This is a genomic window from Amycolatopsis sp. NPDC004772, assembly GCF_053601215.1.
On sequence record NZ_JBSGBK010000047.1, the window covers coordinates 1 to 56,660 of the forward strand.

At 70.0% G+C, this 56,660-nt stretch carries 53 protein-coding genes, 1 tRNA gene and 1 pseudogene (1 of these 55 running past the window's edge); 32 read left to right on the forward strand and 23 right to left on the reverse strand.

What is annotated here, in order from left to right; genetic code table 11:
* Positions 1–96: 96 nt before the first annotated feature.
* From ACWEF6_RS25700 to ACWEF6_RS25710, 3 genes are read right to left on the reverse strand one after another with little or no spacing between them, the layout of a single operon-like run.
* Positions 97–939 (reverse strand): transglutaminase family protein, encoded by an 843-nt coding sequence (locus ACWEF6_RS25700; protein WP_310969622.1) that lies wholly within the window; start codon positions 937–939, stop codon positions 97–99.
* Positions 936–1,883 carry an alpha-E domain-containing protein gene (locus tag ACWEF6_RS25705; protein ID WP_449685288.1) on the reverse strand — a complete coding sequence of 316 codons (948 nt, stop codon included), beginning with the start codon at positions 1,881–1,883 and terminating at the stop codon, positions 936–938. The genes ACWEF6_RS25700 and ACWEF6_RS25705 overlap by 4 nt, the downstream gene beginning before the upstream one ends.
* A 9-nt stretch (positions 1,884–1,892) precedes the next feature.
* On the reverse strand, positions 1,893–3,551 hold the full coding sequence (locus ACWEF6_RS25710) for a circularly permuted type 2 ATP-grasp protein (protein ID WP_449685289.1): 1,659 nt from the start codon (positions 3,549–3,551) through the stop codon (positions 1,893–1,895).
* A 149-nt stretch (positions 3,552–3,700) separates the two neighbouring features.
* Here ACWEF6_RS25710 and ACWEF6_RS25715 point away from each other — a divergent pair, with 149 nt between their 5' ends.
* The 5 genes from ACWEF6_RS25715 to ACWEF6_RS25735 all read left to right on the forward strand — a co-directional run bounded on the left by ACWEF6_RS25715 (position 3,701) and on the right by ACWEF6_RS25735 (position 9,542).
* Positions 3,701–4,639, forward strand: a complete 939-nt coding sequence (locus ACWEF6_RS25715; RefSeq protein ID WP_449685290.1) for an ABC transporter substrate-binding protein — start codon at positions 3,701–3,703, stop codon at positions 4,637–4,639.
* A 15-nt stretch (positions 4,640–4,654) separates the two neighbouring features.
* The gene (locus ACWEF6_RS25720) at positions 4,655–5,587 is read left to right on the forward strand and encodes an amino acid ABC transporter permease (protein ID WP_310969618.1); all 933 of its coding nucleotides are present in this window, start codon (positions 4,655–4,657) and stop codon (positions 5,585–5,587) included.
* The gene (locus tag ACWEF6_RS25725; protein WP_310969617.1) at positions 5,584–6,357 is read left to right on the forward strand and encodes an amino acid ABC transporter ATP-binding protein; all 774 of its coding nucleotides are present in this window, start codon (positions 5,584–5,586) and stop codon (positions 6,355–6,357) included. Before ACWEF6_RS25720 ends, ACWEF6_RS25725 begins: the two co-directional genes overlap by 4 nt.
* A 56-nt stretch (positions 6,358–6,413) precedes the next feature.
* Entirely contained in the window at positions 6,414–8,717 is a 2,304-nt protein-coding gene (locus ACWEF6_RS25730; protein WP_449685291.1) for an oxidoreductase, read from the forward strand.
* 354 nt (positions 8,718–9,071) lie between these two features.
* Positions 9,072–9,542: an SRPBCC family protein gene (locus ACWEF6_RS25735; RefSeq protein WP_449685292.1), complete on the forward strand. Its 471-nt coding sequence runs from the start codon at positions 9,072–9,074 to the stop codon at positions 9,540–9,542.
* Here ACWEF6_RS25735 and ACWEF6_RS25740 read toward each other — a convergent pair.
* On the reverse strand, positions 9,532–10,107 hold the full coding sequence (locus tag ACWEF6_RS25740; RefSeq protein WP_449685293.1) for a hypothetical protein: 576 nt from the start codon (positions 10,105–10,107) through the stop codon (positions 9,532–9,534). The genes ACWEF6_RS25735 and ACWEF6_RS25740 overlap by 11 nt on opposite strands.
* Before the next feature lie 165 nt (positions 10,108–10,272).
* On the opposite strand from ACWEF6_RS25740, the gene ACWEF6_RS25745 reads away from it, so the two are divergent.
* From ACWEF6_RS25745 to ACWEF6_RS25755, 3 genes are all read left to right on the forward strand, one after another.
* Entirely contained in the window at positions 10,273–12,090 is a 1,818-nt protein-coding gene (locus ACWEF6_RS25745; RefSeq protein ID WP_449685328.1) for an NHL domain-containing thioredoxin family protein, read from the forward strand.
* 1 nt (position 12,091) lies between these two features.
* A complete protein-coding gene (locus ACWEF6_RS25750; RefSeq protein ID WP_013230909.1) occupies positions 12,092–12,424 on the forward strand; it encodes a GroES family chaperonin in 333 nt (110 codons plus the stop codon).
* A gap of 589 nt (positions 12,425–13,013) precedes the next feature.
* The gene (locus tag ACWEF6_RS25755; protein WP_449685329.1) at positions 13,014–14,927 is read left to right on the forward strand and encodes a VanW family protein; all 1,914 of its coding nucleotides are present in this window, start codon (positions 13,014–13,016) and stop codon (positions 14,925–14,927) included.
* A gap of 4 nt (positions 14,928–14,931) precedes the next feature.
* Here the strand turns inward: ACWEF6_RS25755 and ACWEF6_RS25760 are convergent, their stop codons facing one another.
* Together ACWEF6_RS25760 and ACWEF6_RS25765 are read right to left on the reverse strand one after the other, a co-directional pair.
* Positions 14,932–15,639, reverse strand: a complete 708-nt coding sequence (locus tag ACWEF6_RS25760) for a leucine-rich repeat domain-containing protein (protein ID WP_449685294.1) — start codon at positions 15,637–15,639, stop codon at positions 14,932–14,934.
* Positions 15,636–16,475, reverse strand: a complete 840-nt coding sequence (locus ACWEF6_RS25765; RefSeq protein WP_449685295.1) for a helix-turn-helix transcriptional regulator — start codon at positions 16,473–16,475, stop codon at positions 15,636–15,638. The genes ACWEF6_RS25760 and ACWEF6_RS25765 overlap by 4 nt, the downstream gene beginning before the upstream one ends.
* A gap of 111 nt (positions 16,476–16,586) precedes the next feature.
* Between ACWEF6_RS25765 and ACWEF6_RS25770 the strand changes: the two genes are divergently transcribed.
* Positions 16,587–17,990 (forward strand): MFS transporter, encoded by a 1,404-nt coding sequence (locus ACWEF6_RS25770; RefSeq protein ID WP_449685296.1) that lies wholly within the window; start codon positions 16,587–16,589, stop codon positions 17,988–17,990.
* A 61-nt stretch (positions 17,991–18,051) separates the two neighbouring features.
* Here ACWEF6_RS25770 and ACWEF6_RS25775 read toward each other — a convergent pair whose 3' ends face one another.
* The 4 genes from ACWEF6_RS25775 to mug all read right to left on the reverse strand — a co-directional run bounded on the left by ACWEF6_RS25775 (position 18,052) and on the right by mug (position 22,066).
* Positions 18,052–18,327, reverse strand: a complete 276-nt coding sequence (locus ACWEF6_RS25775; protein WP_176173976.1) for a GlsB/YeaQ/YmgE family stress response membrane protein — start codon at positions 18,325–18,327, stop codon at positions 18,052–18,054.
* A 136-nt stretch (positions 18,328–18,463) separates the two neighbouring features.
* Positions 18,464–20,299 carry an acyl-CoA dehydrogenase gene (locus ACWEF6_RS25780; RefSeq protein ID WP_449685297.1) on the reverse strand — a complete coding sequence of 612 codons (1,836 nt, stop codon included), beginning with the start codon at positions 20,297–20,299 and terminating at the stop codon, positions 18,464–18,466.
* Between the two features lie 159 nt (positions 20,300–20,458).
* Positions 20,459–21,244, reverse strand: coding sequence for a response regulator transcription factor (locus tag ACWEF6_RS25785; RefSeq protein ID WP_449685298.1), 786 nt, complete (start codon positions 21,242–21,244; stop codon positions 20,459–20,461).
* Positions 21,245–21,505: 261 nt separating this feature from the next.
* On the reverse strand, positions 21,506–22,066 hold the full coding sequence (mug, locus tag ACWEF6_RS25790) for a G/U mismatch-specific DNA glycosylase (RefSeq protein WP_449685299.1): 561 nt from the start codon (positions 22,064–22,066) through the stop codon (positions 21,506–21,508).
* 131 nt (positions 22,067–22,197) lie between these two features.
* Between mug and ACWEF6_RS25795 the strand changes: the two genes are divergently transcribed.
* Entirely contained in the window at positions 22,198–22,374 is a 177-nt protein-coding gene (locus ACWEF6_RS25795) for a hypothetical protein (RefSeq protein WP_003058066.1), read from the forward strand.
* On the opposite strand, the gene ACWEF6_RS25800 is transcribed toward ACWEF6_RS25795, so the two are convergent.
* Entirely contained in the window at positions 22,315–22,941 is a 627-nt protein-coding gene (locus ACWEF6_RS25800; RefSeq protein ID WP_449685300.1) for a VanZ family protein, read from the reverse strand. The two genes, ACWEF6_RS25795 and ACWEF6_RS25800, sit on opposite strands and share 60 nt — an antisense overlap.
* Before the next feature lie 251 nt (positions 22,942–23,192).
* Between ACWEF6_RS25800 and ACWEF6_RS25805 the strand changes: the two genes are divergently transcribed.
* The 5 genes and pseudogenes from ACWEF6_RS25805 to ACWEF6_RS25825 all read left to right on the forward strand — a co-directional run bounded on the left by ACWEF6_RS25805 (position 23,193) and on the right by ACWEF6_RS25825 (position 27,223).
* Positions 23,193–24,272, forward strand: coding sequence for a Gfo/Idh/MocA family protein (locus ACWEF6_RS25805; protein WP_449685301.1), 1,080 nt, complete (start codon positions 23,193–23,195; stop codon positions 24,270–24,272).
* A 39-nt stretch (positions 24,273–24,311) separates the two neighbouring features.
* A pseudogene (locus tag ACWEF6_RS25810) lies at positions 24,312–24,440 on the forward strand (alpha/beta fold hydrolase); the annotation flags it as partial.
* Positions 24,441–24,525: 85 nt separating this feature from the next.
* Entirely contained in the window at positions 24,526–24,987 is a 462-nt protein-coding gene (locus ACWEF6_RS25815) for an alpha/beta fold hydrolase (RefSeq protein ID WP_449685302.1), read from the forward strand.
* Between the two features lie 179 nt (positions 24,988–25,166).
* The gene (locus tag ACWEF6_RS25820; protein WP_449685330.1) at positions 25,167–26,858 is read left to right on the forward strand and encodes a bifunctional metallophosphatase/5'-nucleotidase; all 1,692 of its coding nucleotides are present in this window, start codon (positions 25,167–25,169) and stop codon (positions 26,856–26,858) included.
* Between the two features lie 38 nt (positions 26,859–26,896).
* On the forward strand, positions 26,897–27,223 hold the full coding sequence (locus ACWEF6_RS25825; RefSeq protein ID WP_449685303.1) for an MmcQ/YjbR family DNA-binding protein: 327 nt from the start codon (positions 26,897–26,899) through the stop codon (positions 27,221–27,223).
* Here ACWEF6_RS25825 and ACWEF6_RS25830 read toward each other — a convergent pair.
* Positions 27,216–27,743: a GNAT family N-acetyltransferase gene (locus tag ACWEF6_RS25830; RefSeq protein WP_449685304.1), complete on the reverse strand. Its 528-nt coding sequence runs from the start codon at positions 27,741–27,743 to the stop codon at positions 27,216–27,218. The two genes, ACWEF6_RS25825 and ACWEF6_RS25830, sit on opposite strands and share 8 nt — an antisense overlap.
* A gap of 220 nt (positions 27,744–27,963) precedes the next feature.
* On the opposite strand from ACWEF6_RS25830, the gene ACWEF6_RS25835 reads away from it, so the two are divergent.
* Positions 27,964–28,614 (forward strand): hypothetical protein, encoded by a 651-nt coding sequence (locus tag ACWEF6_RS25835; RefSeq protein ID WP_310969599.1) that lies wholly within the window; start codon positions 27,964–27,966, stop codon positions 28,612–28,614.
* Here the strand turns inward: ACWEF6_RS25835 and ACWEF6_RS25840 are convergent.
* Positions 28,611–29,810: a cytochrome P450 family protein gene (locus ACWEF6_RS25840; protein WP_449685305.1), complete on the reverse strand. Its 1,200-nt coding sequence runs from the start codon at positions 29,808–29,810 to the stop codon at positions 28,611–28,613. The genes ACWEF6_RS25835 and ACWEF6_RS25840 overlap by 4 nt on opposite strands.
* A gap of 118 nt (positions 29,811–29,928) precedes the next feature.
* Between ACWEF6_RS25840 and ACWEF6_RS25845 the strand changes: the two genes are divergently transcribed.
* A complete protein-coding gene (locus ACWEF6_RS25845; RefSeq protein WP_449685306.1) occupies positions 29,929–30,279 on the forward strand; it encodes a YciI family protein in 351 nt (116 codons plus the stop codon).
* Positions 30,276–31,502 (forward strand): RNA polymerase sigma factor, encoded by a 1,227-nt coding sequence (locus ACWEF6_RS25850; RefSeq protein WP_449685307.1) that lies wholly within the window; start codon positions 30,276–30,278, stop codon positions 31,500–31,502. The genes ACWEF6_RS25845 and ACWEF6_RS25850 overlap by 4 nt, the downstream gene beginning before the upstream one ends.
* Here ACWEF6_RS25850 and ACWEF6_RS25855 read toward each other — a convergent pair.
* A tRNA-Gly gene (locus ACWEF6_RS25855) sits at positions 31,494–31,564 on the reverse strand. The two genes, ACWEF6_RS25850 and ACWEF6_RS25855, sit on opposite strands and share 9 nt — an antisense overlap.
* A gap of 110 nt (positions 31,565–31,674) precedes the next feature.
* Between ACWEF6_RS25855 and ACWEF6_RS25860 the strand changes: the two genes are divergently transcribed.
* Entirely contained in the window at positions 31,675–32,868 is a 1,194-nt protein-coding gene (locus tag ACWEF6_RS25860; protein WP_449685308.1) for an oxygenase MpaB family protein, read from the forward strand.
* A gap of 22 nt (positions 32,869–32,890) precedes the next feature.
* Entirely contained in the window at positions 32,891–33,472 is a 582-nt protein-coding gene (dcd, locus tag ACWEF6_RS25865; protein ID WP_003058109.1) for a dCTP deaminase, read from the forward strand.
* Here the strand turns inward: dcd and ACWEF6_RS25870 are convergent.
* The gene (locus tag ACWEF6_RS25870; RefSeq protein ID WP_449685309.1) at positions 33,469–34,662 is read right to left on the reverse strand and encodes an FAD-dependent oxidoreductase; all 1,194 of its coding nucleotides are present in this window, start codon (positions 34,660–34,662) and stop codon (positions 33,469–33,471) included. The genes dcd and ACWEF6_RS25870 overlap by 4 nt on opposite strands.
* A 73-nt stretch (positions 34,663–34,735) precedes the next feature.
* Between ACWEF6_RS25870 and ACWEF6_RS25875 the strand changes: the two genes are divergently transcribed.
* From ACWEF6_RS25875 to ACWEF6_RS25885, 3 genes are all read left to right on the forward strand, one after another.
* A complete protein-coding gene (locus tag ACWEF6_RS25875) occupies positions 34,736–35,218 on the forward strand; it encodes a MarR family transcriptional regulator (protein ID WP_449685310.1) in 483 nt (160 codons plus the stop codon).
* Positions 35,219–35,293: 75 nt separating this feature from the next.
* Positions 35,294–39,694, forward strand: coding sequence for a DUF7507 domain-containing protein (locus ACWEF6_RS25880; RefSeq protein WP_449685311.1), 4,401 nt, complete (start codon positions 35,294–35,296; stop codon positions 39,692–39,694).
* A gap of 145 nt (positions 39,695–39,839) precedes the next feature.
* Positions 39,840–40,541 carry a CAP domain-containing protein gene (locus tag ACWEF6_RS25885; protein WP_449685312.1) on the forward strand — a complete coding sequence of 234 codons (702 nt, stop codon included), beginning with the start codon at positions 39,840–39,842 and terminating at the stop codon, positions 40,539–40,541.
* A 7-nt stretch (positions 40,542–40,548) separates the two neighbouring features.
* On the opposite strand, the gene ACWEF6_RS25890 is transcribed toward ACWEF6_RS25885, so the two are convergent.
* From ACWEF6_RS25890 to ACWEF6_RS25900, 3 genes are all read right to left on the reverse strand, one after another.
* Positions 40,549–41,550, reverse strand: a complete 1,002-nt coding sequence (locus tag ACWEF6_RS25890; RefSeq protein ID WP_449685313.1) for a cation diffusion facilitator family transporter — start codon at positions 41,548–41,550, stop codon at positions 40,549–40,551.
* Between the two features lie 17 nt (positions 41,551–41,567).
* Complete coding sequence (locus ACWEF6_RS25895) at positions 41,568–41,927, reverse strand: DUF742 domain-containing protein (RefSeq protein ID WP_449685314.1); 360 nt, start codon at positions 41,925–41,927, stop codon at positions 41,568–41,570.
* A 387-nt stretch (positions 41,928–42,314) separates the two neighbouring features.
* Positions 42,315–44,528 carry a (Fe-S)-binding protein gene (locus ACWEF6_RS25900; protein ID WP_449685315.1) on the reverse strand — a complete coding sequence of 738 codons (2,214 nt, stop codon included), beginning with the start codon at positions 44,526–44,528 and terminating at the stop codon, positions 42,315–42,317.
* Positions 44,529–44,684: 156 nt separating this feature from the next.
* On the opposite strand from ACWEF6_RS25900, the gene ACWEF6_RS25905 reads away from it, so the two are divergent.
* Positions 44,685–45,245 carry a TetR/AcrR family transcriptional regulator gene (locus tag ACWEF6_RS25905; protein ID WP_167384557.1) on the forward strand — a complete coding sequence of 187 codons (561 nt, stop codon included), beginning with the start codon at positions 44,685–44,687 and terminating at the stop codon, positions 45,243–45,245.
* 21 nt (positions 45,246–45,266) lie between these two features.
* Positions 45,267–45,704, forward strand: a complete 438-nt coding sequence (locus ACWEF6_RS25910) for a GNAT family N-acetyltransferase (protein ID WP_449685316.1) — start codon at positions 45,267–45,269, stop codon at positions 45,702–45,704.
* 26 nt (positions 45,705–45,730) lie between these two features.
* Here ACWEF6_RS25910 and ACWEF6_RS25915 read toward each other — a convergent pair whose 3' ends face one another.
* Positions 45,731–46,264, reverse strand: coding sequence for a YbhB/YbcL family Raf kinase inhibitor-like protein (locus ACWEF6_RS25915; RefSeq protein WP_449685317.1), 534 nt, complete (start codon positions 46,262–46,264; stop codon positions 45,731–45,733).
* Positions 46,265–46,438: 174 nt separating this feature from the next.
* Here ACWEF6_RS25915 and ACWEF6_RS25920 point away from each other — a divergent pair, with 174 nt between their 5' ends.
* From ACWEF6_RS25920 to ACWEF6_RS25950, 7 genes are all read left to right on the forward strand, one after another.
* Complete coding sequence (locus ACWEF6_RS25920) at positions 46,439–47,209, forward strand: DUF4097 family beta strand repeat-containing protein (RefSeq protein WP_449685318.1); 771 nt, start codon at positions 46,439–46,441, stop codon at positions 47,207–47,209.
* Between the two features lie 28 nt (positions 47,210–47,237).
* Positions 47,238–47,471: a hypothetical protein gene (locus tag ACWEF6_RS25925; RefSeq protein WP_449685319.1), complete on the forward strand. Its 234-nt coding sequence runs from the start codon at positions 47,238–47,240 to the stop codon at positions 47,469–47,471.
* Positions 47,472–47,537: 66 nt separating this feature from the next.
* Entirely contained in the window at positions 47,538–48,980 is a 1,443-nt protein-coding gene (locus tag ACWEF6_RS25930; RefSeq protein ID WP_449685320.1) for an alpha/beta hydrolase, read from the forward strand.
* Positions 48,981–49,210: 230 nt separating this feature from the next.
* The gene (gene dnaK, locus ACWEF6_RS25935; protein ID WP_449677230.1) at positions 49,211–51,082 is read left to right on the forward strand and encodes a molecular chaperone DnaK; all 1,872 of its coding nucleotides are present in this window, start codon (positions 49,211–49,213) and stop codon (positions 51,080–51,082) included.
* Positions 51,079–51,777, forward strand: coding sequence for a nucleotide exchange factor GrpE (grpE, locus tag ACWEF6_RS25940; RefSeq protein ID WP_310969581.1), 699 nt, complete (start codon positions 51,079–51,081; stop codon positions 51,775–51,777). Before dnaK ends, grpE begins: the two co-directional genes overlap by 4 nt.
* Positions 51,778–51,807: 30 nt before the next feature.
* Positions 51,808–52,977, forward strand: a complete 1,170-nt coding sequence (dnaJ, locus tag ACWEF6_RS25945; RefSeq protein WP_449685321.1) for a molecular chaperone DnaJ — start codon at positions 51,808–51,810, stop codon at positions 52,975–52,977.
* A gap of 5 nt (positions 52,978–52,982) precedes the next feature.
* Complete coding sequence (locus tag ACWEF6_RS25950) at positions 52,983–53,408, forward strand: heat shock protein transcriptional repressor HspR (protein WP_310969698.1); 426 nt, start codon at positions 52,983–52,985, stop codon at positions 53,406–53,408.
* 284 nt (positions 53,409–53,692) lie between these two features.
* On the opposite strand, the gene ACWEF6_RS25955 is transcribed toward ACWEF6_RS25950, so the two are convergent.
* The 4 genes from ACWEF6_RS25955 to ACWEF6_RS25970 form a co-directional block, all read right to left on the reverse strand.
* On the reverse strand, positions 53,693–54,217 hold the full coding sequence (locus ACWEF6_RS25955) for a DUF305 domain-containing protein (RefSeq protein ID WP_449685322.1): 525 nt from the start codon (positions 54,215–54,217) through the stop codon (positions 53,693–53,695).
* Entirely contained in the window at positions 54,214–54,966 is a 753-nt protein-coding gene (locus ACWEF6_RS25960; RefSeq protein WP_449685323.1) for a lytic polysaccharide monooxygenase, read from the reverse strand. Before ACWEF6_RS25960 ends, ACWEF6_RS25955 begins: the two co-directional genes overlap by 4 nt.
* Positions 54,967–55,171: 205 nt before the next feature.
* A complete protein-coding gene (locus tag ACWEF6_RS25965; protein ID WP_449685324.1) occupies positions 55,172–56,275 on the reverse strand; it encodes a globin domain-containing protein in 1,104 nt (367 codons plus the stop codon).
* Between the two features lie 346 nt (positions 56,276–56,621).
* Positions 56,622–56,660: the 3' portion of a globin domain-containing protein gene (locus tag ACWEF6_RS25970; protein ID WP_449685325.1), read on the reverse strand. It continues 1,137 nt past the right edge of the window; only the last 39 of its 1,176 coding nucleotides appear in the window; its start codon lies beyond the right edge, outside the window; the stop codon is at positions 56,622–56,624.

Below are 56,660 nucleotides of genomic sequence, written 5' to 3' on the forward strand. Positions count from 1 at the left end.
GGGCTGGCTGCACTTCTACAATCATCACCGACCCCACAGCTCAACCGGCGGCAAACCGCCGGTCACCCGGCTGACCAACCTCCCTGGACATCACATCTAGGCCAGCCGGGTCAGGTGCACCGAGACGTCCAAAGTGGACTGGCCACCGCCGGTGAAAATCCCCTTCAACGGCGCCACGTCCGCGTAGTCCCGCCCCATCGCCACCCACACGTGCCGCGGGCCGACCGGGATGGCGTTCGTCGGGTCGTACGCCCACCAGCCGCCGGTCCAGACGTCGACCCACGCGTGGGACTCGCCTTCGACCACCTCACCGAGTTTCGCGTCCGGCTTCGTGTGGAGGTAGCCCGACACGTACCGCGCCGGGATGCCGATCGCGCGCAGCATCACCAGCGTCACGTGCGCGAAGTCCTGGCACACGCCTTCGCGCGCCTGCCAGGCGTCCGTCGCCGTCGAGTGGACGCCGGTGGTGCCCGGCTGGTACTTGAGCTGCTTGTTCACCCACTCGCACACCGCCAGCACCGCGTCCGCCGGGTCGAGGCCCGTCCGCAGTGAACGGGCCTCGCGCGCCAGCGTGACGTCTCGCGGGGTGTAGTCGGTCGGGGTCAGGTACTCGGTGCGGTGGTCGATCACCGTCTCGGACCGCAGGTCCTTCCACGACGCCGTGCGGATCGGCTCCGCTTCGTCGGCGGTCTCGACCACCGAGGTCGCCAGCACGGTGAACTCGGTGTGCGGCGCGTGGAGGTCGAACGACGTCACGACCGTGCCCCAGTAGTCCGTGTACCGGTAGGCCCGGGTGGCCGGCGTCGTCTCGATGCGCGTCGCGACCGTCGTCTGGCGGCGGTCCGAGCGCGGGGTCAGCCGGGCCTCGTTGTACGACTGCGTCGCCGGTGTCGCGTACCGGTAGCCCGTCCGGTGCGCCACCCGCAGCTGCCACGTCACAGCGAAACCTCCGCACCGCTCCACGCCACCCACGGCGACGTGCTGAAGTACTGCAACGACACCGCTTCCCCGATCTCCCGGATCGTCGTCTGCAACGCGCCGAGCCGCCGCGGCAGGTCGGTCAGCAGGTCCGACGGGCGGAGGAACTCCAGTTCGCTGCGGGCCCGGCCGAGCTGCCGCAGTGCCTCCGACTTCTCGTTGCTGCGCGAGCCGCCGCCCGGGTCGAGCCGCTGGAGGCACTCCTCGGCCTGCCGCAGCGCGTGGAACACCGAGCGCGGGAACAGCGTGTCCCGCAACAGGAACTGCACGACGCGGCCGGCGTCCAGTGCACCCCGGTAGGTCCGCAGGTAGGTGTCCTGCGCGCCGGCCGAGCGCAGCACCGTGATCCAGCCCGGGGAGGACGCGCGGTCGGCGACCCGGGACAGCAGCAGCCGCACCACCATGTCGGCGCGTTCGATCGAGCGGCCGAGCACCATGAACAGCCAGCCGTCGTCGCGCGACATCGTCGAGTCGGCGAGGCCGGCGAACATCGCCGCGCGCTCCTCGACGAACGACAGGAACGCGTGCGGGCCGGCGCGCCGGGCGTAGCGCTGCCGGTCAGGCACCGCGTTCCAGGTCGCGTTCAGGCATTCCCACAGTTCGGTCGAGACGACTTCGCGGGCGCCGCGCGTGTTCTCGCGCGCCGAGTTGATCGAGCCGACGATCGACGCGGGGTTGTCCTTCCCGTACGCGACCAGCTCGGTCAGCTTCCACACGTCGAGGGACTCCGTGCCCGCCGGGTCGATGCCGAGGACGGCCAGGAGCTGGCGGCTCGCGTGGTCCGGGTCGACGGTCGCGTCTTCGAGCAGCTGGTGGACCGAGACGTTGAGGATGCGGGAGGTGTCGTCGGCGCGTTCGACGTACCGGCCGATCCAGTACAACGACTCCGCGTTGCGTGCCAGCATGCGGCCTCCCTAGCTCTGCTGTTGCTGTTGCTGCTGCTGGGACGTCGTCAGCTCCGGCCCCTGCTCGGCGGCCATGCCGTCCACAGTGGACATGGCGCCGAGCGCGGGTTGCTCCAGCTCACGCTCGGCCGTCGACGCCCGGGACGCGAGCACCCAGGTGTCCTTCGAGCCGCCGCCCTGCGAGGAGTTGACGACCAGGCTGCCCTCCGGCAGCGCCACCCGGGTCAGGCCGCCGGGGAGGACGAAGATCTCCTTGCCGTCGTTGACGGCGAAGGGCCGCAGGTCGACGTGCCGCGGCGCGAGCCGGTCGTCCACCTTGGCCGGCACGGTCGAGAGCTGGACCACCGGCTGCGCGATCCAGCCGCGCCGGTTCGCCCGCACCTTCCGCCGCAGCGTGTCGAGGTCCTTCTTGGACGCCTCCGGCCCGAACACGATCCCGTACCCGCCCGAGCCTTCGACCGGCTTGACGACCAGTTCGTCCAGGTGCGCCATGACGTGGTCGAACTCGTCCGGCAGCCAGCAGCGGAAGGTGTCCACGTTGGGCAGCAGCGGCTTCTCGTTGAGGTAGTACTTCACCATCTCCGGCACGTAGGTGTAGACGAGCTTGTCGTCGCCGACGCCGTTGCCGATCGCGTTCGCCACCACGACGTTGCCCGCGCGCGCCGCGTTCTGGACGCCGGCGATGCCGAGGACCGAGTCCGGGCGGTAGTGCACCGGATCGAGGAACTCGTCGTCGATCCGCCGGTAGATGACGTCGACCTGGCGCTCGCCCTCGGTGGTCCGCAGGTAGACGACGTTGTCGCGGCAGAACATGTCCCGGCCCTCGACGAGCTCGACGCCCATCAGCCGGGCCAGCAGCGAGTGCTCGAAGTACGCCGAGTTGTGCACGCCGGGGGTGAGCACGACGACCGTCGGGTCGGCGACGTTCGCCGCGGCCGCCGCGCGCAACGCCCGGAGCAGGTGCGACGCGTAGTCGCCGACCGGTCGCACCCGGTGCTGGGCGAACAGGTCCGGGAAGACCCGGGCCATCGTGCGCCGGTTCTCCATCACGTACGACACCCCGGACGGGTTGCGGAGGTTGTCCTCCAGCACCCGGAACGTGCCCTCTTCGTCGCGGACCAGGTCCACTCCGGACACGTGGATGCGCACGCCGTTCGGCGGGGTGATGCCGAAGGCCTCCCGGTGGAAGTGCTCGCACGAGGTGATCAGCCGCCGCGGCAGCACGCCGTCGCGCAGGATCTGCCGGTCGCCGTAGACGTCGGCGAGGAACGCTTCGAGCGCGCGGACGCGCTGGGCGACCCCGCGCTCGAGCTTCGTCCACTCGGCGGCCTGGATCACCCGCGGCACCAGGTCCAGCGGGAACGGCCGCTCCTGCCCGGACAGCGAGAACGTGATGCCCTGGTCGACCATCGCCCGGTCGAGGGCCTGGGAGCGGGACTGCAGGTCGTGCGCGTCGAGGGCGGCGATCGACTCGTACAGCGCCCGGTACGGGCCGCGGACCGTGCCGTCGGCGGCGAACATCTCGTCGTAGGCGCCCGCGTGCGGCCGTTCCGGCGAGAGGTAGCCCTCGAACCGGTCTCCCGGACGGGTGATCCGGCTGGTTGCCGCCTTCCTCGCGCGTCGACCGGAGGGGGGCAGCCGCGGCGGGGTGGCGTTCATGGTCGACATCCTTACTCACTCCCCGGGTCGGACGCGATACCCGGCGGTACGACGAGCGACGGTCTAAACATCGCCGTAACTTCACGGTGCTGTGCTTTGGTATGGATGAGTGGCAATATGCGTGCTCTCAGAACCTGAGAACTACGAGGAGTGACGACGTGGCCCGAGGAACCCAGCTCAAGGCGATCGCCCTGCTGCCTGCGTTCGCCCTGGTCGGCTTGACCGTGGCGTGCGGCGCGGGAGGGAGCGGCGCGGGCGACGTCGGCAGCAGCAGCTCTGCTCCTGCCGCGGGCACCGGAACGGGTGACGCGGGTGCGGTCGCCAAGGACGACGCGCTGGCCGCCATGGTGCCCGCCGACATCAAGGCCGACGGCAAGATCGTGGTCGGCCAGGACCAGAGCTACCCGCCGAACGAGTTCGTCGACAACGGCAAGCCGGCCGGCTTCGACGTCGACCTCGGCACCGCCATCGGCCAGGTGCTCGGCGTCCAGATGGACTTCCAGAACGCCGCCTTCGACGGCATCATCCCCGGCATCGGCGCCAAGAAGTACGAGCTGGCGATGTCGTCGTTCAGCATCAACGCCGAGCGGCTGCAGTCGGTCGACATGATCTCCTACTACAGCGCGGGCACCTCGCTGGCCGTGCTGAAGGGCAACCCGGACGGCCTGAAGGCCGACGACCTGTGCGGCAAGAAGGTCGCCGTCCAGAAGGGCACCACGCAGGTCGAGGACCTCGACAAGAAGAACGCCGCCTGCACCGGCGCGGGCAAGCCCGCCATCGAGGTCACGCAGCTGCAGGCCCAGACCGACGTCAACCTGGCCCTCACCGCCAAGCGCGTGCAGGGCGAGCTGGCCGACTCCCCGGTCATCGACTACGCGGTGAAGCAGACCAACGGCCAGCTCGAGTCGGTCGGCGCGCCGTACGACACGGCGCCGTACGGCATCGTGCTGCCGAAGAACAGCGGTGACTACGGCAAGGCCGTCCAGGGTGCGATCCAGAAGCTGATCGACAGCGGCGCGTACAAGAAGATCCTGGACAAGTGGGGTCTCAACGCCGCCGGCGCGGTCACCAAGTCGGAGATCAACCCGGCTTCCTGAGATAGGACGTAGTTCGTGAGTTCCTCCGAAGCGCCTCCCGGCGAGGCGCCGATCGAAGCCGAGCCCATCAAGGCCGTCCCGGTGCGCCACTACGGGCGCTGGGTGGCCGGGGTGATCATCCTCTTCCTGGCGTTCATCGTGATCCGCAGCGTGATCACGAACGACGCGCTGCAGTGGCCGGTCGTCGGGGACTACCTCTTCGACGACCGGGTGCTGCGGGGCTTGCAGAACACCCTGATCCTGACCGTGATCTCGATGCTGATCGGGATCGTCGGCGGCATCCTGCTGGCCGTGATGCGGCTGTCCCCGAACCCGCTGACCTCGGGGGCGGCGGCCATCTACATCTGGCTGTTCCGCGGCACGCCGCTGATCACGCAGCTGGTGATCTGGAACTTCCTGGCGCTGGCCTACCCGCGCCTCGGCCTGGGCATCCCGTTCGGGCCGGAGTTCGTCAGCTGGGACACCAACCAGCTGATCACCCAGTTCACCGCGTCGCTGCTCGGCCTCGGGCTCAACGAAGCCGCGTACATGGCGGAGATCGTGCGCGGCGGCATCCAGTCGGTCGACTCCGGCCAGCTGGAGGCGGCGAGCGCGCTCGGCATGAGCCGGACGAAGACACTGCGGCGGATCATCCTGCCGCAGGCGATGCGGGTGATCATCCCGCCGACCGGCAACGAGACGATCTCGATGCTGAAGACGACGTCACTGGTCGTGGCCATCGGGTACTTCGAGCTGATGGTCGCGGTGCAGACCATCTACTCGCAGAACTACAAGACGGTGCCGCTGCTGATCACGGCGGCCGCCTGGTACCTGTTCATGACGTCGGTGCTGACGCTGGTGCAGATCCAGATCGAGAAGCGCTTCGCGCGCGGGACCTCGCGGGACGTGGTCCAGCGGCAGGGCTGGGCGTCGAGGATGTTCAGCCGGGGTGGAGGGAACGTCACATGACGCCCGTGGTGTCCGCGCAGCGGATCTGCAAGAGCTTCGGCAGCGTCGACGTCCTCAAGGGCATCGACCTCGAAGTGCACGAGCGTGAGGTGCTCTGCCTGATCGGGCCGTCCGGCTCGGGCAAGTCGACGCTGCTGCGCTGCATCAACCACCTCGAGAAGATCGACGCCGGCCGGCTCTACGTCGACGGCGTGCTGGTCGGCTACCAGCAGCGTGGCGACAAGTTGCACGAGCTGCGCGAGAAGGAGGTCGCGTTGCAGCGCAAGGACATCGGCATGGTGTTCCAGCGCTTCAACCTCTTCCCGCACATGACGGCGCTCGAGAACATCATGGAGGCGCCGATCCAGGTCCGGCGCGAGCCGAAGGCCCAGGTCCGGCAGCGTGCGCTCGAGCTGCTCGAGCGCGTCGGCCTCGCCGACAAGGCGAAGAACTACCCGGCGCAGCTGTCCGGCGGGCAGCAGCAGCGGGTCGCGATCGCCCGGGCGCTGGCGATGCAGCCGAAGCTGATGCTGTTCGACGAGCCGACGTCCGCGCTGGATCCGGAGCTCGTCGGCGACGTGCTGGGCGTGATGAAGCAGCTCGCCAAGGACGGCATGACCATGGTCGTCGTCACCCACGAGATGCAGTTCGCGCGCGAGGTGGCGGACAAGGTGCTGTTCATGGACGGCGGGGTCGTCGTCGAAGAAGGGCCGCCCGACCAGGTCATCGGGGAGCCGCGCGAGGAGCGGACGAAGGCGTTCCTCGCCCGGGTGCTCAACCCGAACGCCTGACGAAACCCGTTCGGATTCGCTAGTTTGAAGGCGGGTGAGGGAGGGGGCGGGGACTTTTGTCGACCGAAAGCGCGCTGCCCCCTCTCGACCCGTTCGCGGGCATCCCCGACCGCCGCTACGAGGTGAAGGCCTCCGAGCTGCTGAAACCCGGCAACGCGGGCTTGATGCGCTGGCGGCGTCAGGCCACCAACGCCCCGATCGTCTACGTCGAGGACGCCTACATCACCGGGACGCTGGACCTGCGGGCCGCGGACCTGAAGTACCTGTTCCGGTTCGAGCGCTGCCGGTTCGAGCAGCCGCCGGACGTGCGCGAGGCCAACCTGCTCGGGCTCGTGTTCCGCAAGTGCTGGCTGCCCGGGCTCAAGGCCCGCAACATGCGCAGCCGCAACGACGTCCGCCTCATTCGCAGCGTCGTCCAGGTCGACGGCGACCGGCGGGAGATCGAAGAGACGACCGTCCAGCGCGGCGACGACCGCGAACGCGGCATGCCGAACGCCGCGGTCAACCTGACCGACGCGGTGATCGAAGGCTCGATGGTGCTCACCCGCACGGTGATTTCGCACCCGCACGGCAAGGCGATCCAGGCCGACCGGCTGGTGCTGACCGGCGCGTTGCTGGCCTACCGGATGGTCGCGAACGGCGAAGTCCGGCTCCCCGGCGTCCGGACCGGCGGTAACGTCAACTTTTCCGGCGCCACGCTGAACAACCCGGACGGCTTCGCGCTCAACGGCAACGGCCTGCACATCGGCGGCAGCCTGCTGTGCGAAGTCGACAACTACGGGCCCGCCAGCCAGCGGAAACGCTTCTCCGCCACCGGGATCATGTACCTGCCGAGCGCCACCGTGGACAGCGACATCTCGCTGCGCGAAGCCAAGCTGACGGTGTCCCAGCACGGCCCGATCGCGGTCGACGCGTGGAAGTCCAACGACCCGTACATCGACCCGCGGCCGGCGCTGGTCGCCGACCGGATGCGCGTCGACGGCAACGTCGAGCTGTCCGACGGCCTGCAGGCGCTGGGCACGCTGCGCATGGTCAACGCCCGCGTCGGCGGCTCGCTGCGCCTGGCCGGCGCCGAGATCCGCGTCGAGCGCGGCAAGACGGTCCCGTACTACGACCGCGCGCTGCACCTGGACGGCACCGAGATCGGCGGCGACATCGAGGCGACGAGCCTGCGCGTGCCGACCGGCCAGCTGCGCCTGGCCGACGTCACCGTCGGCGGCAACTTCCTGGCCTGGAACTCGATGTTCCGCCACCCCGGCCGGGACGTGTTCTCGGCCCGGCGGTCCAAGATCGCGGGCAACTTCCAGCTCACCGACGCCACCATCCACGGCACGCTGCGCCTGCAGGGTGTGGACGTCGGCGGCTCGATCAACCTGGCGGGCACCCGGTTGACGGACCCGGGCCGCCGCGCGACCAGCAGTTATTCACTCGACGTCCGCACGGGCCGCGTCGGCCGCGATCTGACGCTCCGGGACAACAACGGCCGCCCGTTCGTGGCCGAAGGAGGAGTCAACCTCGACGGCGCCCAGGTCGCCCGCCGCGTGGACCTGCGCGGTTCCCAGCTCGGGTCGCTGCCCCCGTTCGGCGTGGCCCTGGACGCGGGCGACGTCGCCTCGGACGAGTTCATCCTGACGCCGAGTTCCCCACCGGCCGGCCGCGTGGTGCTGAGGCGAGCCCACTGCGGAACATTGAGCGACAACAACCAGTTCTGGGCGGCGTCCGACGGCATCGAGCTGGAAGATTTCCGCTACGACGCGTTGAAGAAGGGAATCCCCCTCGACGACGACAAGGCCCTGGACGAGCGCATCGAGCTCCTGCGCAGCGCAATGCGCGGCTACCGCCCGGGGCCGTACGACCAGCTCGCGCACATGCTGCGCGCGGCGGGAAACGAAGAGCACGCGTCGACGGTGGCGTTGCGCAAGCAGCAGTTCCGCTACGAAGCATTGGCGCGAGGCTTCAAGTTCTTCGGCCCCGGCGTGCGGCTGTGGAGCTGGCTCCAGCGTTCGATGGTCGGCTACGGCTACCGCCCGGTCCGAGCGCTCGGCTGGCTGCTCACGCTGCTGGTACTGGGCAGCCTGTGGTTCGGCTTGGGCACGGACGACTGCATCCACGACAAGTCGGGCCGGGTAGTGGCCAACGGCGAGCGCTGCGTGGTGAACCAGCAGGACACGGGCCTGCAGTGGAACCCGGTGATCTACACGGCGGACCTGCTGGTCCCGATCGTCGACTTCGGCAACAAGTCCAGGTGGTACATGCACGGCCCGGACAACTGGGTAGCGGCAGGCTTCACCGCGTCCGGCTGGATCCTGGCCACCACCGTCGCGGCCGGCGTGAGCCGCATGCTGCGCCGGGACAACTGAGCCCCCGGGCCACCAGACCCCAAAACCAGCCCCCGCCCTCTCCGGGGGGCGTCCCCAGATCCAGTCTATCGGCGGGCTCCGACAAGTCCGGCCGTAACAGCGTTTTCGGCCCCGGCTGTCCACATCACCCTGCCGTCATCCACAGCCCGGTTCTGACGGTCGGTGATCTCGGTAAGCCGAGCAAAGTTCTGCGGCCGCTTCGGATCGGGGTGGCGGGGCAGGCCTGGGTGGGTTGCCGGCCTGGGCGTCCGCCTGCAGGTGGAGTACTTGACCCGGCCGGTCATCCGAAGGCTTATTTACCTAACGCTGGTCTCTGACATACCCTCGGTATGTCCCCTCAGTGTGGAGGTCTCCTTGAACGCACCGAACGCCACCGGCCGGATCGACATCGATGCGGCTCCCGAGGCCGTCTACTCCCTGGTCAGCGACCCCGGGCAGCTCGCCGGCCTCGCCGAGGAGTACGCCGGGCACCGGTGGGTCGGTGAGGCCGACGGGCCCGCCGTCGGCGCGAAGTTCCGCGGCCGCAACCAGCGCGGCTTCCGGCGGTGGAGCACCCTCTCCACCATCACCGACGCCGATCCCGGGCGCCGGTTCGGCTTCGAGGTCACCTCCGTGGCCGGGCTGCCCGTCGCGCGCTGGCAGTACGACTTCGAGCCCTCCCGCGATGGCTGCGTCGTTGTCGAAAGCATGTGGGAGCGGCGGCCGGCTTGGTTCAAGGTGGCGACCTCGACCGTCACCGGGGTCTGGGATCGCGAGCAGGCCAACACCGCCAACATCGCCACCACCCTCGCCCGGCTGAAGTGGGCCGCCGAAGCTAGTCGATGAAGCGGGACCAGAACGGGATGTAGCGCGGGCCGTCCGGTGGGGCCGTGCTGATGCCGCCCGTCGCGAACTCGCGGTGCAGGTAATCGCGCAGGTCGGAGCCGTAAACGATGATGTCCGTCTGGTACACCGACAGCACCGGGTATCCCACCGTGCCCGGCACGCCGGGCAGGTAGCGGTGCCCGCACACCGGCACCAGCTGCGGGACGTCGGCCAGCCGCCGGCGGGCCTCGCGGACCGCGTCCTCGGGGCCGACCGGGCGCGTGCCCCAGTCCGGCAGCCAGAAACCGTTGTGCTCGACGTCGTACAGCACGCCGTCGACCGGCCACGCCAAACGTTTGCGCAGCTGCTCGGCGTTGCCGCAGCGCCAGTCGGGCCAGCGGTCGCCGATCGGGACGCCCGCGGACAGGAACGTCCGGTGGTCCTCGGCGAAGCGGAAGCCGAACCGGCGCTCGACGTCGTCGAGCTCGGTTTCGCTCAGTCCGGGACGCACGGGTTCCCGGAGGTTCTCCTGCAGGTGCCGCGCCTCCTCCGGAGTGAGGGCGCCGGCCGGCTGGACGGGGGTCATGACCCGAGCCTAAGCGGCGGCTCACCTGCCCGCGCGTCCTTTTTTGTGCCGACCTGGGGACCCACGGCCGGGTGAGTTTGTTCTCTCATCGGAGCGGATCGCGGAACAGAGCGTGAGCGCGTGTAGTTCACTCATGCCGTGACTTCTCCACGACCGCAAAGCCGCGTGCGTGCCCCCGAGCTGCGCGGCGACGTCTGGCTGAACACCGGCGACCGCCCCCTCACCCTCGCCGAGCTGCGCGGGCGCATCGTCCTGCTGGACTTCTGGACCAGCGGCTGCATCAACTGCCTCCACGTGCTGGATGAACTGCGCCCGCTGGAGGCCGAGTTCGCGGACGTGCTGGTCACCATCGGTGTCCACTCGCCGAAGTTCCTGCACGAGGGCGAGCGCGCCTCGATCGAAGCCGCGGTCCGGCGCTACGACGTGCACCACCCGGTGGTCAACGACCCCAAGATGGAGCTGTGGTCGCAGTACGCGGTCCGCGCCTGGCCGACGCTCGTCGTCGTCGACCCCGAGGGGTACGTCGTACACGTCGCCGCGGGCGAAGGGCACGAAGAGGCGCTTCGCCGCGTCATCGCGGACCTCGTGACGAAGCACGAAGCCAAGGGGACGCTGCGGCGCGGCGGCAGCCCGTACGTGCCGGTCGAGGAGCAATCCGGCGAGCTGCGGTTCCCGAGCAAGGCCGTCGCCACCGCCGAAGGGCGCGTCCTGGTCGCCGACACCGGGCACCACGCGATCGTCGAGTTCGCTTCGGACGGCGAGACCGTCATCCGCCGCTTCGGCAGCGGGGCCCGCGGAGGCCAGGACGGGCCGTTCGACATCGCGACCTTCACCGAGCCGTCGGGCATCGCGCTCCTGCCGTACGACATCGCCGAGCGCGTCGGCTACCACGCCGTCGTCGCGGACACGGCCGGCCACCGGCTGCGCGGGCTCGACTTGATCACCGGCGAAGTGACGACGGTCGCCGGCACCGGCGCGCAGTGGCGCAGCGGGCCGGACTCGGGCAAAGCCGTCACGGTCGACCTCACCAGCCCATGGGACATCGCCTGGTGGGGCCCGGCCGGCGGGGTGGTCGTCGCCATGGCGGGCAACCACACGCTGAGCGTGTTCGACCCGGTCGGCGGCACGATCCGCCGCTTCGCCGGCACGACCGTCGAAGGCCTTCGCGACGGCGACGTCAGCGAAGCGTTCTTCGCGCAGACGTCGGGCCTGGCCGTGGACGGCGACAAGCTGTGGCTCGTCGACGCGGAGACGTCGGCGCTGCGCTGGATCGAGCCCGACGGCGAGACGTTCACCGTGCAGACGGCGATCGGCGTCGACCTGTTCTCCTTCGGTCACACCGACGGCCCGGCCGACAAGGCGCTGCTCCAGCACCCGCTGGGCTTGGCGGTGCTGCCCGGCGACAAGATCGCGATCGCCGACACCTACAACGGCGCGGTCCGCCGCTTCGACGTCTTCACCCGCGAGGTGACCACGATCGCCACCGGGCTCGCCGAGCCTCAGGGCCTGCTGCTGCACGACGGCGAGCTGCTGGTCGTCGAGTCCGCGGGCAACCGCCTCGGTCCGCTGCCGGCCGCCGAGCCGACGGTCGTCACCGGTGACGCGCACGCGGTCCGCCGCCCGCCGACGGTGCTCGCCCCGGGCGAGATCGACTTTTCGGTGCTGTTCACGGCCCCGCCCGGCGAGAAGCTGGACGACCGCTTCGGCCCGTCGACGCGGCTGGAGATCAGCGCGTCCCCGCCGACCCTGCTGGCCGACGGCGGCGGGACGGGGACGGATCTGAATCGCAAGATCCGCCTGGCCCCCGGCGTCACGGAGGGCGTGCTGCAGGTCGTGGCCCAGGCCGCGAGCTGCGACGACGGCGGTGAGCACCCCGCGTGCCGGATCACTCGCCAGGATTGGGGCGTCCCGGTCCGCATCGAGGACGGCGGGGTCAGCGAATTGAGCCTGGTCATGGCCGGTGAACCCGCGACCGGCGGGTAACATGCAGGCCGTGTCTGACGGGCCGAAACTCGAAATCCAGATGCTGCACGACCGGGTACTCGTGCGGCTGTCGCCGGAAGAGGGAGAGCGCCGCAGCAGCGGCGGCATCGTGATCCCCGCGACGGCGCAGGTCGCGCGCCGCCTGGCGTGGGGTGATGTACTGGGCGTAGGCAACAGCGTGCGAAACGTCAAGACCGGTGACCGCGTGCTCTTCAACCCGGAGGACCAGCTCGAGGTCGAGATCCAGGGCGAGGGGCACCTGGTGATGCGCGAACGCGACATCCACGCGGTGGCGACCGAGCGCACCGAGCACGGGACGGGGCTCTACCTGTAGGTCGGGTCCCGCGAAAGGCAGGCGCGTGGCAGACGAAGAGGTAAGCGAGGGCGCGGAGGTCCGCGAGCTCGCCACCGAGGGGGCGACTGCGGAGTCTCCGGCCACGGCTGCCGAGCCGGGCCTCGCCGAGCCGCCCGCGAGCGACGCCGCGCCGACCGCGGCCGAGCCGGCGCCTGCGCCTGGTGAGCTGCCGGCCGCCGGGCGGCCTGCGGCCGCTGAGTCGCCGGCTGCGGCCGAGCCGGAACCGGAGGCGGCTGAGTCGCCGGCTGCGGCCGAGCCGGAACCGGAGGCCGCTGAGCCGCTGGCCGCGGCTGAGTTGCGTGCGGTGGCCGATGGCGTTGCGGCCGGAGCGCCTGGCGAGCCGCGCCGCGCTGCGATGGTCGAGGGACCTGCGACGGACGAAGCCGCGGCTGAGGCGCTGACCGCGGCCGCCGATTCACCGGCTGGCGCCGGTGAGACTGGGGCGCCTGCGCCGCCCGATGCTGCCGTGGCCGAGGGGGCCTCCGCCGAGGTGCCTGCGGTGCTCGTTGCGGGCGCCGTGCCGGGGTCGCCCTTGGCGGCCGAGCTACCCGTCCAGGCGACCACCACGATGGCGCCCGGATGGCCCACCGCCGCCGAGGTGCCGACCGCCGTCAAATCGCCTGCGGCCGTGACCGAAGTCGTTCCTGCATGGCCGCCTGTTGTTCCGGCACCGGCACCGGACAACGGCGGGACCGATCTCTTCTCCGATGATTTGCTCGGCGAGCTCCTCGAAACCCCCACGCCACCGCCGGTTCCCGATACTCCCGCCCGGAAGCTGCGCAAGGGCGTTGCCCGGACCATGATGACCATCGGGCTCGCCTTAGGGCTCTTCGTCATCCTCTACGCCATCGATCTCGCCGTCAGTGCCGGGGATGTGCCGCGTGGGGTCACCGTGGCCGGGATCGATGTTGGCGGGCTCAGCCATGCCGAGGCCGAGGCCAAGCTGCGGAAGGAGCTCGAACCTCGGCTGATTCGGCCCGTCGTCGTGCACGGCGGGGATGTTCGAGGCGAACTCGTGCCCTCGCAGTCCGGGCTGGGGCTCGACTGGCCGAACACCCTCGGGCTCGCCGGGCACCAGCCGCTGAGTCCGATCACGCGGATCATGTCCTTCTTCACCAGCCGCGAGGTCGGGGTCGCCACGCGCACCGACCAGAACCGGATCGCCGAGGCCGTTCGGGAGCTGGCCGAGGGCAAGCTGAACCACCCCGCCACCGAAGGCTCGGTCGGGTTCACGCCCATCGCCGGCAGCGACGGCGGGGTCAGCGCCCACCCCATCCTGCCGCGGCAGGGCCAGCAGCTCACCGATCTGGCCGGGGCCGTGCACACCGTCACCGACCACTGGCTCGACCGCGGCGGGGTCACGCTCACCATGGCCATCACGCCCGTGCGCGCGACGGCCGCCGGGGTGCAGGCCGCCTGTCAGCAGATCGTTGTCCCGGCCGTGGCAAAGCCCGTCGTCGTGCACGGCGAGGGCAAGGACGTTCCGCTCAAGCCCGCCACCATCGCGTCGTCGTTCCAGTTCGCCGCCGTCGAAGGCGGGGCCGTCGAGGTGCGCATCGACCAGGGCAAGCTGCAGGCCGCGCTCAAGGACCCGCTCGCCGGCACCGAGACCGACGGCAAGGACGCGCAGATCGTCTTCACCGGCGACCAGCCGACCGTCGAACCCTCCGAGGACGCCCGCAAGGTGGACTGGGAGAAGACCTTCCTTCCCCTCATCGACGTGCTGAAGAAGCCCGACGGCCGAGACCTGCCCGTCGTCTACAGCGCGTCGACGCCCAGCGTGACCACCGACGCCGCCAGCGCGCTCGGCATCAAGGAGGTCATCGGCGAGTTCACCACCGGCGGCCTGGCCGGCCCGGCCGAGACGAACAACCGGACGCTCGCCGCGCGCGTGTCCGGCACGATCGTCAAGCCCGGCGAGACGTTCAGCCTCGGCGGCCGCTCCGGCCCGCGCACCGCGGACGCCGGCTACGTGCCCGCTCCGGCCGACGAGGACGGCACCGGCCCGGACGTGGTCGGCGGCGGTGTCTCCCAGCTGGCGTCCACGTTGTACAACGCCGCCTACCTCGCCGGCCTGACCGACGCCGGCCACCTCGAGCACGACCACTACCTCGACCGCTACCCCGTCGGGCGCGACGCCAAGGCCGTCAACGCCGACGGCAGCCCCGTCGAGCTCAAGCTCACCAACGACGCGACGACCGGCATCGCCGTCCAAGCCACCGTCTCCGGCGGCTCGGTGACCGTCCGGATCTGGGGCACCCGGCACTTCCGCGTCGAGGGCCAGACCGGCGCGCAGACCCCCGGCGACCCGCCGCCCATCCAGTTCGGCTCCGGTGGGGCGGCTGCCTGCCAGCCGTCGATCGGCTCGTCCGGCTTCAGCGTCACCGACACGCGCGTGCTCTACGACCTCGCGAGCGGCACCGAGCTCCGGCGGACGTCGCACACGGCCACCTACGGCCCGCGTCCGACCATCCTTTGTTGAGTTGTCAGCGAAGGACCATGCACCCCGCCTCCTCGAAGTCGCGCAGCCACGCCGGCTCCCGCAGCTGCTTGTTCCACCGCAGATCCAGCTTGTCCAATTTGGACAGCCGGGCGAGCGACGCCGGCAACGTCGTCAGCGCGTTCTCCCGCAGGTCCAGCTGACGCAGCTCACTCAGCAAGCCGATCGACGACGGCAGCGAAGTGAGCCGGTTGCCGCGCAGATGCAGCTCCCGCAAGGCACCCAGCGCGCCGATCGACTCGGGCAGCGCGGCCAGCTCGTTGCGGTACAGCCGGAGCTCGCGCAGCGCCGCGAACCCCGAGAGGTCCGACGGCAACGACGTGAGCCGGTTGTCCGTGCACCCCAGGTACCGCAGCTTCCCCAGCCTGCACCAGGCGTCCGGGAACTTCGTCAGCCGGTTGTCGCTGACGTACAGGTACTCGGTGAGCCCGGCCAGCTCACCCAGCTCGCCGGGCAACGACTCGAACCGGTTGTGCGCCAGGTCGAGCGTGTGCAACGACGTTAGCGCCGAAATCCCCGGCGGCAGCACGGAAATCCGGTTCGCCGCCAGGTTCAGCACGCGCAACGACGTCAGCGACCACAGCGACGCGGGCACCTCCGCGATCGCGTTCTTGTACAGATCGAGCTGCGTGACATCGGGTGGGATCGGCGGCACGGACGTCAGCCCCTGATCGCTCAACTCCACTGACGTCATGACGACCTCCGGGTCAACGGCAGCAACGCCCACGTCGACGCGTCGTCCGGAGTGGACACCTGGATCCGCAGGCCCGGCGCCTCCGACACGGCCAGCTCGGTCAGCCGGAGGCGCATCCGGCCCGCCCGCGGGTGCTGGAACTCCCGCAACCGCGGCCGCGGTTCCGCGACCTCGTGCCGCGCCCACAGCTCCGCGAACTCGGCGCTCAGCTCCGACAGCCGCCGGATGTCCTCGTCCCACGACGGGTCACCGACGTGCCTGCCGTACTCGGCCCGCATCCGCGCGACCATGTGCGGGACCTCCTCGTCGTAGTTCAGCAGCATCCGCCGCGCGTTCGGCTCGGTCACGCAGCACCACAGCAAGTTCTTGTGCAGGCACGGCAGGCTGTGCCACTCCCAGAACAGCTCCTCCTGCGCCGCGTTCGACGCGAGGATGTCGAACCGGCCGTTGATCACCGTGGCCGGCAGCGGGTCGAGCGCGCGCAGCACCTCGCGCACCGCGTCCGGCACGACCTCGACCGACGACGGCAGCCGCGACGGCGTCAGCTCCGCCAGCCGGTACAGGTGCTCCCGCTCGGGGTGATCCATTCGCAGCGTGCGGGCCACCGCGTCGAGCACCTGCGAGCTCGCGTTGATCGGCCGCCCCTGCTCGAGCCACGTGTACCAGGTGACGCCGACGCCGGCGAGCAGCGCGACCTCCTCCCGCCGCAACCCGCTGGTGCGGCGGCGTACGCCGGGCGGCAGCCCGACCTCCTCCGGGCCGATCCGTGCCCGGCACGCCTTGAGGAACTGGCCGAGTTCCTCCCGGCGGCCGGCGTGGACCTGCGTTGACGTCATACCGGACATGGTGCCGGAGGGGTACGACAATTTTCGGCGAAGCGGGTGCTGCCGGTACCAGCATCAGCAGGCTCTCTCCGCCCGGATCCGAAGAACCCCAAGGTCAGAGCCATGACTCTGACCACCGAAGCCCCGGCCATCCCGGACCGGGCCGCGCGGCCGTGGTTCATGCTGGCCGTCCTGCTGCTCGGCCAGTTCATGGCGCTGCTCGACGTCACCGTCGTGAACGTCGCCATGACCGACATCCGCACCGACCTGCACGCGTCCGGCGCCGCGCTGCAGCTCGTCGTTTCCGGCTACACCGTGGGTTACGCGATGCTCCTGATCACCGGCGCCCGCCTCGGCGAGCTGTTCGGGCGGCGACGGCTGTTCGTCACCGGCGTCGTCGCCTTCACCGTCTGTTCGCTGCTCTGCGGGTTCGCGCCGGACCCGGTGACGCTGATCGTCGCGCGGATCGCCCAGGGCGCCGGCGCGGCGCTGATGATGCCGCAGGTCATCAGCGTCATCCAGGCGCAGTTCAGCGGCCCCGCGCGGGCCAAGGCCCTCAGCGCGTACACCGCCGTCATCTCGGTCGCGTTCGTGTCCGGCCAGGTGCTCGGCGGGGTGCTCGTCGGCGCCGACCTCTTCGGCGCCGGCTGGCGGCCCATCTTCCTGGTGAACGCGCCGATCGGGGTACTCGTCGCCGCACTCGCCGTGCGCCTGGTGCCCGGCGGCGCGGCGAAAGCGGGCCGCCGGCTCGACCTCGCCGGCCTCGCCCTCGCCGTGCCCGCGGTGGTGCTCCTCGTCCTGCCGCTGGTGCTCGGGCACGAAACCGGCTGGCCGGTGTGGACGTTCCTCTCGCTCGCGGCGGGCGCCCTGCTGGCGGTGCTGTTCGTGGTCGTGGAACGCCGGGTGCGCGACCCGCTCGTCAACCTCGGCGTCCTCAAGATCCGCGGGGTCGCACCGGGACTGGCCGCGCTGGCCACCGGCGTGGCGTCCTACGGCGGGTTCCTGTTCTGCGTGGCCTTGCACCTGCAGGCCGGCCTCGGAGAGACGGCCCTGGCGGCCGGCCTCACCATGGCGCCCGGTGGTGTGGTCTTCGGCATCTGCGGATTCTTCTGGCACAAGCTGCCCGAACGCGTCCACGCGGCACTGACACCGTGCGGCTACGCGGGTTCCGCGGCCGCCTACGCGTTGCTGGGCTTCAGCCTGAAGGACGGCGGAAAGGGCGGCGCGCTGTTCTTCGCCGCGCTCCTGCTGTTCGGCCTCTCCATGGGCCTGGCGTTCGGGTCGCTGATGGCGCACGCGCTGACCCACGTCCCGCTCGAAAGCGCGGCGGACGCCAGCGGCCTGCTCACGACGACGTTGCAGCTGGGCCAGGTGGTCGGCGTGGCGACGTTCGGGAGCCTCTTCCTGACGCTCGCCGCGGGGTCGTCCGCGCACGCCATCACCACGACGATGACGTGGGCCGCGGTCCTGCTGCTGGTGGGCGTCGGGTTCGCCGTCGCGCTCGCCCGCGCGTCGGCCCGGCGGTAGCCACGGAAAAGCCCGGCCGGTTCACCCGAAGGTGTACCGGCCGGGCCGAAAGCCGAAAGCGTTACCTGGTTACCCCACGACGGCCGTAGGCACCGGCGGCGATGCTCACGCCGATCGCGGCCAGGACGACCTGGGTGAGGATCTCCAGCCAGTCGATGCCGTTCGTGTCGGCGTAGCCCAGCCCACGGGCGATGGCCGTACCGATGAAGGCGGCGATGATACCGATCACGATGGTCAGCCAGATCGGGATGTTCTGCTTGCCGGGAGCGACCAGCCGGCCCAGAACGCCGATGATCAGCCCGACGATGATGGCGCTGATGATGCCGGCGACAGTCATCACTTTCTCCTCTCGGTGATCGCGGTCCGGCCACTCGGTCCCGCGAACTCGCAGACGGAATTCCCCGGCATCCCGACCCCGAAACGCGAAGGGCCCCTTCCCGGGTGGGAAGGGGCCCTTCGGCGGAATGCGTTGATCAGAACGCGGCTTCGTCGATCTCCATGAGCGCGTTGTCGGCGGCCTCCACGATGGCGCGGCGGGCGGTCAGCTCCGGCAGCACCTGCTTCGAGAAGAACGAGGCCACGGCGATCTTGCCCTCGTAGAACGGGACGTCCTTGGCGGACGCGCCCGCGTCGAGCTTGCCGATGGCGACCTCGGCGTGCTTGAGCAGCTGCCAGCCGATGAGCAGGTCGCCGACCGACATCAGCAGGCGGACCGTGTGCTGGCCGACCTTGTTGATGCTCTGCGGGTCCCCCTGCGACGCGGTCAGGTAGCCGATCAGCGAGCCGAGCATGCCCTGGGTGTCCTCGAGGGCCTGCTTGAGCAGCGCGCGCTCGTTCTTGAGCCGGCCGTTGCCCGCCTCGGACTCGATGAACTTGGTGATCTCGCCGGCCACGTACGCGAGCGACTGGCCCTTGTCGCGGACGATCTTCCGGAAGAAGAAGTCCAGCGACTGGATGGCCGTGGTGCCCTCGTACAGCGAGTCGATCTTGGCGTCGCGGATGTACTGCTCGATCGGGTAGTCCTGCAGGAAGCCGGAGCCACCCAGCGTCTGCAGCGACTGCACGAGCTGCTCGGTGGCGCGCTCGGAGCCGACGCCCTTGACGATCGGCAGCAGCAGGTCGTTGACGCCGTGCGCGAGCTTCTGGTCGCCCTCGCCGGTCCACAGCTGGTCCTGGAAGGAAGCGGTGTACAGGTAGACCGCGCGGAGGCCCTCGGCGTACGCCTTCTGGAGCATCAGCGAGCGGCGGACGTCCGGGTGGTGCGTGATGGTGACGCGCGGGGCGGTCTTGTTCAGCATGTTCGGCAGGTCGGCGCCCTGGACGCGCTCCTTGGCGTACTCGAGCGCGTTGAGGTAACCCGTCGACAGCGTCGCGATGGCCTTCGTGCCGACCATCATCCGGGCGTACTCGATGACCTGGAACATCTGCGCGATGCCGTCGTGCACCTCGCCGAGCAGCCAGCCCTTGGCCGGGGTGCCGTGCTGGCCGAACGTCAGCTCGCACGTCGTCGAGGCCTTGATGCCCATCTTGTGCTCGACGTTGGTGACGAAGGCGCCGTTGCGCTCGCCCAGCTCACCGGTCTTGGTGTCGAAGTGGAACTTCGGCACGAGGAACAGCGACAGGCCCTTGGTGCCCGGCTTCGTCTCTATGCCCGGGCCCTCGGGGCGCGCCAGCACGAGGTGCATGATGTTTTCGCTCATGTCGTGCTCGGCGGAGGTGATGAACCGCTTCACGCCGTCGATGTGCCAGGAGCCGTCCTCCTGCTTGGTGGCCTTGGTGCGGCCCGCGCCGACGTCGGAGCCGGCGTCCGGCTCGGTCAGCACCATGGTGGCGCCCCAGGCCCGGTCGATCATGATCTGGGCCCAGTGCTTCTGCTCTTCGGTGCCGTTCTTGTTCACGATCATGGCGAAGTTGGGGCCCGCCAGGTACATGAACAGCGGCGCGTTGGCGCCGAGGATGAGCTCGGACGCCGCCCACTGCACGGTCGGGGGGAGACCGAAGCCGCCGAGGTCGTTGGTCAGGCCGAGGCGCCACCACTCGCCTTCGAGGAGCTGCTGGTAGCTCTTCTTGAAGGACTCGGGGATCTTGACGCTGAACGTCTTCGGGTCGTACACGGGCGGGTTGCGGTCGGCGTCGGCGAAGGACGCGGCGAGCGGGCCGGTCGCGAGCTTGTTCAGCTCGGACAGCACCCCGCGGGCGGTCTCTTCGTCGGATTCGGCGAGCACACCCTTGCCCAGGCGCTCCTGCACGCCGAGTACCTCGAAGAGGTTGAACTCCAGGTCTCGGACGTTGCTCTTGTAGTGGCCCATGTCGTCACTCCAATGTGTTCGGCTCCCCGGCCGGGCACATGTTCGCCTTACTCGCCGGTAACTTCAGGATATTACCTGTGGGTAACCAGGGCAAGCAGATCCGCACTTCCGAGTATCGGAAATCCACCCGGATGTTGTCTTCTTCCTGGGGAAGAAGCGTCAGCGGTGGCCCGGGATCGCCGTTGTGTCCACCGTCACCGGGACGTAGCCGTCTTCGGGGCGGGCGATGAGGATCCCGCTGCGGAAGGCGATCGTCACGGCGTGCGTCCGGTCCCGGGCGGAAAGCTTGCGCAGGATGCTCTTCACGTGGGTCCGGACGGTTTCGACGGACAGGAACAGCAGCTTCGCGATCGCCGAGTTTTCGAGCCCTTCGGCGACCAGCTGGAGGACTTGGTACTCGCGCCTGGACAGCGGCATCCCGCCGCGTGGCGACGGCGGGCTGTCGTGGGCGAGGTCGCCTTTCGGGGCGGTGGTGCGCTTCGGCCGGGCGGTCAGGGCGGCCAGTGCCGGGTCGATGTAACGGCGTTCGCTGTGCGCTCGCCGGATCGCTTCGGCGAGCCGGCGTGAATCGATCGACCGCGGCACGATGGCGTGCGCGCCCGCGGCGATCGCGGCGGCGAGATACTGCTGGGTGCGATTCGTGTCACGGATCAGGGTGACCAGGATCAGCGCCGGGTCACCGGCGTTGAGCAGCTTGGTCAGGTGGCAGTTCGGGTCGAGCGCCGAGTCCAGGACGACGACGTCCGGTTTGACCTGTTCGCAGAGCTGCAGGGCGGCGTGGTGGCTGGCGGCCTGCCCGGCCCAGTGCAGCCCCTGGTTGCGGTGCACGAGCGCGGCGAGACCGTCGCGGAAGATCGGCACCGGATCGACGACCGCCACGCCGAGGCTGCGCGCGCCTGGTCCGGCGGGCCCCGCGGGCCTGCGGGTGGGCTCGATGCCGTGCATCGCGGGCCTCCGTCTCTGCGCCGTCGCTCCTGGGACGCCTCCCGGCGTCGTCCGGTCCCCCTGCCAGGACCGGTCAGAAGTGACTCCTCCTGCTTGGTACGAGTCGCGATTGCGCAGCTCATGACGCCAAATCCCCCTCATGGCCCAATCCGCCGGTCACAGCAAACTTTCCGTAGAAGAAGATCTTGGAGAGCTGGCTCGGCCGGGCGGGAAAGGGCCTGATGGGGCAGTCGGCGCTACTGAGGGTGGCCCGCAGTCCGTTCAACGATTTCGACAGTTTTCGGATGCGGCCCGAAGCAGGGCGAACTCGGCCGCCAGCCCGGCCGGTGTCCAGTGCGCGTTGAGCCCGCTCGGGTTGGGAAGAACCCACACCCGGGTGTCACCTATCCGGTGTTCCTGACGGCCGACGCGCGCCTTCGGGAAGCCGAACGCGGTCCGGTAGGCGGTGATCCCGACGACGGCCAGCCACCGCGGCCGGTACTCGAGGACTTTGGCGGCGAGGATCCGCCCGCCTTCGCGGAGTTCGTCGCCGCTGAGCTCGTCGGCGCGGGCGGTGGTCCGGGCGACGACGTTCGTGATGCCGAGACGGAGGTCGAGGAGGTCGTCCTGCTCGCTGGGCCCGTAGAGCCGCGGGGTGAAGCCGCCGCCGTGGAGGGCGGGCCAGAAGCGGTTGCCGGGGCGCGCGAAGTGCCGGCCGAGGGCGCCGGAGTAGAGGCCGGGGTTGATGCCGCAGAAGAGGACGTCGAGGTCGGGGGCGATGACGTCGGGGATGGTGGCGTTGTGCGCCGCGGCCAGCTGGTCCTTCGTGGGTCGGGTGCTCACCGGTCCAGTTTCCGGCACGCTCGGGACATGGAGGCCACCGCGGACGGCTCGCTTGCGTGGGGTAGCGGATTCGGTACTGACCTGCGTAACCTGTGTGATCTCCCGCACAGCGCCGTACCGAGGAGGATTTCGTGCAGCTTCCGATCGTCCTCGGGCTGGTCGCGCTGGTCCTGGCCGTCGCCGCGCTGGTCGTCGTCCTGGAAGACCGGCGGGCCGCCAAGCGGGCTGCCCTGCAGCGGAAAGCGCGGCTAGCGCGTCTCGGCGAGGTGGACCCGCTCGCTCCGGGCCGGCTGCACGTCGACCGTTGAACGCAGGAGCGTCAGCAGCAGCGCCCCGAACACCCAGCCGACCATCGCGCCGAGCGTGTTGTTCATGAGGTCGTCGACGTCGAAGATGCGGTAGACGTACGGCGCCGTGCCGAAGTTCGCCGTGAGCTGGGTGACCTCGATGAACAGTGACGCCGCGAAGCCGATCAGCGCGGTGCCGGTCAGGCCTCGGCGCCAGAGGATCCGCGCGAACACCCCGAGCGGGACGAACAGCAGCACGTTCAGGCACGCCTGCTGGAACGTCTGCGTCGTGAACCACTCCCCGCCGTGCTTGAGCAGCTCCGTGTGGATGTCGGCGATCCACTGGAACGGGTGCAGCTGCACGGTCTGCGTCAGCCGGCGGGTGCCGGGGCCGGGCAGCGGCAGGAAGACGACCGCGAGCGTCATGCAGCCGTAGAGCAGCACCGCCGCCGTGGTCGCGAGCCCGCGCAGGCGCAGGCGGCCGTGGTGGGCGAGCTGGGTGATCAGCTGCGGCACGAGGACCACGGCCCACAGCGCGAGGAACCCGGTGAAGCCGTACTGCAGGGCTGTGAGCTGTGCGTTCGTCATGCCACCGACGTTATGGATCTTGCCGCCGGTGCCGCTTCGGTCGATGAGCCGCGCCGCCCGGACGCTCCTCGGCCACTTGGCCGACCCGCCGCCGGGCCGATCGGTCAGTCGTCTTCGCGCTCCTCGCCGTGCCGCCGGAGCGGGTGTTACCGAAGTCATGCCGCCGTAACCGGATGCGCCTTGCGCCGATACGGGAATGAGCACGACGCTCGGCACGTCGGAGTCTCTGCAGGCAACCGAAAGGAACGCTCATGGCACCGGTCCGGGTCGGCATCGTCGGGCTCAGCGCGAACGGCGGCTGGGCCGCCACCGCGCACGTGCCCGCGCTGGCCGCGGTGGACGGCTACGAACTCCGCGCGCTCGCCGGCAGCACCGCCGAGTCCGCTCGGGTGGCCGGCGAAAAGTACGGCGTGCCGCTGACCTTCGGCGACGCCGGGGAGCTCGCCCGGCACCCGGAGGTCGACCTGGTCGTCGTCGCCGTGAAGGTGCCGGAGCACCGGGCGCTCATCGAGCCCGCGCTCGCCGCGGGCAAGCAGGTGCTGAGCGAGTGGCCGCTCGGCGTCAGCCTGGCCGAAACCGAGGCGCTGGCCGAAGCCGCCCGGGGGAGGACGACCGCCGTCGGCCTGCAGGGGCGCTCGGCGCCGGCGTTGCGCTACCTGCGCGACCTCATCAAGGACGGCTACGTCGGCCGCGTGCTTTCGACGTCGCTCATCGCTTCGGGCGCGAATTGGGGCCCCAGCGTGCGGGCCGGCCGCGACTACCAGCTGCATCCCGCGGGCGGGGCGACGATGCTGACCATCCCGTTCGCGCACACCGCCGACACCCTCGCCATGGTCCTCGGCGGCTTCGCCGAGCTCTCGGCGACGATGGCGACCGTCCGGCCGCGTGTGCGCGACGAGGTCACCGGCGAGTCCGTCGAGATGACCGCGCCGGATCAGATCGCCGTCAGCGGCGTCCTCGACGGGGGCGCCGTCGCATCGGTGCACCTGCGCGGCGGGACGTCGCCGGCCACGAACTTCCACTGGGAGATCAACGGCACCGAGGGCACGCTGGTCGTCGAGGCCGCGGACCCGCTGTTCTGGATCGCGAAGCTGACGCTGCGCGGCAGCCGCACCGGGACGCTCGAGAAGCTCACCGTGCCCGCGCGGTACGAGCTGCCGCAGCTGGCCGGCCGCAGCGCCGAGCCGTCGTACAACGTCGCGCACGCCTACGCTCGCCACCTCAAGGGCGACCTGCCGGACTTCGCGCACGCCCTGCGCGTGCACCGGGTGCTCGACGCCGTCCAGCGGTCGGCCGACAGCGGTGCTCGCATCGTGCTGGACGCAAAGTAACTGTTACTGCCGGTCGTAGGTTTCCGTTACCCTCGGGTCATGGACGACGTTGTCTACGACCGCGCGGGCCGCGGCGAGCCGCTGGTGCTGATCCACGGCATCGGCCACCGCCGCCAGGCGTGGGCGCCGGTGTTCCCGCTGCTCACGGCCCAGCGCGACGTCATTGCCGTCGACCTGCCCGGCTTCGGCGAGTCGCCCGAACCGGCCGGCGGCTACGGCATCGAGCCGGCGCTGGTGATGTTCAAGGAACTCGTTGTCGCCCGCCGGGCTGTGGACGCGGCCCCAGAAGATCTACGCGATCGCCACGCTCAAGGCCCATCGCGCCCTCGCCCAGCGCACGCCGCCGCACGTCGTGCGCCGCATCGCCGCGACGGCGTCCGGGCGGCGCGCGCTGACCGGGATGATCGTCGGACGCCCCGAACTGCAGACGCCCGGCACCGTCGTCGAGGACGCCCACGCGCTCGCCACCGCCCCGGGCTTCGAGCCGACCGCGGCGCAGTCCCGCGGGGACTTCCGGTTCACCGGCCCGGTCACCGGTGTCCCGGTGACCGTCGCCTGGGCCGAGCGCGACCGGATCCTCGCCCGGCCGCGCGTTGCCGACCTGCGGAAAGTCGCGCCGCACGGGGTGTTCCGGCTGCTGCCGGGCTGCGGGCACGTGCCGATGAACGACGACCCGGAGCTCGTCGCGCGGGTGCTGCTCGACGGAAGCCGTTAGGTGACATTCGCTTTACGTCCGTCTTTTGACCCTGGTAGGTGACTGCTCCGCGAGGCAGAATCCTCCGCCGTGCGCCCGTTCGGGGACCCTGGGCGCGAATCGGAGGAAGAACACTCATGAGGCATCTTTTCGGGGGTTCCGGGTGGCGGAGCCCCCGGCCCGGGGCGGAGCCCCGGTTGTTGCAGCTTTCGACCCGGCTTGCGGTATTGGCCGCGGCCGCGCTGGCGACGACGGCGGTGACCACCGCACCCGCGTCCGCGGGCCAGCGCCCGGATCCCACCACCGACGTCCGGATCATCGGGTTCAACGACCTGCACGGCAACCTGGAGCCGCCGTCCGGTTCCAGCGGGCGCGTGGTGCAGTCGGACGGGACCACTGTGGACGCCGGCGGCGCCGCTTACCTGGCCACGCACGTGAAGCAGCTGCGGGCGCAGGTGGCCAACTCGTTCGTCGTGTCCGCCGGTGACAACATCGGCGCGTCGCCGGTGGTCTCGGCGCTGTTCCACGACGAGCCGACCATCGACTTCCTGAACATGCTGGGCGTCAGCACGTCCGTCGTCGGCAACCACGAATTCGACGAGGGCTACAAGGAACTGCAGCGCATGCAGTTCGGTGGCTGCCATCCGACCGACGGTTGCCAGTTCGAGAAGCCCTTCAAAGGTGCGAACTTCCCGTTCATCGGGTCCAATGTGTCCTTCACCAACGGCCTGCCCGCGCTGTTGCCGTTCACCGTCAAGTTCGAGGGCGGCATCCCGGTCGGCGTCATCGGCGCCACGCTGAAGGACCTGCCCACCGTCGTCACGCCGGAGGCCATCAAGGGCCTGAAGTTCGGTGACGAGGTCGAGGCGATCAACCGGACCGCGAACCTGCTCGACTTCTTCGGCGTCAAGGCCCAGGTCGTGCTGATGCACCAGGGCGACGGCACCGAGGTCGAGGGCCCGAACGACTGCAAGCTGCGCCCCGGCCCGGCCGCCGCGATCGCCGCCGCGGTGACGCCGAAGGTCGACGCGTTCTTCACCGGGCACAGCCACCAGCAGTACAACTGCGTGATCAACGACCCGGCCGGCCAGCCGCGCCCGGTCATCCAGGGCTCGTCGTTCGGCCGGCTGCTGTCGGTGGTGGACCTGAAGATCAGCCGCAAGACGCGGGACGTCGTGCGGTCGCAGACCAAGGCGTTCAACGAGATCGTCACCCGCACGGTCACGCCGGACCCGGCCGTGGCCGCGCTGGTGGCCGACGCCAAGACGAAGTCCGCCCCGATCGCGAACAAGCAGGTCGGCACCATCACCGCGGACCTGCCGGCGGCGGGCAACGCGGCCGGCGAGTCGCCGCTCGGCGACGTCATCGCCGACGCGCAGCTCGCGGGCACGCAGGCGAACAACGCGGTGATCGCCATGACCAACCCGGGTGGCATCCGCGCCGACCTGACGTACAAGTCGTCGCCGAACGGCGAGGGCGACGGCGTGGTGACCTACGGCGAGGCGTTCACCGTCCAGCCGTTCGCGAACATCATGCAGACGATCACGCTGACCGGCGCGAACCTGAAGAACGTGCTGGAGCAGCAGTGGCAGGGCTCGACGACGCGCTTCCTGCAGATCTCGAGTTCGCTGCACTACAGCTACTCGGCGTCCGCGCCGCAGGGTTCGCGGATCTCGGGCCTCACGGTCAACGGCACGCCGGTCGACCCGGCGGCGTCGTACCGCGTGTCGGTGAACAACTTCCTCGCGGCCGGCGGGGACGGCTTCACCGAGTTCACCAAGGGCACCAGCCTCGCCGGTGGCCCGGTGGACCTCGACGCCCTGATCGCCTACCTGGGTGCCCACCCGAACCTGGCCCCGCCCGCGGCGGACCGGATCACCCGCCTGCCGTAGGTCCGGTTTCTCCAAGACACCGGGTCGACAATGAATCCATGACGACCTGGGAAGACGTCGTCGGCCTCGCCTCCGCGCTGCCGGAGGTCGAGGCGTCGACGTGGTATCGCACGCCCGCGCTGAAGGTGGCGGGCAAGGGGTTCGCGCGGCTGCGCACCGAGGCCGAAGGCGGCCTGGTCGTGATGTGCGGGCTGGACGAGAAGGCCGCGTTGCTGGAATCCGGCGACGCGGCCTTCTTCACGACCCCGCACTACGACGGGCACGGCTCGATCATCGTCGACCTGGAGCGGGTGGATGTCGATCAGCTGCGTGAGCTGCTCGAAGAGGCGTGGCGGCGGAAGGCGCCGCGCCGGCTGCTCACTTGAGTTCGCCGCGCAGCATGCTCATCAGGATCATGTCGTGGCGCTCGCCTTCGGCGTCGATGAAGGACTCGCGGTGACGGCCCTCTTCGACGAAGCCGATCTTGCGGTAGACGTGCCGGGCAGCTTCGTTCTCCGCGACGACCCACAGCGTGATCTGGTGCAGGCGCATGGCGGTGAAGCCGTAGCGGCACATCATGCGCAGGGCCTCGGTGCCGTAGCCGCCGCCCCGGTACTCGGCGTCGCCGATGTAGACGTCGAGCGTGGCCTCGCCGAGTTCGGGCTCGGCGTCCCGCAGGTCGATGACGCCGATGAGCTGGCGCTCGGCCTTGGCCTCGATGCCGAGGACGACCTTTTCGTAGGTGTTGAGCGCGCGTTCCTCGCAGCGCTTGCGCACCTGGGCCAGCGAGAGCGGGTGTTCGTTGTTCATCCAGCGGCCGACCTCGGGATCGTAGGTCCACGGGTGCAGCCGTTCGGCGTCCTCCGGTTCGAGCGCGCGCAGCCGGACGAGTTCCCCCTCGATCATGTCCACTCCCGTTCCATCGGCAGAAAGTCGTCGAGCAAGGCCGAGGAACTGCCGGACCGGGACCGGCCTGGCCCGCCGCGCATCATCGTGCACGAGGTCGGCGCCGCGCACGCGAATATTCCGCCGCCGGGTGACGCGCATGAGATCAGCGGGCGATGAATTAACCGATCGGGTGACCCCGGCTCCCCCGGTGCACCGCGCCGATGGTGGGATATGGCGCATGTCGACCGCATGGCCGCTGCGCCAGGACCCGGAAGGGCCGGTCATCATCGCGCTGGCCCTGGTGAACGACCCCGACGCGCTGGGCTTCGTCGTCCTGGACGACGAGGACGACTGGTTCATCAGCGACGGCACCGAGCTGTCCGACGACGTGCTGGTCAACCGCGAGAGCTTCGGCAAGATGTCGCTGCGCGAAGCCGTCGAACTGCTGCCGCAGCTGGGCGCGCTGAAGGACCTGCCGACCGGGATGGCCGCCGACTGGGACCCCGAGCGCCGCACGTGGCTGCTCTCGTCCGTGACCGGCTCCGACGACGAAGACGAGGACGTCCGCCTGCTCGCCCAGCGCCGCGCGGCCTGGAAGTTCGAAGGCTCGCCGGACGACGAAGCCCAGATCAGCAGCGGCCTCACCGAGATCCCGACCGGCCCCGAGCAGCCGGTGCGCGCGGTCCGCCAGGTCGTCCGCGAGCAGGACGGCACCTGGCTGTTCGTCGGCTTCGAGGTCCCCGAGGCGGAGGACTTCGAGGTCGAGGGCCTGGAGCTGGAGCACGTGGCGAACCTGTACCCGGACGTCCGCACGGTGCTGAAGGCCGCGCCGGGCCAGGTCTACGACCGCGCGACGCCGGACTCGGACTGGGAGCTCGTCGAAGGTTAGAGCTCGATCGGGAGGTGGAAGAGCCCGCGCGTGATCGGGCTCGGCCACCAGGTCAGCTCCTCTTCGGGGACGGCGAGGCGGGCCGTCGGAAGACGCCTGAGCAGGGTCTCGAAGGCGACGTCGGCCTGCAGCCGGGCCAGGGCCGCGCCGATGCAGAGGTGCGGCCCGGCGCCGAAGGCGATGTGCCGCCGTTCTCCGGCACGCTGTCCCGGCCGGAAGGCGTCCGGTTCCGCGAAGGCCGCGGGGTCGCGGTCGGCGGCCAGCACCGAAACGAGGATCGGGTCGCCCGGCCGCATCAGCCGGCCACCGATCTCGACGTCTTCGGTGGGGAACCGCCAGGTCGCGTTCTGCAGCGGCGCGTGCAGCCGGAGCGTCTCCTCGATGACGGCCGCGCGGTGCTCAGGATCGGTTCTTGCTCTTGCCGCTTCGCCGGGATGGGTCAGCAGCGCGAGCGCGCCGGTCGCGATCAGCCCGACGGTCGTCTCGTGGCCGCCGATCAGGATGAGGAACGCCGTCGATGTCACTTCGTCCGCAGAGAGCGTGCCGGTGGCCTCCTGGGCGACGAGGTCGCTGATCAGGTCGGTGCCGCGGGTCGCCCGCTTGGCTTCGACGACCTCGGTGACCAGCCGTTCCAGCACGTCGGTGGCTTCGCGGACCTTGGAGCCGTCGGTGTCGTCGGCGGAGTCGATGACGAGCGACCACTCGTGCACGTCCTCGCGGTGGGACTCGGGCACCCCGAGCAGGTCGCAGATGATCGCGATCGGCAGCGGGTAGGCGAGGTCAGCGACCAGGTCGCCCTGCCCGCGCGCTTCGACGACGTCGAGCAGGCCGTCGGTCACCCGCTGGGCGCGCTCGCGCAGGCGCTGCATCCGGCGCGGCCCGAACGCGCCGGCGCAGGCACGCCGCAACCGGGTGTGCTCGGGCGGATCGGTGTTGATCATGTTGGACGCCAGCGACGGCCGGTGGTCGAGCGGCAGGCCCATGCCCGCGCGCTGCCACTGCTCGTTGCCGGCGGACGGGCTCTTGACCAGGGCCGGGTGGCTGAGCGCCGTGACCGCGTCGTCGTACCGCGTGATCAGCCAGGCCCAGGTGCCGGTGGGGAAGCCGAGCCGGTGCGGCGGTCGTTCGCGCAGCCAGGCGTAGGCCGGTGCGGGGTCGCGATCGAAGTCCGGACCGAACAGCGCGGGCTCTCCCATGCGTCCACCCTGCCCGCCGAACTTTCTCCGCGACAAGTGTCCCGGCGCGGCCGCACCCGTTCGTCCTTACAGTGAAAGCCGGCGATCGGCGCCGGTCAGGACCTGCGAGGAGCACCTCATGCCCAAGTACGCCGCGATCATCTACGCCACCGACATCGACCCGACCACGCCCGAAGCCACGGACTTGATGAAGGACTACGACGAGTTCGGCGCGGGCGCGGCGGCGGTGATCCGCGGCGGCGCGGCCCTGTACCCGACGGCGACGGCGACGACGGTCCGCGTCACCGGCGGCAAGGGCGGCGACGTCGTCACCAGCGACGGGCCGTACGCGGAGACGAAGGAAGCCCTCACCGGCTTCTACCTGCTCGAGTGCGCCGACCTCGACGAGGCGGTCAAGGTCGCGTCGCGGATCCCGGGCGCCTGGGACGGCGCGATCGAGGTCCGGCCGGTCGTCGACTTCGGCAAGTGACCGGCGCCGGGGACGCGGTCGCGCGGCTGGTCCGGGCCGAGGGCACCGGGGTACTGGCCACGCTGGTCCGCGTCACCGGCAGCGTCGACCTGGCCGAGGACGCGGTCCAGGACGCCGTCGTGCGTGCGCTGGAGACGTGGCCGCGCGACGGCGTCCCGGCCAATCCCCGCGGCTGGCTGCTGGTCGCGGCCCGCCACCGAGCGGTGGACGTGGTCCGCCGCGAGGCGAAGCGGCAGGGGAAGGAGGCCGTCGCGATGCCGGCGATCGATCCGAGCCCGGACCCGGTATCGGTCCGCGACGACCTGCTGCGGCTGGTGTTCACGTGCTGCCACCCGGCGTTGTCGCTGGACGCCCAGGTGGCGTTGGCGCTTCGGACGTTGGGCGGTTTGTCGACCGCGGAGGTCGCCCGGGGCTTGCTGGTGCCGGAAGCGACGATGGCGAAGCGGCTGACGCGCGCGAAGCAGAAGATCGCGCAGGCGCGGATCCCGTATCGGGTGCCCGCGGCGGAGGAGTTGCCGTCCCGCTTGGCCGGCGTCGCGTCGACGGTGTACCTGATCTTCAACGAGGGCTACACGGGCCGCGTTTCGTTGCTGGCGGAGGGCGTCCGGCTCGCGCGCTTGCTGGTTTCGCTGATGCCGGACGAGCCGACGGCGCTGGGACTGCTCGCGTTGGTGCTGCTGCAGGACGCCCGCCGCGCGGCGCGTTTCTCTTCGGGCGTACCGGTCTTGCTGTCCGAGCAGGACCGTTCGCGGTGGGACGCGGCGCTGATCAAGGAAGGCGTCGAGCTGGTCGCCCGTGGCCTGCGCCGGACCCCGTCGCTGCCGAACGCGTACGTGGTCCAGGCGGCGATCGCGGCGTGCCACGACCTCGCACCGTCTTACGAGGAGACGAACTGGGACGCGGTGATTTCCTGGTACGACGTGTTGTTGTCGGTCCAGGACACCCCGGTGGTCCGCTTGAACCGCGCGGCGGCGGTCGCGGAACGGGACGGACCGGCGTCGGCATTGGCGCTGGTGGACGCGCTGTCGGGCCTGGACGACTACCCGTGGTGGCACGCGTCGCGGGCGGAGTTGTTGCACCGCTTGGGTTCCGCGTCGGCGTTCGACGCGCTGAAGCGGGCGGAGGAAACCGGGCTGCCTGCGGCTCATGCGGCACATTTGCGAGCCAGAATGGAAAGCGAAAACCCCGGGCAGAACGCCCGGGGTTTCGATGAGAGCGGATGACGGGAATCGAACCCGCGTATTCAGCTTGGGAAGCTGATGTTCTACCATTGAACTACATCCGCAGTGCGTCGTCAGCATACACGGCACCGTGATCCCCTTGTCCAGCGCCCTCCTCCTTGACTCGTGCGCGTCAAGTGACAACACTTGTTGTCGACTGGTGGAGGTGAGCGTCATGGACGAGCCCGAACTGTTCCGGCAAGGCGGGTTCCGGCTGGCCCAGCGGCTGTTCATCGAGGGTGACATCCGGGGTGACGAGCGGCAGGTCGCGCGGCTGCGGGAGTTCGCCCAGGTGCAGGACAGGCTCGCGGACGACGTCGTCGCCTGGATGGCGCAGCAGCCCAAGGGGCGGGGGCGCGCCCTCTTCGAAGAAGCCCTGGTGGACCGGGCCACCGCGGCCGGGCCGCTCAAGGACTTCTTCGACCAGGTCGATGCCAAGCCCTACTGGGTCGACGACGAACGGCTCGACCGCGGTGCGAAAGCCATCACCCGGGCCGGGCTGCTGGGGCTCTTCCCGCTCGGGGACATGTCGCTGATGGGCGGCTACCTCGCCTCGCGCGCCACGAAATCGCTGGTCGGGACCGGGGAGATCGAATACAAGGCCACGCGGCGGCTCGTCGAGACCGCCGCCTGGTGGATCGACGTCACCACGCCCGGCGCCCTCAAGCACGGTGAGAAGGGGTACGCCTCCGCGCTGCGGATCCGGCTCGTGCACGCCCACGTGCGCGCCGCCATGAACCGGCGGGACGACTGGGACTACGCGGCCTGGGATCGGCCCGTCAACCAGGTGCAGACCGCCGGGACACTGCTGCTCTTCTCGCTCGTCTACGTCTTCGGCACGCAGCTGCTCGGCCTCCGCTACTCCGCCCGCGAGCGCGGCGACATCCTGCATCTCTGGCGCTACATCGGCTGGCTCATGGGTGTCGACGACGAGCTGCTGCCCACCTCCGAAGAGGACGCCTGGCGCCTGCTCTGGCTGCTCGCCGCCACCGAGTTCATCCCGGACGACGACTCGAAGCGGCTCGCCAAGGCGCTGATCGAGGCCAACGCCGCCGTCGGCGAGGGGCGCGGCGCGGTCGGGAAGGTGCTTTCGCACGTCTCGGTCGCCGTGCACTCGTCGATCAGCCGGCTCGTGCTCGGGAAGACGAACGCCGACTTCCTCGGCCTGCCGAACGACCCGGTCGCGCAGGCCGCGATCGTCGCCGTTGCGTCGGTCAACTTCGCCGCCGAGACCGTGCGGCGGTTCATCCCCGGGGCCACCGCGCTGCAGGAGCGGATCGGTCAGGCCGGCCGCCGCGGGTACGTCAGGCGGCTCGAGAAGATCTTCGCGCCGGACACGACGTACGCGCAGCACATGCGGGCCGCCTGAACCCACCGGATAGGCTTCGGCCGTGCTGCTCAGTGACCGTGACCTCCGCAAAGAGCTCGACGCCGGCCGGCTCGGCATCGACCCCTTCGATGCCGGCATGGTCCAGCCGTCCAGCATCGACGTCCGGCTCGACCGGTTCTTCCGCGTCTTCGACAACAGCAAGTACACCCACATCGACCCGCAGCTGCAGCAGGACGAGCTGACCTCGCTGGTCGAGAAGGAGGGCGACGAGCCCTTCGTGCTGCACCCCGGCGAGTTCGTCCTCGGCTCGACGTTCGAGCTCGTCACCCTGGCCGACGACCTGGCCGGCCGCCTCGAGGGCAAGTCGTCGCTCGGCCGCCTCGGGCTGCTCACGCACTCGACCGCCGGGTTCATCGACCCCGGTTTCTCCGGGCACATCACGCTGGAACTGTCGAACGTCGCCAACCTGCCGATCACGCTCTGGCCCGGCATGAAGATCGGCCAGCTGTGCATCTTCCGGCTGTCGAGCTCGGCCGAGCACCCGTACGGCTCCAGCGAAGCCGGGTCCCGCTACCAGGGGCAGCGCGGCCCGACCCCGAGCCGCGCGTACAAGAACTTCCACCGCGTCGACACCTGGCGCTAGGCGGAGACCTTCTCGTCCCAGTCGATGTGGTGGTTCCACATGAACGCGTTCGGGTCCTCGTCGAACGGCTTCGAGAACACCCGCTTGATGAAGAAGTCGCGGACCACGCGCCCGACCGGCCCGATCACCTTCTGGTCGCCGTTGCGCTTCCCGGCCGCGACCACCGCTTCGACGCGCCCGCGCCGCAAGCTCTCGTAGGTGGCCAGCGCGCGCTCGACGTCGGGCACGTCGCGGAGGCATTTGCCCAGCGTGACGGCGTCTTCGATGGCCATCGAGGCGCCCTGGCCCGCCGCCGGTGACGTCGCGTGCGCCGCGTCGCCGATGATCACCATGCGGCCGCGGTGCCAGACCGGGACCGTCGGGAAGTCATACGTCGGCCAGGCCGGGTAGAGCTCTCGCGTCGCGCGGATGATCTCGGTCGCCGGGGTCCGGTCGCGGGCCACCAGGTGCAGGAGCTCGGCGCGCAGCTTCTCCCCGGCGAGCGTGGCCAGCTCGGACGCGGTCGGTTCGGTCTTGCGGGCCGGGTTCGCGAACCACCAGACGCGGCCGTCCGCGCTGACGACGTGGCAAAAGAAGACGCGCTTGCCGAACACCATGTTCAGCACGCCCGGCTCGTCGGGCAGGTCGAGGCCTTCGGCGAACCCGCCGGTGTTGAGCAGCGGCACGTACCGCGGTGACGGCGCGTCCGGGTCGATGATCGTGCGGACCCGGGAGCGGAGGCCGTCGGCGCCGATCAGGAGGTCGCCCTCGATGTGCGAGCCGTCGGCGAAATCCGCTCTGACGTGCGTGTCCGTCTGGCTGGCGCCGATCAGTCGCTTGCCGTACTCGACGCGGATGCCGCGCCTCGCGGCCTCGTCGCGCAGGGCGACGTAGAGGTCGGAACGCAGAACGGTCTGGCTCACCGTGCCGTCCGGGAGGGTGCCGCCCAGGGGGAATTCGGCGAGCTTCGTGCCGTTGCCGAGCCCGATCGACATCCGCGGCGAGTCGAAGCCCGCGCTGCGGACGACGTCCTTGAGGCCCAGCGGGAGCAGCGCGTCCAAACCGTTGACGGCCAGCGTCAGGAACGCGCCGACGCCCTCGGCGCCGCGGTCGTACGCCTCGAACAGCAGCGGCTCGTGCCCCGCTTCGTGCAGGGCGATGGCCGTGATCGTGCCCGCCACGCCGCCCCCGATGATCAATGCCCTTGTCATATCGTTCGACCCCTCGAATGTCTTAGGAACTAATTCGTTCTGTCGAACTAAAGAGTGGGCTAGGCTGGTCGCCGTGTCAAGCGAGCGAACGGAACTCGTCGAAGATGTCCTGCTCAGGTCGCGGGAGCTGTCGACGGAGACGGTCATGTTCCACACCGCGATCTCCGAGACCCGGGGGCTGTCGGCGGTGGAGAGCAAGGTTCTCGACTACCTCGCGCGCTTCGGCCCGCAGACGCCGAAGGACCTCGCACGGCTGTCGGGGCTCGCGCCGGCGTCGGTGACGGCGATGATCGACCGGCTGGCGCACAAGGGCATCGTCAACCGCGAGCCGCACCCGGACGATCGACGCAAGATCCTCATCGTCCTGGACCTGCGGTCCATCGTGAGCGGCCTGCACCTGTGGGACCACCTCGTGAAGGGCATGTACGACCTCTGCGACCGCTACACCGACGACCAGCTCCGGACGATCATCGGGTTCGTCCGGTCCGCCACGGTCCTGACCCACGAGTCGACGGCGAAGCTGACCGGCTCCGATTCCGACCCCACGAACGAGTGAGTTTGAAGGCGTAAAACCGGGTCTCGTGCCACGCTCCCAAGGTCGTCTCGGCCCCGGAGGTGGCGAGGAGTGCCGTTGCCCGAAAGACCGCTTCGCTCGATTCTCGTGCTGGCACTGGTCTTCCTGGCCTCGGCCGTCGTACCGGCGGCGGGCGCGGCCGCCGCCGGTACGTTTGCCGTCGGCTACGACGACGTGGTCTACGGCGACTTCGTCTACGCGGGCAACGGCGTCCTGCGCTGCCCGGTCGCCGCCGACGGCGCCCCGGCCGGCGGGACGGTCGCAACACCGGCAGCGTGCGCGAACACCGCCGACCGCAAGGACACCCTGGCCAACGACGACTTCTTCATGCAGTGGGCCGACGTCGACACCGACCCGGCGACGTTCGATTCGGCAAGAGCGTCGGTGGGCATCCCGCCGGGGGCTCACGTCGTCTTCGCCCGGCTGAACTGGGCCGGCAGTGTGAATTGCGGCCCCTCGGCTGTCGCACCACCCGGGACGCCCGCGAAGCAGAACGTCCGGCTTTCCGTCGGCAGCGCGGAATCCGTGGACATCCCGCCGTCGGGGTACGCCGAAGACGGCGGTTACTACTCGGCGCACGCCGACGTGACCAGCCGCTTCGCCGGTGTCCCTTCGGCTTTCGACGTGACGGTCGGCAATGTGTGGGCGTTGAAGGGCTTCGACTGCGTCGGCGGCTGGTCGGTCGCGCTCGTCTACGCCTACCCGGAACGCAACGCGGACTACGCGCCGCACAAGCGCAAGGTGGTCATCTACGACGGCCACGCCCGGCAGACCCCCGGCACCCCGCCGGCCGAAACGACGATCACCGGCTTCCGCGCGGCGGCCGCCGACGCGCACCTCGGCGTCACGGCGTACGACGGTGACTGGGGCAGATCCGGCGACCAGTTCCTGGTCGACGGCACCCCGGCCGCTGAGCCCGCAACCGGCGGCACGTCGAACTTCTTCATCTCCAACGCCGACAACGCCGCGCTGCCGAACAACTTCAGCGTCGACGCGAAGGCGTTCAACGTCGACAACGTCCATGCCGGCGCAACGAGCGCGAAGCTCGGCGTCGTCACCAGCGGCGACGACGTCCTGGCGCAGAACCTGGCGTTTTCGGTGCCGGTGCCCGACCTCCAGATCGCCGTGCGCGCGACCCAGCCGAAGACGCACGCCGGCGAGCCGGTGACGTTCGCCGTCGTCGTGACCAACCCGGGCGACGTCCCGGCGTCCGGCGTCGAGGTCGCCGACCCGGCCGTCCCGGAGTGCGCGAAACCGCTCGGCACCCTCGCCCCCGGCCAGACGGTGACCTACTCGTGCACCGGTACCGCACCGCCCGACGACTTCACGAACACCGCGAAGGTCACCGGCACGAGCGCGCTCGGCGACGCCCTCGACGGCATCGCGAGCGCACCCATCGACGTCCTGCACCCGGCGCTGGGCATGACGAAGTCGGCCGACCGGCCCGCGTACCGCGCCGGCGACCTCGCGACCTTCACGATCAAGGTCACGAACACCGGCGACACGGGACTCTCCGGCCTCCAGGTCACCGACCCGAAGACGCCGGCGTGCGCGCTCACCGGAGCGCTCGCGCCGGGCGAATCCCGCACGACGACGTGCACCGCGAAGGCCCCGATCCCCGACGGCGTCAACACGGCGAGCGCGCTGGCCGCCGACGAGCTCGGCAAGCAGGTCACGGCGACGGCCGACGCACCGGCGCCGACGATCGCACCCGCGGTCGAGGTCACCAAGACCGCGGACCGGCCGGTGATCCACTCCGGGGACGCCGTCACCTGGACGGTCGCCGTCCGCAACACCGGCGACAGCCCGCTGGCCCCGCTCGAGGTCACCGACGACACGACGACGGCGTGCGCGCGCACGTTCGCCGGCCTGCCCGCGGGCGCGACGCAGACGTACACGTGCACGGCGAATCCGTCCCGCACCACGACGTCCCAGGTGACGGCGACCGGCACCGACCTGTCCGGCCGGCCCGTGACGGCCACCGCGCCGGCGACGGTCACGGTGATCACCCCGGCGCTGACCCTCACCGCGGCCGCCACGCCGAGTGTCGCCCGCGCCGGCGACCCGATCACCTACACGCTGACGATCGCCAACGCCGGCGACGCACCGTTGACCGAGGTGGCGGTGGCCCACGACGTCCCGGCGTGCGCCAAGGCGATCGGTGCCCTGGCCCCGGGCGGGACGACCACGTACACGTGCACCGCACCGGCCCCACCGGACGACGTGGCCACCACGGCCACGGCCACCGGCCAGGACCAGCTCGGCCGCACGGTGAAGGTCACCGACGACGCGGCGGTGGACGTGATCCACCCGGCACTCGGGCTGGCGGTCCGCGCGACGCCGCCGGCGGTCCGCGAGGGCGACACGGTGACATGGACGATCACCGCAGCCAACACGGGCGACGTGCCGCTGGCGGACGTCACGGTCGCGGACGCCGAGGTCGCCTCGTGCGCGAAGCGGTTCGGCACGCTCCAGCCGCAGGTGCAGCAGGAGGCGACGTGCACGACGATCGCGGGCCCGGCCGGGTTCGCGAACAAGCCGACGCTGACCGGCACCGACCCCACGGCCCGCCCGGTGACGGCCGTCGCCGAGGGCACGTTCGCCGTCCAGCACCCAGCGGTCGCGATCGCCGCGGAGGTGACGGGCGGCCCGTTCCGCGAAGGCGACAAGGTGCCGTTCCGGATCACCGTCCGCAACGCCGGCGACGTGCCGCTGGCCGGCCTCCGAGTCACGGACACACAGGCCACGGGCGCACGAGCCGCGCCCACCAGCTGCACCCAAACCCTCGATGGCACCTTCGACCCCGGCGCCACCCGCGAGTTCGCCTGCACCACGACCGCTCCGGCCGACGACGTCACCCGGACCCTCCGGGTCGTCGCCACCCCGCCCGTCGGACCCGACGTCACCGCCGGCGCCAGTGCCGGCCTCGACGTCATCCACCCCGCCATCGCCGTCACGAGGACCGTCGATGCCGCTGTCGTGCACGTCAAAGACCCGGTGACCTCGACCATCACCGTGACCAACACCGGTGACACCCCGCTCCAGGACGTCTCCGTCGACGATCCGCTGGCCCGGGACTGCACCAAGTCCCTGGGCCGGCTCGAACCGCAGGCGAAGCACACCTACAGCTGCACCCAAGCCGCCGGTGACACCGACTTCACCGCCGTCGCGAACGTCACCGGCACCGATGCCACGAATCGGCCGGTGAGCGCCTCCGCCGGCGCCGCTGTCGACGTCATCCACCCCGCGCTCAGCCTCACCAACGACGCCACGCCCACGCGCGTCCGCCAAGGCGACACCGTCACGTTCACCCTCGTCGTCGCGAACACCGGTGACGTCCCGCTGACCGATGTGTCCCTTGTGGACAACCGGACTCCGGCGTGCGCTCAACCCATCGGCACCCTCCTCCCCGGCGCCAGCCAGCGCCGCTCCTGCACGGTAAACGCCGGCCCCGACAATTTCGTGAGCTCGGCCACCGCAAATGCCACCGATCCGGTGAAACGCCAGGTCAGTGCTACCGACGATGCGTCGTACACCGTCCTGCACCCCGCCCTCGCGCTCACCCAGGACATCCACGGCGGCCCCTTCCGCCCCGGCGACACCGTGACCGCCACCCTCGCCGTCACCAATACCGGCGACGTCCCGCTGACCGCCGTCAACGTCCGAAGCGAGTCCTGCACCAAGACCTTCGACCAGCTCGAGGCCGGCGCCACGCAGAAGTTCGACTGCACCATGACCGCGCCCGCCGACGACGCAGCCAGCGCCGCGAAAGCGACGGCGGACGCCCCGGTCGGCCCACCGGTAACGGCGACGGACTCCGACGAGATCGACGTCATCCACCCGGCCGTGCAGCTCACCATCGACGCGACACCCAAGATCGCCCGCGCGGGCGACGAAGTCACCTTCACCGTCACCGCGCGCAACACCGGCGACGTCCCGCTCGCCGCGGTGTCCATTGTGGACAACCTACGCAAGCAATCGACCTGTGCGAACAAGCTGGGCACCGTAGAAGCGGGAGCGGTGAAGACCTACACCTGCACCCGCAAAGCGCCCGCCGACGACTTCGGCCAAACCCTCGAGATCACCGGAAATGACCCGAGTGGTCGCACCGTGCAATCAGCCGGTGACGCAAAAGTCGACGTCGTCCACCCCGAGATCGCCGTGATGAATGACGCCGCACCTTACGAAGTCCACGCAGGTGACACCGTCACCTTTTCGATCCTGGTCAAGAACACCGGCGACGTCCCGCTCGCCGACGTGACGGTCGTCGACGACCACACGCCTGCCTGTGCGCATACCGCAGGGGAACTGGCCGTGGACGCCGAAATCTCGTACTCCTGCACAACGACGGCGGGCAAAGTTGGCTTCACGGGCAAAGCAACCGCCACCGGTCAAGACCCGACCCGTCGTCCGGTGACAGCTTCCGGTGAAGCGACGTTCGTCGTCCGGATGAGCTGAACGGAGTAACGCGCAAGCGGCCGATTGCCGCGAAAACCGTGCCTGTCGCCGACGGGAAATGTGACCAGTGCGTTCGTAGGGTTCTCGCCTTAATTGTTCCGTGATACGTTCCTGCGCCGTGTCCCCCATTGGTGAACGTGCTCACGTGGTGATGGTGTCACTCAGTGTGCTGCTCGGCGTATTTTCCGCCGCCGCAGGCACCTGGATGGCCACCGCCGAAGGAAACACCGCCGAGCTCGGCGCCGCGGCGCTCGTCCTGCCCAACGCGCCCGCCGGCGCCGGCAGCGGCAGCGGAACCGACCTCGCCGGCGGCCAGGTCCAGACCACCAACCCCGGTCAGCCCGCCGCCCCCACGACCTCGGCCCCCGCCCCGACGACGTCCAGTGTGGCACCCACGCCGACCGAGTCGTCCGCGGCGCCGCAGTCTTCGACGTCCGAAGCCCCGCCGCCGATCACCAAGCCCGCCGCCCGGGTCGCGCCTTCGGTGGCCGCCCAGGTCGTCACGCTGGTCAACGACGAGCGCGCCAAGGCCGGCTGTGCCGCGCTGACCGAGGAATCGCACGTCACGAAGGCCGCGCAGGACTTCAGCGACAAGATGTCGGCCGAGAACTTCTTCTCGCACACCAGCCCGGACGGCACGACGTTCGACCAGCGCATCAAGCAGGCCGGTTACTCGAAGCCGGGCGCGGAGAACATCGCGCGCGGGCAGACGTCCGCGGCGCAGGTCATGGACTCCTGGATGAACTCCGAAGGCCACCGCGCCAACATCCTGAACTGCTCGCTCAAGAAGATCGGTGTCGGCGTCACCACCGAAGGCTGGTACTGGGTCCAGGACTTCGGTTACTGACGGCCGCTCACGGCTTGCTCCACCGCTCGGCGATGTCGCCGTAGCGCGCCAGCACCGTCGCCCGCAGCTCCGGATCCGACCGCGGCACCGGTTCGATGAACACCTCGGTGACGTCGTGGAACCTCTCCGTCAGCTCCGAGGCGAGCCGGACGCACGCGCGTTCGAGGTCCGCGGCGCCGAGCGAGTCGTCGAAGTCCACGCGCGTGCAGACCAGCACCTGGTCGGTCCCCATCAGCATGGTCTGCAGGTCGACGACGGCCTCGATCTCCGGCGCGTCGGTCAGGTGGTCGCGGACGCCGCGGACGATGTTCGGATCGGCCTGGCGCCCGACCAGCAGACCGCGGTTGGTGCGGCCGAGCAGGTAGGCGACGCAGGCGAGCAGCAGGCCGATGGCGATCGACGCGATGCCGTCCCAGACCTCGGAGCCGGTGAGCTGGTGCAGCCCGATGCCGCCGAACGCGAGCAGCAGGCCGACCAGCGCCGCCGAGTCCTCGAACAGCACGGTCTTCGGCGTCGGGTCGTCGATGAGCCGCAGGTACGTCCACAGCGAGCGGTTCTCCGCCCGCGACTCCCGGACGACCTGGCGCACCGCCTGCAGCCACGACGTGCCTTCGAGCAGGAACGCCACGGCCAGGACGATGTAGCTGAGCAACGACGTGCTCTGCGCTTCACCGTGCCCGAGCAGCGTCGAGACGCCCTCGTAGAGCGCGAACATCGCGCCCGAGGCGAAGATCGAGACGGCCGCGAGCAGGGACCAGAAGTACCGCTCCTTGCCGTAGCCGAAGGGGTGCACGCGGTCGGCCGGCCGCTCCGAGCGCTTCAGCGCCGTCAGCAACAGGACTTCGGTAATCGTGTCGGCCACCGAGTGCGCTGCTTCGGACAGCATCGCGCCCGAGCCGGTGATGATGCCCGCGATCAGCTTCATGATGGCGATCGCCAGGTTCACCCCGCCGGCGAGCAGGACGGTCAGGGTGCTTTCGCCGCCGGAGTTCCCGGGTTCCTCGCTCACTCTGGTGAGCGTAGTGCTCAGAGGCGCTGCAGGCCGTTCAGAACGCGTTCCATGAGCGCCATCGCGGGCCGGCCGTCGGCGCCGGTCCGGCTGTCGTGGATGGTGACCAGACCCTGCTCGGCCATGTCGTCCAGCAGGACGCGCACGACGCCGAGGGGCACGCTCAGCGTGGCCGCGACCTCGGCGACCGAACGCGGGTGCAGGCACAGCGAGTGCACCGAGCGGAACTCCCCGGTCAGCCGGGCGCCGTCCCAGTGCGCCCCGGCGCGCGTCGAGACCATCGCTTCGATCGCGAGGTGCCGCCGCGACTGCGTGCGGCCGCGCGTGAGGACGTACGGCCGCACGAGGGTGCGCTGGATGGGGACGTAGTCCGCCACGGGCCGCTCGGCGGGTGGGGGGTGGAGTGCGTGTCGGCCGGTCGTCGTGGTCCGCCGGTCCTGGGCCATCCGTGCCGCCCCCTGATTCCGTGATCGTCAATGGTGCCCTCGCTGGCAACGGCGGCGGCGAGGAAAGGCCAGGATACGCCGCTTGTCCAGGGTTCAGGCCGTGGTTTCTCCTTAACTCGATGGGCCATTGCGGTGATTATCATGAACATTTTTCAAGAAAACGATTACCGCGACGAAATCCCAGCTAGTGGGCCTGAAGGACAGGACAAACTTGTGACAACGGGTAGCGGAATGGCTACCAGAACACCAATCTTTCCGATCACGAAAACGGCCCCGGTCAGACGTGCTGACCGGGGCCGTGCGTTCTCGGGAAATGTGTCACTCCTCCGCGAGTGACGGCGCTCCGAGCGCGATCGGCTTCGGTTCCGGCTTGCGCTTGACGGACTCCAGCAGCATCTGCGCGACGTCGACGATCTCGACCTTCTCGCTCGCCGTGCCGTCGCTCTGCCTCGCGGTCAGACCGTCGTTCAGCATCACCTTGCAGAACGGGCAGCCGGTGGCGATCTTCGACGGCGCGGTGCCGAGCGCCTCGTCGACGCGCTCGACGTTGATCCGCTTGCCGATCTTCTCTTCCATCCACATCCGCGCGCCGCCGGCGCCGCAGCACATCGACTTGTCGCCGTGCCGCGGCATCTCGCGCAGCTGCGCACCGGTCGCGCCGACCAGCTCGCGCGGGGCCTCGTACACCTTGTTGTGGCGGCCGAGGTAGCACGGGTCGTGGTAGGTGACGTCCTCGGCGACCGGCGCCACCGGCACCAGCTGCTTCTCGCGGACCAGGCGGTTCAGCAGCTGCGTGTGGTGCACGACGTCGAACTGGCCGCCCAGCTCCGGGTACTCGTTGGCGAGCGTGTTGAAGCAGTGCGCGCAGGTCACGACGACCTTGCGGGCCTTGCGCTCGCGGCCCTCGAACACCGAGTTCAGCACCTCGACGTTCTGCTGGGCCAGCATCTGGAACAGGAACTCGTTGCCGGCGCGGCGGGCCGGGTCACCGGTGCAGGACTCCTCCGAGCCGAGCACCGTGTACTTGACGCCCGCCATGTGCAGCAGCTCCGCGACCGCCCGCGTCGTCTTCTTCGCGCGGTCCTCGAACGCGCCGGCGCAGCCGACCCAGAACAGGTACTCGGCGTCACCGAGGTCGCCGTCGAACACCGGGACCTCGAAGTCGAGGTCCTCGGTCCAGGCCAGCCGGTCCTTGGCGTTCTGGCCCCACGGGTTGCCCTTGTTCTCCAGGTTCTTGAACATGCCGTTCAGCTCGCTGGGGAACGCCGACTCGATCATCACCTGGTAGCGGCGCATGTCGACGATGTGGTCGACGTGCTCGATGTCGACCGGGCACTGCTCGACGCAGGCGCCGCAGCTGGTGCAGGACCACAGGACGTCGGGGTCGATGACGCCGCCGTCGTCGCCGATCAGCGCCTTCTGCGACTCCGCGATCGCGAGGACGTCGATCCCCGCGTACATGTTGTCCCCGGACAGGCCGACCTCGTCGCCCGCCATGTCCCGCTTGCCGCCGGCCAGCAGGTACGGCGCCTTCGCGTAGGCGTGGTCACGCAGCTGCGTGATGACCAGCTTCGGCGACAGCGGCTTGCCGGTGTTCCACGCGGGGCACTGCTCCTGGCAGCGGCCGCACTCGGTGCACGTCGAGAAGTCCAGCCAGCCCTTCCAGCTGAAGTCCTCGATCTTGCCGACGCCGAAGGTGTCCTCGTCGGGGTCGGCTTCCTCGAGGTCGAGGACCTTGCCGCCGCTCATCATCGGCTTGAGCGCGCCGAGGGCGACGCCGCCGTCGGCCTCGCGCTTGAAGTAGATGTTGAAGAACGCGCTGAAGCGGTGCCAGGCGATCCCCATGGTCATCGTGCGCGCGACGACGATCAGCCAGACCGTGGCGCTCATCAGCTTGACGAACGCGAAGATCGTGACCAGGTTCGGGCTGGCCGGCAGCAGCTGGCCGATCGGGTTGGAGACGAAGGACGCCCACAGCGGCCCTTCGTGCGTGTTCAGCGCGGACTTCGCGGCGCGGACGCCGATGATGCCGATGCCCTCGATCAGGACGACGGCCTCGATGAAGTACGCCCACTTGAAGTTGGAGCCGGCGAAGCGGCTCTGGCGGTCGGCGCGGCGCGGGTGGTTGCGCTGGCGGATCGCCATCAGCACCAGGATGCCGACGATCGTGCCGAGCCCGAGCAGCTCCATGAGCAGCTGGAACGGCGGGAAGTCGTCGAGGACCGGCCAGCCCCAGGTCGGGACGAAGACCTCGCCGTATGCCTCGAACAGGGCGAGCGAGCCGAGCAGGAAGCCCCACATCACCAGCCAGTGGGCGGGGCCGACGCTGCGCTTGCGGTTCATCCGCGTGTGCGCGGCGAACTCCTTGATCAGCGTCTTCATGCGCGGCATGAACGGCCCGTTGCGCGTCGAGTCGGGCTGGCCGAGGCGGATCACCCGTACGAAACGGGCGATGGTCGCGGCGAACATGCCCCAGGCGACGAGGCCGAGCACGACGGAGATCCCGCCGAGCGTCAGTTGCAGAGCGCCCATCGTTCGGGTGCCTTTCGTCCGGGAAAAACTGTGGTGGTGCCGGGAGACTAACCGTCCTTACTGATGAGTAACCCGTTGAGGCGCCCTAAGTCCCACCGATGTGGTGTACGTCGCTCTTTGTTTTGGGACGATCGTTCCGGTAGTTTTCACCCTATGGTGAAGCTCCAAGTCGACGGCCGGAAGGCGCGGGGCGAGAAGCGGCGCACCGAACTCATCGAGGCCACGTTGCGGATCATCGAGCGCGACGGCGTCGCGGGCGTCACGCACCGGACGGTCGCGGCCGAGGCCGGCGTCCCCACGACGTCCACGACCTACCACTTCTCGTCGCTGGACGACCTGCTGGTCGCGACGCTCATCTCGTGCGCCCGCGACATGGCGACCGAGGTCTACTGGATGATCGACCGGGCGCGCTCCCGCGGGTCGCGCGGCGCCGAGGAGGTCGCGGCCCTGCTGGCCGAGGCGCTCGGGCCCCGGCGTGGGCGCACGATGGCGGAGTACGAGCTGTACCTGCTGGCCGCGCGCAAGCCCGAGCTGCGGCCGGCCGCGCGCCGCTGGCTGGACGTCCTGACGTCGATGGTCCGGCACGACGACGAAGTGGCGTTCCGGGTGTTCCTCGCGGGCATCGACGGGCTGCTCATCCAGGGCCTGATCGACGACGAGCCGCCGTCGGCCGAGGAACTGCGCCCGGTGGTGGACTACCTGCTGAAACCGCGTTGACGGCTGCCTTAGCTTCGGATCATGCGGACTTTTGGCGACTACGAACTCGACGACGACCGCGCGCGGCTGGACCTCGACGTGGTGTGGAAGTTCCTCTCGACCGAGGCCTACTGGGGGCGCTGGCGCACGCGTGAGCAGGTCGAGGCCGCCATCGCCGGCTCCTGGCGGGTCGTCGGTGCCTACCGCGGTGGCTCGATGGTCGGGTTCGCCCGCGCGTTCTCCGACGGCGTCTCGTCGGCGTACCTCGCCGACGTCTTCGTCGTCGACTCCGCCCGCGGCAGCGGCCTCGGCAAGGAGATCGTGCGGGAGATGATCGACAACGGCCCCGGCGCGCAGTTCCGCTGGATGCTGCACACCGCCGACGCGCACGGGCTGTACCGGCAGTTCGGCTTCGCCGAGCACACCAAGGGGCACTACCTGGAGCGGGAGGGGCCCAACGCGGCGAACTTCGTGGGCTGACGCCGCGCCGGGCCCGCTCCGGGGACTCAGCCCTTGTTCTCGTAGACCGGCGTGATCACCGCGCGGGCCAGGGTGTGCCCGAACATGTTGAAGCCGAGAAACGCCGGTGTCGCGTCCTCCGGCACGTCCAGCTTGTCCAGGTCGAGGGCGTGCACGGCGAAGTAGTAGCGGTGCGGGCCGTGCCCGGGCGGGGGCGCGGCGCCGAGGAACCGCTTGACCCCGCCGTCGCCCTTCAGCGTCACCGCGCCTTCGGGGAGGCCGGAGCCGTCTCCCGCGCCGGACGCCACCTCGGTCACCGAAACCGGGACGTTGAACACCGCCCAGTGCCAGAATCCGCTGCCGGTCGGGGCGTCCGGGTCGTAGCAGGTGATCGCGAAGCTCTTCGTCTCCGCCGGGAAGCCGTCCCACGCCAGGTGCGGCGACCGGTCCTCGCCGCCGGCCCCGAAGATGCCGGACAGGTGCGGCGTGGCCAGGGTTTCGCCGTCGGCGACGTCGTTGCTGCGGAGGGTGAAGGACGGCACGTCGGGCAGGGATTCGTACGGGCCGGGTGCTTGCGGCATGGATCCTCCTGATCATGGAACTGGAGACTTGCGCCAGGTTAGGCCCCGGGCACCACCCCGGCGTCTCAGGGCGGGATCTCAGGGTCTTTCGGGGGGTTACCCCCATGTACCGCCCGCGCACCCCGTCATAACGTTTCTCACGCAGAGGAAACAACACTGAGGGGACCAACGACCATGGCGCGCCCGCTTCTGGCTCTGGGAGGCATCGTCCTGATCGGCGTCGGCCTGGCGACCGCGCTCGGGTGGGGCTGGGGTTCGGACTTCGAAAACACCGACACCCTTTCGCAGACCATCCGCAGCGTGAAGCTGGAGGCCGACTCGGGATCGGTGAAGGTCCGCACCGGCTCGGGGGCGGCCACGGTGCACGAAGAGGTTGGTTACCACTGGCGCAGCAAGCCGGCCGGGCCCTTCTACCGCGTCGACGGCGACCAGCTGGTGCTCGGTTCGTGCGGTACGAACTGCACGGTCGACTTCGAGGTCGTCGTGCCCGAGGGGGTGCCCGTCACGGGGAACATCGACTCCGGCGGGCTGGACGTCGCCGGGATGTCGACTGTGGACGTTCAGGTCGATTCCGGGCACGCGCGCGTCGAGGACGTCCCCGGTGCGGTGAAGCTGCGGATGGACAGCGGTTCGATCGACCTGCGGGACGTCGGCGCCGTCCGGTTGCAGAGCGAGTCCGGCAGCATCACCGGCGACGACGTGCGCGGGCCGGTCGACGCGACGTCGTCCAGCGGCAGCGTCGAATTCACGCTGGCGCAGGCGAACGACGTCAAGGTGCACGCCGAGAGCGGCAGCATCGACCTGAAGGTGCCGGGCGGGCCGTACCGCGTCCAGGGGGACAGCGACAGCGGGCACCGCGACATCGGCGTCCAGGTCGACGGTGCAGCTCAGCACCTGCTGGACCTGACGACCGAAAGCGGCAGCGTCACGGTCCGCGCGGCCTGACTTTCCTTACTACGGGGGGCATTTCCGGATGGGCAGGATCGAACGGCGCGTGCTGGTGGCCGCGCTGCTGGGGGCACTCGCGATGTTCGGGTTCGCCGGCTTCACGCGGGACGCGCCGCCGGAAACGCCGGCGCAGGGGGTGCCGGTCACCGCGGATTCCCACTATCGAGTGACTTCCTGGGTCGGGACCCCGGCGGAAGTCGTTGTGCGGCAAGGAAATTCCGATTTCTTCCTCTCCTCCTGGACGGCCCGCCACTCCTGAACTGTCGGGGGTCGCTGTTAGGAAGGAAGCACGCCGAAGGCCGGCGTGCAGGGGAGGACACACATCATGGACGTGCGCCGGGTCGCCGCGATCATCGCGGCGGTCGTGGTCATGGCGGGGGTGCCGGCCGTCGCTTCGGCGTCGGTCTTGGCGTGGCGGGCCTGCGCCACGCTGCAGGAGCCATCGGCGGAGTGCGCGACGATCGAGGTGCCGATCGACCGCGCGCGGCCGGAGCTGGGGTCGGCGCGGCTCGCGCTGGCCAGGTTGCCCGCGCGCGATCCGTCCCGGCGGATCGGCTCGCTGCTGGTGAACCCGGGCGGGCCAGGGGGCTCCGGCGTCGGGTTCGCGCAGTTCGGCGGGCTGGCCTCGCCGGAGCTCGCGCAGCTGCGGCAGCGCTTCGACGTCGTGGGGTTCGACCCGCGCGGCGACTGGTCCGGCACGCCTCGCGTCACCTGCGACGCGGCGACGCTGTTCGACCCGGCGCTGGACCGGTTCCCGTCGACGCGGGCGGGGTTCGAGACGCTGGTCGCGCACAACCGGAAGGCGGGTGCGGACTGCCTGGCCCGCACCGGGCCGCTGCTGGCGCACGTGGACAGCCGAAGCGCGGCCGAGGACATCGAGGCGATCCGGGCGGCGCTCGGCGAGCCGAAGATCTCGTGGCTGGGCCTTTCCTACGGCACCGAGCTGGGGGCGGTCTACGCGTCGCAGCACCCCGGCCGGGTGCGGGCGATGGTGCTCGACGGCGCGATCGACCACGCGCGGCCGATGACCCAGGCGATCGTCGAGGAGGCCGCGGCCATCGAGGACGCACTGGTCCGGTTCGCGGACTGGTGCCGCGCTTCGGCCGGCTGCGCCTTGCAGGGGCAGGACGTCCTCCGCTTCTACGACGACGTCGTGGCCAGGGCAGCGCGCGGCGGGATCTGGTCGAGCGACCTGGGCCGTCCCGCGACGGCCGACGAGGTCTCGGCGGGCGTGTACGGCCACCTCTACCTGCGGGACGACTGGCCCGCGCTGGGCAAGGACCTGGCCACGGCCGGCGGGGAGTTCCCGGACGCGCGCGGGCTGACCGAGCGGAACCAGTTCGGGTCCGAGAGCTACGCGGCCTACCGGGCGATCGGCTGCCACGACTTCCCGTCGCCATTCACCGGGCCGTCGGAGATGGCCTGGACGGCCCGCCTGGTCCGCGCGGCGGCCCCGCACAGCTGGCGGTACTCGGAGTACTGGGACTTCGCCAGCGGGTGCACCGGCTGGCCGGTCCCGGCGAAGAACCCACCGCAGCCGCAGCCGGTACGCGGTGCCCCGCCGATACTGGTCGTGGGCGGCGCCCATGACCCGGCGACGCCGCTGGCTTGGGCCCGCGGCCTGGTGGCGAGCATCGAGGGAGCGGCCCTGCTGACGCGCACCGACGACGGCCACACGGGGCTGTTCAACTCCGCCTGCGCGCGGGCGGCCGAGGTGGCGTACCTGGTCGACGGGATCGTCCCCGGTCGCGGGGCGGTGTGCCGGTGAGCCGTCGACCGTGAGCGGTGTCACAGCCGATCCGGGCACACTCGGTCGCCGGACCCGGGAACAAGAACCCGAGCCGCCTCGTTAGGCTGGGTACAGAGGTTGAGCGCAGTCGACTCAAGTCCGGCTTGACGGGGTGCGCGAAGGCCCGATAAAACTTGCCAGGGCCTCGCTCAAGGCGAGAACGAACCTGCAGGTCACGAACATAGCAGCCGTACACAGGAGGAAGCACCATGGCGCGAGCGGTCGGCATCGACCTCGGCACGACCAACTCGGTCGTCGCCGTCCTTGAGGGCGGCGAGCCGACGGTCATCGCCAACTCGGAAGGCTCCCGGACCACCCCTTCGATCGTCGCCTTCGCCAAGAACGGCGAAGTGCTGACCGGCCAGCCGGCGAAGAACCAGGCCGTCACGAACGTCGACCGGACGATCCGGTCCGTGAAGCGGCACATCGGCACCGACTGGAAGACCGAGATCGACGGGAAGAACTACACCTCCCAGGAAATCAGCGCACGCGTGCTGATGAAGCTGAAGCGCGACGCCGAGGCGTACCTGGGCGAGACGATCACCGACGCGGTGATCACCGTCCCGGCGTACTTCGAGGACGCCCAGCGGCAGGCCACCAAGGAAGCCGGCCAGATCGCCGGCCTGAACGTGCTCCGCATCGTCAACGAGCCGACCGCCGCCGCGCTGGCGTACGGCCTGGACAAGGGCGAGAAGGAGCAGACCATCCTGGTCTTCGACCTCGGTGGTGGCACCTTCGACGTCTCGCTGCTGGAGATCGGCGAGGGCGTCGTCGAGGTCCGCGCGACCTCCGGTGACAACCACCTCGGTGGTGACGACTGGGACGAGCGCATCGTCAAGTGGCTGGTCGACAAGTTCAAGGCCACGAACGGCATCGACCTGACCAAGGACAAGATGGCGCTGCAGCGCATCCGCGAGGCGGCGGAGAAGGCGAAGATCGAGCTGTCCAGCTCGAACTCGGCCAGCATCAACCTGCCGTACATCACCGTGGACGCGGACAAGAACCCGCTGTTCCTCGACGAGACGCTCTCGCGCGCCGAGTTCCAGAAGATCACCTCGGACCTGCTCGACCGCACCAAGGCGCCGTTCAACAACGTCATCCGGGACGCGGGCATCTCCGTCGGCGACATCGACCACGTCGTGCTCGTCGGTGGTTCCACGCGCATGCCGGCCGTCGCCGAGCTGGTCAAGGAGCTGACCGGCGGCCGCGAGCCGAACAAGGGCGTGAACCCGGACGAGGTCGTCGCGGTCGGCGCGGCGCTGCAGGCCGGTGTGCTGAAGGGCGAGGTCAAGGACGTCCTGCTGCTCGACGTGACCCCGCTGTCGCTGGGCATCGAGACCAAGGGCGGTGTCTTCACCAAGCTCATCGAGCGCAACACCACGATCCCGACCAAGCGCTCGGAGATCTTCTCCACCGCGGACGACAACCAGCCGTCGGTGCAGATCCAGGTGTTCCAGGGTGAGCGCGAGATCGCCGCGCACAACAAGAAGCTCGGCATGTTCGAGCTGACCGGTCTCCCGCCGGCCCCGCGTGGCGTGCCGCAGATCGAGGTCACCTTCGACATCGACGCCAACGGCATCGTGCACGTGACCGCGAAGGACCTGGGCACGAACAAGGAACAGTCGATGACGATCACCGGTGGCTCCGCGCTGCCGAAGGACGACATCGAGCGCATGGTCAAGGACGCCGAGGCCCACGCCGAGGAAGACAAGAAGCGCCGCGAGGAAGCGGAGACCCGCAACCAGGCGGAGACGCTGGTCTACCAGACCGAGAAGTTCGTCAAGGACAACGACGACAAGCTGCCCGAGGACCTCAAGGGCAAGGTCAAGTCCGCGATCGACGAGGCCAACGAGTCGCTCAAGGGCACGGACTCGACCAAGATCCGCGAGGCGATCGAGAAGCTGAACGCCGCTTCGCAGGAGCTGGGCACCGCCCTGTACGCCAACGCGAACGCCGCTCAGCCGGGCGCCGAGGGCGCTGCGGGTGCGGGGGCGGCCGGGGACGCCGGTGCCGCCGGCGGCCAGGCCAAGGCCGATGACGTGGTGGACGCCGAGATCGTCGAAGAGGACCCGAAGAAGTGACCCACAGCTACGACGAATCCGAGAACCAGGGCCGAGGCCCCGAGGAGCCGGTGGTCGTGCGGGACCGTCGTCGGGTGGACCCCCAGACCGGGCAGGTCCGCCCGCCCGGTCCGGCCCACGCCGCGCCGGACCCCGACGAGGCGCCCGTGGAGCACGCGGGCCCCTCGCTGGGCGAGTCCATTGTGGACGATTCGGTGTCGGTCGTCTCCGACGTGGAGAAGGAGCTGGCCGAGCGCACCGCCGACCTCCAGCGCCTGCAGGCCGAGTACGCCAATTACCGCAAGCGCGTCGAGCGTGACCGCGAGGCGGTCGTCATCGGCGCGAAGGCGACGGTGGTGAACGACCTGCTGCCGCTGCTCGACGACCTCGAGCGGGCCGAGCAGCACGGCGACCTCACCGGCGCGTTCAAGGCGGTCGGCGACAAGCTGATCAGCGGCCTGCAGCGCGCCGGCCTGGAGTCGTTCGGCGCCGAGGGCGAGCCCTTCGACCCGAGCGTGCACGAGGCCGTGCAGCACAACACCTCGCCCGACGTGGCGGGCCCGACGGTCACCGTGGTCATGCGCCGCGGGTACCGCTTCGGGGACCGCGTACTGCGGGCCGCGCTGGTCGGGGTGACCGACCACGAGCCCGGTGCGGCCCCGTCCGTCGGTGGCGAGCTGCCACTCGACGGCGGAGCCGATGAGCAGCAGCAGTAAGAGGAACCAAGTGGGAGGAGGAGACGCCCGATGAGTGCACGGGAATGGATCGGTAAGGACTTCTACCGTGAACTGGGCGTCTCCTCCGACGCCACCGCGGACGAAATCAAGAAGGCCTACCGGAAGCTGGCCAAGGAGAACCACCCGGACGCGAACGCCGGCAACGCGCAGGCGGAGCAGAAGTTCAAGGCGGTCTCCGAGGCCTACGGCGTGCTTTCCGACGCGAGCAAGCGCAAGGAGTACGACGAGGCGCGGCGCCTGTTCGGCGGCGGGGGTGGCTTCAACTTCCCCGGCGGCGGCGGTGGCGGCAGCTTCGACATGGGCGACATCTTCGGCCAGGCCGGCGCCGGCCAGCAGGGCGGTTTCGGCGGGCTCGGCGACATCCTGGGCGGCATCTTCGGCCGCGGCCGGTCTTCGGCGGGTGCGACGGCCAACCGGCCGCAGCGCGGCGCCGACGTCGAGACGGACGTCCGGATCGACTTTGTCGAGGCGGTCAAGGGCGCGACCCTGCCGCTGCGGCTGTCGAGCCCGGCGACCTGTGCGACGTGCAGCGGCAACGGTGCCCGGCCGGGGACGTCGCCGCGGACCTGCCCGACCTGTTCCGGGTCGGGGCTGGTCAGCCGCAGCCAGGGCGCGTTCGCGTTCTCGGAGCCGTGCCGCGACTGCCGCGGCCGCGGGACGATCATCGACGACCCGTGCCCCGAGTGCGGCGGCGAAGGCATCAGCACGAGGACACGCACGTTGACCGTCCGGATCCCGCCGGGCGTCGACGACGACCAGCGCATCCGCCTGGCCGGCCAGGGCGAGCCGGGCCGGGGCGGGGCGCAGGCGGGCGATCTGTACGTCCGGGTGCACGTGGCTCCGCACGCGCTGTTCGGGCGCAAGGGGCTTGACCTGACGATCACGGTGCCGGTGGACTTCACGGAGCTGACGCTCGGCACCACGATCACGGTGCCGACGCTGGAAGCCAAGGTCTCGCTCAAGGTGCCGCCGGGCACGGCGAGCGGGCGAGTGCTGCGCGTGCGCGGCAAGGGCATCGCCAAGCGCGACGGTTCGCAAGGTGACCTGCTCGTCACCCTCCAGGCGGCGATTCCCGCCAAACTGGACGACAAGGCGCGCGAAGCACTGCAGGCGTACGCCGAGGCGATGGCCGGGCACGACCCCCGGCCCGAGATCACCGAGCTGCTGCAAGGTAGGTGAGAGTGGTGTTCGGCGGGATTCCCCAGGAAGGGGACGAGGAGACCCCGGTGTTCGTCATCTCGGTGGCGGCCCAGCTCGCCGGGATGCACGCGCAGACGCTGCGCACGTACGACCGGCAGGGCCTGGTGTCCCCCGGCCGCACCCCCGGCGGCGGCCGCCGCTACTCGATGCGGGACATCGCACTGCTGCGCGAGGTCCAACGCCTCTCGCAGGAGGACGGTGTAAACCTGGCCGGCATCAAGCGCATCATCGAGCTGGAGAACCAGGTGGACGCGCTCCGAGCCCGCATAACCGAGCTGACGGAGGAACTGGCCGCAGCCTACGTAGCGGCAGAACAGGCAACGGCGGCGGCGCACGCGTCCTACCGCCGAGACTTGGTCCCCCTCAACCAGCAGACGGCAATGGTGGTCTGGCGCCCCAAACGCCGCTGACCCCCAGAGCGACAAAGGCCTCCCCGGGCAACCGGGGAGGCCTTTCGCGCGCTTGGGGATGCTTCGGGCTCAGGCATCTTCCGAGACGGAAACTGTCGGTGCCTGCCGGTAGCGTGGAAACGGGGCTGGCTGGTGCGAGGCGCGGAGTTCGCCGCCGGCGGTAGTTTCGCCGCCGCTTCGCGCATCCGGCCCGCCACCGGCGGGCCGCCAGCGTCCCTACGAAGCCCCGGCCGGGATGGGCCGCGAGCAGTCCCTCCCGGCTGCTCGCGGCCGCGCCGCGGGGACTATGCCTTCACGTTCAGCAGCTGCTTCACCTCGGCCGTCCGGGACTCGATCACTCGGCGGGCCAAGTCTCGTGCCTGGGCGTTCGCTCCGCCGTTCGGGCCGTTCTCCGTCTGGGCCAGCTCGACCGCTGCCTGCTGCTGTCCCGTCAGGACGTCCAGGAACCGGCGGGTGAACTCGGCGTCGCCCGCCGTTCGGAGGGCTCCCACCAAGTCCGGCGATGTCATCTTCATCCCGCCGTGGGCGGCGTGGGCCTCTGGGGCCACCGTCTCCGGCTCGTTCCACTCGCGGAGCCAGCGGCGCATGTCGTCGACCTCGGTTTGCTGGGTCACCTCGATTGCTGCCGCCAGTTCCTTCAACGCGGCCGGGACCGGGCGGGCCGCGGCCAGGCGGACGATCTCTATCCCCTGCTGGTTCTGGGGGATCAGCATCTGCAGGAACATCACGTCGGCCGCGTTGTGGTGGGGTGGGGCCGTCGTCGCGCAGCTGGTCAGGAGCAGCGCGACGACGGCCAAGACCACTCTCACTGGCGCTGCCAGAGCGCCGGGGTGTTCGGCGGCTCCCAGCCCGCGATCGCCGTGTGCGGCTGGAGGCAGCGGTAGGTTGCGCCGCCGTACGTCACGACGTCGCCCGCCTTGTACGCCGTTCCCGCCGACCAGGTTCCGCCCGTTGGCGGCTTGGTGGTCGTCGTAGTGGGGGGCGGGGTTGTGGTGGTCGGGGGCGGTGTGGTCGTCGTCGGCGGTGGGGTGCCGCCTCCGCCGACCTGGAGGTCGATGCAGCTGTAGAACGCGTTGCTCGTGTCCGCGATGTTCCAGATCGCCAGCACCTTGATCCGGCCCGAATACCCGGCCAGGTTCACCGTGTGCGACAGCGTCGGCGGCGGCTGCTGGTTGTTGCCGTTGAACACCGCGACGCGGGTGCCACCGACGTAATACTCGTAGTTCGACGTCGAGTGCCGGGCGGTGAACACCCAGTTGAACGTCACCGTGCTGCCGACCGACTTGGCCGGCCACGGCTTCGACTCGTCGGTCAGCTCGGCGAACTGCGACAAGCCGCCGTTGCAGCTGCGCAGCCCCTTCGGTCCTTCGACGCTTTGCGGCTCGTAGACGATGCTGCCGCAGTTGGGGACCTTCCCGGCCGCGCAGTTGGCCTGCCGGCTGGGCGGGTCGGACACGTAACCGTGGGCGCTCGCGGAGGTGGCGGGGAGGACGACGACCAGCACCGGCGCGAGCAGGGCTCCGGCAGCGGCCGCGAAGAGCTTTCGTTTCCAGGTCATTTCGGCTCCTCGATGGGGAACAGCGTTGTTCCGGAGGGGAGGACGAACGAGCACATCCGGGAAGATGTGGTCTAGACCATAAGTCGATTCGGGCACAACGGTCAACGAACTACCGCCGTTCGACGATTTCGCTGCTCCACTCGGCCCACTGCGAAGGTCGGGGCCGGCTGCTGCAGGCGTTCGCCTACGGAGGTCCCTTCGGCGCTCAGTCCAGGGTGAACGGGTCGTACGATATTCGCTCCAGGTCGATCCCCCGGGCCAGCAGCTTCGCCACGGTCGCCTGGATCATCGGCGGCGAACCGGACACGAGCACCTCGTGGTTGCGCCACGTGCCACGCTGCGTCACGGCGTGGGCGAGCGTGCCGCGGTCACCACCCGCCAGGGCGCCCTCCTCGGTGACCGGGGTAACCGTCAGCCACTTCGACGTCACGGCCAGCTGGCGCAGCTCCTCCAGCGCGTACAGGTCTTCCGGTCGCCGGCCGCCGAAGAACAGGTGCACCGGCGGGTTCCGCTTCCAGTGGGACAGGTCGTCGAGGATCGACAGCAACGGCGTGATCCCGGTGCCGCCGCCGATCATCAGCAGCCGCCGCTTCGTCGACGTCGGGCGCACGTTCAGCACGCCCATCGACGGCCCGAGGCGCCAGACGTCGCCCGGTTTCGTGTGGTTGACGATGCTGCCGCTGACCCAGCCGCCCGGCACCGCGCGCACGTGGAAGGTGAGCTGGCCGTCTCCGCGCGGCGCGTTCGCCGGCGAAAGGTACCGCCAGAACCGCGGCCGCTGCGGCACTTCCACGCTGACATACGCGCCGGCGCGGTACGGCAACAAGCCTTCGGTGCGCACCTTCACCAGTGCGACGTCGCGGCTGAGTTTCCGGTGTTCGAGCACGGTCGCCGACCACGCCGCCGGCCCGGTTTCCGCCTGGGCGGCTTCGCGCATCGTCTTAGCGATGAGCCCGTAGGCCGACGTCCACGCCGATTCGACTTCGGTGGTCCACTTCTCCTTCAGAAATCGTTTCAACGCGGCGATCAACGCGACGCCGACCGCGTCGTAGTGGCGGGAGACGACGGCGAATTTCCGGTGGTCGCGGCCCAGTTGCCCCAGGAAGGTGACCAGTTCGTCGGGCCGGTCGACCATCTGCACCACGTACACCAGCGCGCGCAGCAGCCTGCTCCGCTGCGTCGTCATGGTCACCGGGAACAGCTCCCGGCAATCGGGGGCGACCACGAACAACGCACCGTAGAAGTACTGCGCCAGTTCATCTGCTTTCGATTCGACCTCCGCAAAACTTTCACGAATCAACCGGGCCATCTCTCGACCTTCCACAGCCGAAACGGGCAACGTCTCGGGCATGGTGGAGATCTTCACGGATTCAGCACTCATCGGGAACGGTAATCTCCAGTCGTGCCAAGGCTTTCGCGCCGTGCATGCGGCGTCGCTGTGGCGGTGCCGCCCCCGAGGGTTCCCGACTGTAGGCGAATTCCCGTGCAGATGCGCGTGATTCCGCGCGTTCCCGCTCGAACGGAGCAATTCAGGTACGCCCGGTCAACCCCGCCTGTCGCAGCGTAAAAATGATCACGGCGTCGGATTCATCCGTTACTGGTTGCCGATTTCCGAAGCGTAACGAAATCATTCACCGGACGGCGGATTGCCGGGACTAGTCGATCGTGAACGGGTCGTACTGGATCTGGTCCAG

Coding starts and splice junctions, on each gene's coding strand:
- ACWEF6_RS25705 (WP_449685288.1), bottom strand. CDS start 1,883: ATGCTGGCACGCAACGCGGAGTCGTTGTACTGGATCGGCCGGTACGTC.
- ACWEF6_RS25710 (WP_449685289.1), bottom strand. CDS start 3,551: ATGTCGACCATGAACGCCACCCCGCCGCGGCTGCCCCCCTCCGGTCGA.
- ACWEF6_RS25725 (WP_310969617.1), top strand. CDS start 5,584: ATGACGCCCGTGGTGTCCGCGCAGCGGATCTGCAAGAGCTTCGGCAGC.
- ACWEF6_RS25740 (WP_449685293.1), bottom strand. CDS start 10,107: ATGACCCCCGTCCAGCCGGCCGGCGCCCTCACTCCGGAGGAGGCGCGG.
- ACWEF6_RS25750 (WP_013230909.1), top strand. CDS start 12,092: ATGCAGGCCGTGTCTGACGGGCCGAAACTCGAAATCCAGATGCTGCAC.
- ACWEF6_RS25755 (WP_449685329.1), top strand. CDS start 13,014: ATGGCGCCCGGATGGCCCACCGCCGCCGAGGTGCCGACCGCCGTCAAA.
- ACWEF6_RS25760 (WP_449685294.1), bottom strand. CDS start 15,639: ATGACGTCAGTGGAGTTGAGCGATCAGGGGCTGACGTCCGTGCCGCCG.
- ACWEF6_RS25765 (WP_449685295.1), bottom strand. CDS start 16,475: ATGACGTCAACGCAGGTCCACGCCGGCCGCCGGGAGGAACTCGGCCAG.
- ACWEF6_RS25770 (WP_449685296.1), top strand. CDS start 16,587: ATGACTCTGACCACCGAAGCCCCGGCCATCCCGGACCGGGCCGCGCGG.
- ACWEF6_RS25775 (WP_176173976.1), bottom strand. CDS start 18,327: ATGACTGTCGCCGGCATCATCAGCGCCATCATCGTCGGGCTGATCATC.
- ACWEF6_RS25780 (WP_449685297.1), bottom strand. CDS start 20,299: ATGGGCCACTACAAGAGCAACGTCCGAGACCTGGAGTTCAACCTCTTC.
- ACWEF6_RS25785 (WP_449685298.1), bottom strand. CDS start 21,244: ATGCACGGCATCGAGCCCACCCGCAGGCCCGCGGGGCCCGCCGGACCA.
- ACWEF6_RS25800 (WP_449685300.1), bottom strand. CDS start 22,941: ATGACGAACGCACAGCTCACAGCCCTGCAGTACGGCTTCACCGGGTTC.
- ACWEF6_RS25805 (WP_449685301.1), top strand. CDS start 23,193: ATGGCACCGGTCCGGGTCGGCATCGTCGGGCTCAGCGCGAACGGCGGC.
- ACWEF6_RS25825 (WP_449685303.1), top strand. CDS start 26,897: ATGACGACCTGGGAAGACGTCGTCGGCCTCGCCTCCGCGCTGCCGGAG.
- ACWEF6_RS25830 (WP_449685304.1), bottom strand. CDS start 27,743: ATGATCGAGGGGGAACTCGTCCGGCTGCGCGCGCTCGAACCGGAGGAC.
- ACWEF6_RS25835 (WP_310969599.1), top strand. CDS start 27,964: ATGTCGACCGCATGGCCGCTGCGCCAGGACCCGGAAGGGCCGGTCATC.
- ACWEF6_RS25840 (WP_449685305.1), bottom strand. CDS start 29,810: ATGGGAGAGCCCGCGCTGTTCGGTCCGGACTTCGATCGCGACCCCGCA.
- ACWEF6_RS25845 (WP_449685306.1), top strand. CDS start 29,929: ATGCCCAAGTACGCCGCGATCATCTACGCCACCGACATCGACCCGACC.
- ACWEF6_RS25860 (WP_449685308.1), top strand. CDS start 31,675: ATGGACGAGCCCGAACTGTTCCGGCAAGGCGGGTTCCGGCTGGCCCAG.
- ACWEF6_RS25870 (WP_449685309.1), bottom strand. CDS start 34,662: ATGACAAGGGCATTGATCATCGGGGGCGGCGTGGCGGGCACGATCACG.
- ACWEF6_RS25900 (WP_449685315.1), bottom strand. CDS start 44,528: ATGGGCGCTCTGCAACTGACGCTCGGCGGGATCTCCGTCGTGCTCGGC.
- ACWEF6_RS25910 (WP_449685316.1), top strand. CDS start 45,267: ATGCGGACTTTTGGCGACTACGAACTCGACGACGACCGCGCGCGGCTG.
- ACWEF6_RS25915 (WP_449685317.1), bottom strand. CDS start 46,264: ATGCCGCAAGCACCCGGCCCGTACGAATCCCTGCCCGACGTGCCGTCC.
- ACWEF6_RS25920 (WP_449685318.1), top strand. CDS start 46,439: ATGGCGCGCCCGCTTCTGGCTCTGGGAGGCATCGTCCTGATCGGCGTC.
- ACWEF6_RS25925 (WP_449685319.1), top strand. CDS start 47,238: ATGGGCAGGATCGAACGGCGCGTGCTGGTGGCCGCGCTGCTGGGGGCA.
- ACWEF6_RS25930 (WP_449685320.1), top strand. CDS start 47,538: ATGGACGTGCGCCGGGTCGCCGCGATCATCGCGGCGGTCGTGGTCATG.
- dnaK (WP_449677230.1), top strand. CDS start 49,211: ATGGCGCGAGCGGTCGGCATCGACCTCGGCACGACCAACTCGGTCGTC.
- dnaJ (WP_449685321.1), top strand. CDS start 51,808: ATGAGTGCACGGGAATGGATCGGTAAGGACTTCTACCGTGAACTGGGC.
- ACWEF6_RS25960 (WP_449685323.1), bottom strand. CDS start 54,966: ATGACCTGGAAACGAAAGCTCTTCGCGGCCGCTGCCGGAGCCCTGCTC.
- ACWEF6_RS25965 (WP_449685324.1), bottom strand. CDS start 56,275: ATGGCCCGGTTGATTCGTGAAAGTTTTGCGGAGGTCGAATCGAAAGCA.